The 56,636-nt window shown below is 70.1% G+C and carries 52 protein-coding genes, 2 pseudogenes and 1 riboswitch (1 of these 55 running past the window's edge); of the genes and pseudogenes, 24 read left to right on the top strand and 30 right to left on the bottom strand.

Annotation, left to right across the window (positions count from 1 at the left end):
* Positions 1–837, top strand: partial view of a LacI family DNA-binding transcriptional regulator gene (locus ACF1B9_RS34650; RefSeq protein ID WP_391746483.1) — the 3' portion only. Its footprint begins 186 nt before the window's first position; 837 of the gene's 1,023 nt are visible here — the last part of the coding sequence; its start codon lies beyond the left edge, outside the window; its stop codon occupies positions 835–837.
* A gap of 58 nt (positions 838–895) precedes the next feature.
* Here the strand turns inward: ACF1B9_RS34650 and ACF1B9_RS34645 are convergent, their stop codons facing one another.
* The 5 genes from ACF1B9_RS34645 to ACF1B9_RS34625 form a co-directional block, all read right to left on the bottom strand.
* The gene (locus tag ACF1B9_RS34645) at positions 896–3,112 is read right to left on the bottom strand and encodes a right-handed parallel beta-helix repeat-containing protein (protein WP_391746435.1); all 2,217 of its coding nucleotides are present in this window, start codon (positions 3,110–3,112) and stop codon (positions 896–898) included.
* Positions 3,109–4,575, bottom strand: a complete 1,467-nt coding sequence (locus ACF1B9_RS34640; protein WP_391746436.1) for a M1 family metallopeptidase — start codon at positions 4,573–4,575, stop codon at positions 3,109–3,111. Before ACF1B9_RS34640 ends, ACF1B9_RS34645 begins: the two co-directional genes overlap by 4 nt.
* On the bottom strand, positions 4,572–6,245 hold the full coding sequence (locus ACF1B9_RS34635) for an extracellular solute-binding protein (protein WP_391746437.1): 1,674 nt from the start codon (positions 6,243–6,245) through the stop codon (positions 4,572–4,574). Before ACF1B9_RS34635 ends, ACF1B9_RS34640 begins: the two co-directional genes overlap by 4 nt.
* A 51-nt stretch (positions 6,246–6,296) precedes the next feature.
* Positions 6,297–7,157 (bottom strand): carbohydrate ABC transporter permease, encoded by an 861-nt coding sequence (locus ACF1B9_RS34630; protein ID WP_391746484.1) that lies wholly within the window; start codon positions 7,155–7,157, stop codon positions 6,297–6,299.
* A gap of 82 nt (positions 7,158–7,239) precedes the next feature.
* Positions 7,240–8,253 carry an ABC transporter permease gene (locus ACF1B9_RS34625; protein WP_391746438.1) on the bottom strand — a complete coding sequence of 338 codons (1,014 nt, stop codon included), beginning with the start codon at positions 8,251–8,253 and terminating at the stop codon, positions 7,240–7,242.
* A gap of 339 nt (positions 8,254–8,592) precedes the next feature.
* Here ACF1B9_RS34625 and ACF1B9_RS34620 point away from each other — a divergent pair, with 339 nt between their 5' ends.
* From ACF1B9_RS34620 to ACF1B9_RS34600, 5 genes are all read left to right on the top strand, one after another.
* Positions 8,593–9,579 carry a hydroxyacid dehydrogenase gene (locus tag ACF1B9_RS34620; RefSeq protein WP_391746439.1) on the top strand — a complete coding sequence of 329 codons (987 nt, stop codon included), beginning with the start codon at positions 8,593–8,595 and terminating at the stop codon, positions 9,577–9,579.
* Positions 9,580–9,802: 223 nt separating this feature from the next.
* Complete coding sequence (locus ACF1B9_RS34615; protein ID WP_391746440.1) at positions 9,803–10,897, top strand: LacI family DNA-binding transcriptional regulator; 1,095 nt, start codon at positions 9,803–9,805, stop codon at positions 10,895–10,897.
* 157 nt (positions 10,898–11,054) lie between these two features.
* Complete coding sequence (locus ACF1B9_RS34610; protein ID WP_391746441.1) at positions 11,055–12,449, top strand: M60 family metallopeptidase; 1,395 nt, start codon at positions 11,055–11,057, stop codon at positions 12,447–12,449.
* Between the two features lie 22 nt (positions 12,450–12,471).
* Positions 12,472–14,904, top strand: a complete 2,433-nt coding sequence (locus ACF1B9_RS34605; protein ID WP_391746442.1) for a polysaccharide lyase 8 family protein — start codon at positions 12,472–12,474, stop codon at positions 14,902–14,904.
* Between the two features lie 39 nt (positions 14,905–14,943).
* Positions 14,944–16,854 carry a DUF2264 domain-containing protein gene (locus tag ACF1B9_RS34600; RefSeq protein WP_391746443.1) on the top strand — a complete coding sequence of 637 codons (1,911 nt, stop codon included), beginning with the start codon at positions 14,944–14,946 and terminating at the stop codon, positions 16,852–16,854.
* Positions 16,855–17,039: 185 nt separating this feature from the next.
* Here the strand turns inward: ACF1B9_RS34600 and ACF1B9_RS34595 are convergent, their stop codons facing one another.
* The 5 genes from ACF1B9_RS34595 to ACF1B9_RS34575 are packed head-to-tail and all read right to left on the bottom strand — an operon-like array spanning position 17,040 to position 21,011.
* Positions 17,040–17,627: a GAF domain-containing protein gene (locus ACF1B9_RS34595; protein ID WP_391746444.1), complete on the bottom strand. Its 588-nt coding sequence runs from the start codon at positions 17,625–17,627 to the stop codon at positions 17,040–17,042.
* Positions 17,624–18,280 (bottom strand): ATP/GTP-binding protein, encoded by a 657-nt coding sequence (locus ACF1B9_RS34590; protein WP_391746445.1) that lies wholly within the window; start codon positions 18,278–18,280, stop codon positions 17,624–17,626. Before ACF1B9_RS34590 ends, ACF1B9_RS34595 begins: the two co-directional genes overlap by 4 nt.
* Positions 18,258–18,629 carry a DUF742 domain-containing protein gene (locus ACF1B9_RS34585; RefSeq protein ID WP_391746446.1) on the bottom strand — a complete coding sequence of 124 codons (372 nt, stop codon included), beginning with the start codon at positions 18,627–18,629 and terminating at the stop codon, positions 18,258–18,260. The genes ACF1B9_RS34590 and ACF1B9_RS34585 overlap by 23 nt, the downstream gene beginning before the upstream one ends.
* A gap of 2 nt (positions 18,630–18,631) precedes the next feature.
* Complete coding sequence (locus ACF1B9_RS34580; protein ID WP_391746447.1) at positions 18,632–19,066, bottom strand: roadblock/LC7 domain-containing protein; 435 nt, start codon at positions 19,064–19,066, stop codon at positions 18,632–18,634.
* Between the two features lie 7 nt (positions 19,067–19,073).
* Complete coding sequence (locus tag ACF1B9_RS34575; protein ID WP_391746448.1) at positions 19,074–21,011, bottom strand: ATP-binding protein; 1,938 nt, start codon at positions 21,009–21,011, stop codon at positions 19,074–19,076.
* 794 nt (positions 21,012–21,805) lie between these two features.
* On the opposite strand from ACF1B9_RS34575, the gene ACF1B9_RS34570 reads away from it, so the two are divergent.
* Positions 21,806–22,720 (top strand): restriction endonuclease, encoded by a 915-nt coding sequence (locus ACF1B9_RS34570; protein ID WP_391746449.1) that lies wholly within the window; start codon positions 21,806–21,808, stop codon positions 22,718–22,720.
* Between the two features lie 228 nt (positions 22,721–22,948).
* On the opposite strand, the gene ACF1B9_RS34565 is transcribed toward ACF1B9_RS34570, so the two are convergent.
* From ACF1B9_RS34565 to ACF1B9_RS34555, 3 genes are all read right to left on the bottom strand, one after another.
* The gene (locus ACF1B9_RS34565) at positions 22,949–23,107 is read right to left on the bottom strand and encodes a hypothetical protein (RefSeq protein WP_391746450.1); all 159 of its coding nucleotides are present in this window, start codon (positions 23,105–23,107) and stop codon (positions 22,949–22,951) included.
* A 162-nt stretch (positions 23,108–23,269) separates the two neighbouring features.
* A complete protein-coding gene (locus ACF1B9_RS34560) occupies positions 23,270–24,286 on the bottom strand; it encodes a proline racemase family protein (protein WP_391746451.1) in 1,017 nt (338 codons plus the stop codon).
* Between the two features lie 466 nt (positions 24,287–24,752).
* On the bottom strand, positions 24,753–25,253 hold the full coding sequence (locus ACF1B9_RS34555; RefSeq protein ID WP_391746452.1) for a carboxymuconolactone decarboxylase family protein: 501 nt from the start codon (positions 25,251–25,253) through the stop codon (positions 24,753–24,755).
* 92 nt (positions 25,254–25,345) lie between these two features.
* Between ACF1B9_RS34555 and ACF1B9_RS34550 the strand changes: the two genes are divergently transcribed.
* The 3 genes from ACF1B9_RS34550 to ACF1B9_RS34540 all read left to right on the top strand — a co-directional run bounded on the left by ACF1B9_RS34550 (position 25,346) and on the right by ACF1B9_RS34540 (position 26,931).
* Positions 25,346–26,269 (top strand): pirin family protein, encoded by a 924-nt coding sequence (locus ACF1B9_RS34550; protein ID WP_391746453.1) that lies wholly within the window; start codon positions 25,346–25,348, stop codon positions 26,267–26,269.
* A gap of 22 nt (positions 26,270–26,291) precedes the next feature.
* Entirely contained in the window at positions 26,292–26,633 is a 342-nt protein-coding gene (locus tag ACF1B9_RS34545; protein WP_391746454.1) for a GNAT family N-acetyltransferase, read from the top strand.
* 79 nt (positions 26,634–26,712) lie between these two features.
* Entirely contained in the window at positions 26,713–26,931 is a 219-nt protein-coding gene (locus ACF1B9_RS34540) for a hypothetical protein (protein ID WP_391746455.1), read from the top strand.
* A 307-nt stretch (positions 26,932–27,238) separates the two neighbouring features.
* On the opposite strand, the gene ACF1B9_RS34535 is transcribed toward ACF1B9_RS34540, so the two are convergent.
* Positions 27,239–27,817 (bottom strand): TetR/AcrR family transcriptional regulator, encoded by a 579-nt coding sequence (locus ACF1B9_RS34535; protein ID WP_391746456.1) that lies wholly within the window; start codon positions 27,815–27,817, stop codon positions 27,239–27,241.
* A 91-nt stretch (positions 27,818–27,908) separates the two neighbouring features.
* Between ACF1B9_RS34535 and ACF1B9_RS34530 the strand changes: the two genes are divergently transcribed.
* Together ACF1B9_RS34530 and ACF1B9_RS34525 are read left to right on the top strand one after the other, a co-directional pair.
* Entirely contained in the window at positions 27,909–28,355 is a 447-nt protein-coding gene (locus ACF1B9_RS34530; RefSeq protein WP_391746457.1) for an anthrone oxygenase family protein, read from the top strand.
* Between the two features lie 318 nt (positions 28,356–28,673).
* Positions 28,674–29,099, top strand: coding sequence for a DUF4267 domain-containing protein (locus tag ACF1B9_RS34525; RefSeq protein ID WP_391746458.1), 426 nt, complete (start codon positions 28,674–28,676; stop codon positions 29,097–29,099).
* A gap of 113 nt (positions 29,100–29,212) precedes the next feature.
* Here the strand turns inward: ACF1B9_RS34525 and ACF1B9_RS34520 are convergent, their stop codons facing one another.
* A complete protein-coding gene (locus tag ACF1B9_RS34520) occupies positions 29,213–29,611 on the bottom strand; it encodes a GNAT family N-acetyltransferase (RefSeq protein ID WP_391746459.1) in 399 nt (132 codons plus the stop codon).
* 142 nt (positions 29,612–29,753) lie between these two features.
* Here ACF1B9_RS34520 and ACF1B9_RS34515 point away from each other — a divergent pair, with 142 nt between their 5' ends.
* The gene (locus ACF1B9_RS34515; protein WP_391746460.1) at positions 29,754–30,164 is read left to right on the top strand and encodes a hypothetical protein; all 411 of its coding nucleotides are present in this window, start codon (positions 29,754–29,756) and stop codon (positions 30,162–30,164) included.
* A gap of 93 nt (positions 30,165–30,257) precedes the next feature.
* Here the strand turns inward: ACF1B9_RS34515 and ACF1B9_RS34510 are convergent, their stop codons facing one another.
* The 5 genes and pseudogenes from ACF1B9_RS34510 to ACF1B9_RS34490 all read right to left on the bottom strand — a co-directional run bounded on the left by ACF1B9_RS34510 (position 30,258) and on the right by ACF1B9_RS34490 (position 33,828).
* The gene (locus ACF1B9_RS34510; protein WP_391746461.1) at positions 30,258–30,965 is read right to left on the bottom strand and encodes an SDR family oxidoreductase; all 708 of its coding nucleotides are present in this window, start codon (positions 30,963–30,965) and stop codon (positions 30,258–30,260) included.
* 245 nt (positions 30,966–31,210) lie between these two features.
* The gene (locus tag ACF1B9_RS34505; RefSeq protein WP_391746462.1) at positions 31,211–31,573 is read right to left on the bottom strand and encodes an IS3 family transposase; all 363 of its coding nucleotides are present in this window, start codon (positions 31,571–31,573) and stop codon (positions 31,211–31,213) included.
* Between the two features lie 115 nt (positions 31,574–31,688).
* Positions 31,689–31,808 (bottom strand): annotated as a pseudogene (locus tag ACF1B9_RS34500) (transposase); the annotation flags it as partial.
* Positions 31,809–32,047: 239 nt separating this feature from the next.
* Positions 32,048–33,289, bottom strand: coding sequence for an MBL fold metallo-hydrolase (locus ACF1B9_RS34495; protein WP_391746463.1), 1,242 nt, complete (start codon positions 33,287–33,289; stop codon positions 32,048–32,050).
* Between the two features lie 98 nt (positions 33,290–33,387).
* Positions 33,388–33,828 (bottom strand): PPOX class F420-dependent oxidoreductase, encoded by a 441-nt coding sequence (locus ACF1B9_RS34490; RefSeq protein ID WP_391746464.1) that lies wholly within the window; start codon positions 33,826–33,828, stop codon positions 33,388–33,390.
* Between the two features lie 160 nt (positions 33,829–33,988).
* Between ACF1B9_RS34490 and ACF1B9_RS34485 the strand changes: the two genes are divergently transcribed.
* The 4 genes from ACF1B9_RS34485 (at position 33,989) to ACF1B9_RS34470 (ending at position 38,348) form a co-directional block, all read left to right on the top strand.
* The gene (locus ACF1B9_RS34485) at positions 33,989–34,573 is read left to right on the top strand and encodes a carboxymuconolactone decarboxylase family protein (protein ID WP_391746465.1); all 585 of its coding nucleotides are present in this window, start codon (positions 33,989–33,991) and stop codon (positions 34,571–34,573) included.
* Positions 34,574–34,684: 111 nt separating this feature from the next.
* Positions 34,685–36,310, top strand: coding sequence for a thiamine pyrophosphate-binding protein (locus ACF1B9_RS34480; protein WP_391746466.1), 1,626 nt, complete (start codon positions 34,685–34,687; stop codon positions 36,308–36,310).
* Entirely contained in the window at positions 36,307–37,527 is a 1,221-nt protein-coding gene (locus ACF1B9_RS34475; RefSeq protein WP_391746467.1) for a Glu/Leu/Phe/Val dehydrogenase dimerization domain-containing protein, read from the top strand. The genes ACF1B9_RS34480 and ACF1B9_RS34475 overlap by 4 nt, the downstream gene beginning before the upstream one ends.
* Before the next feature lie 209 nt (positions 37,528–37,736).
* Positions 37,737–38,348 carry a TetR/AcrR family transcriptional regulator gene (locus ACF1B9_RS34470; RefSeq protein WP_391746468.1) on the top strand — a complete coding sequence of 204 codons (612 nt, stop codon included), beginning with the start codon at positions 37,737–37,739 and terminating at the stop codon, positions 38,346–38,348.
* Positions 38,349–38,535: 187 nt separating this feature from the next.
* On the opposite strand, the gene ACF1B9_RS34465 is transcribed toward ACF1B9_RS34470, so the two are convergent.
* Both ACF1B9_RS34465 and ACF1B9_RS34460 read right to left on the bottom strand, forming a co-directional pair.
* A complete protein-coding gene (locus tag ACF1B9_RS34465; protein WP_391746469.1) occupies positions 38,536–39,537 on the bottom strand; it encodes a DUF6745 domain-containing protein in 1,002 nt (333 codons plus the stop codon).
* 169 nt (positions 39,538–39,706) lie between these two features.
* Positions 39,707–40,033, bottom strand: coding sequence for a hypothetical protein (locus ACF1B9_RS34460; protein WP_391746470.1), 327 nt, complete (start codon positions 40,031–40,033; stop codon positions 39,707–39,709).
* Positions 40,034–40,233: 200 nt separating this feature from the next.
* Between ACF1B9_RS34460 and ACF1B9_RS34455 the strand changes: the two genes are divergently transcribed.
* Genes ACF1B9_RS34455 through ACF1B9_RS34430 form a run of 6 tightly spaced genes read left to right on the top strand, consistent with a single transcriptional unit; the run spans position 40,234 to position 46,401 of the window.
* Positions 40,234–41,190 carry an STM4015 family protein gene (locus tag ACF1B9_RS34455; protein WP_391746471.1) on the top strand — a complete coding sequence of 319 codons (957 nt, stop codon included), beginning with the start codon at positions 40,234–40,236 and terminating at the stop codon, positions 41,188–41,190.
* A gap of 6 nt (positions 41,191–41,196) precedes the next feature.
* Positions 41,197–42,168, top strand: coding sequence for an STM4015 family protein (locus tag ACF1B9_RS34450; protein ID WP_391746472.1), 972 nt, complete (start codon positions 41,197–41,199; stop codon positions 42,166–42,168).
* Positions 42,149–43,303 (top strand): STM4014 family protein, encoded by a 1,155-nt coding sequence (locus tag ACF1B9_RS34445; RefSeq protein WP_391746473.1) that lies wholly within the window; start codon positions 42,149–42,151, stop codon positions 43,301–43,303. Before ACF1B9_RS34450 ends, ACF1B9_RS34445 begins: the two co-directional genes overlap by 20 nt.
* Positions 43,304–43,340: 37 nt before the next feature.
* Complete coding sequence (locus ACF1B9_RS34440; protein WP_391746485.1) at positions 43,341–44,156, top strand: STM4013/SEN3800 family hydrolase; 816 nt, start codon at positions 43,341–43,343, stop codon at positions 44,154–44,156.
* Positions 44,153–45,514 (top strand): STM4012 family radical SAM protein, encoded by a 1,362-nt coding sequence (locus tag ACF1B9_RS34435; RefSeq protein ID WP_391746474.1) that lies wholly within the window; start codon positions 44,153–44,155, stop codon positions 45,512–45,514. Before ACF1B9_RS34440 ends, ACF1B9_RS34435 begins: the two co-directional genes overlap by 4 nt.
* 8 nt (positions 45,515–45,522) lie before the next feature.
* Positions 45,523–46,401, top strand: a complete 879-nt coding sequence (locus ACF1B9_RS34430) for an STM4011 family radical SAM protein (protein ID WP_391746475.1) — start codon at positions 45,523–45,525, stop codon at positions 46,399–46,401.
* 169 nt (positions 46,402–46,570) lie between these two features.
* Here the strand turns inward: ACF1B9_RS34430 and ACF1B9_RS34425 are convergent, their stop codons facing one another.
* From ACF1B9_RS34425 to ACF1B9_RS34415, 3 genes are all read right to left on the bottom strand, one after another.
* On the bottom strand, positions 46,571–47,416 hold the full coding sequence (locus ACF1B9_RS34425) for an SGNH/GDSL hydrolase family protein (protein ID WP_391746476.1): 846 nt from the start codon (positions 47,414–47,416) through the stop codon (positions 46,571–46,573).
* A 267-nt stretch (positions 47,417–47,683) separates the two neighbouring features.
* Positions 47,684–48,625, bottom strand: a complete 942-nt coding sequence (locus tag ACF1B9_RS34420; RefSeq protein ID WP_391746477.1) for a peptidoglycan DD-metalloendopeptidase family protein — start codon at positions 48,623–48,625, stop codon at positions 47,684–47,686.
* A gap of 3 nt (positions 48,626–48,628) precedes the next feature.
* Positions 48,629–48,789: riboswitch (cyclic di-AMP (ydaO/yuaA leader) on the bottom strand.
* A gap of 290 nt (positions 48,790–49,079) precedes the next feature.
* Positions 49,080–51,179, bottom strand: a complete 2,100-nt coding sequence (locus ACF1B9_RS34415) for an alpha-galactosidase (protein ID WP_391746478.1) — start codon at positions 51,177–51,179, stop codon at positions 49,080–49,082.
* Between the two features lie 225 nt (positions 51,180–51,404).
* Here ACF1B9_RS34415 and ACF1B9_RS34410 point away from each other — a divergent pair, with 225 nt between their 5' ends.
* On the top strand, positions 51,405–52,217 hold the full coding sequence (locus ACF1B9_RS34410; RefSeq protein WP_391746479.1) for a tyrosine-protein phosphatase: 813 nt from the start codon (positions 51,405–51,407) through the stop codon (positions 52,215–52,217).
* Positions 52,218–52,238: 21 nt separating this feature from the next.
* Here ACF1B9_RS34410 and ACF1B9_RS34405 read toward each other — a convergent pair whose 3' ends face one another.
* The 5 genes and pseudogenes from ACF1B9_RS34405 to ACF1B9_RS34385 all read right to left on the bottom strand — a co-directional run.
* Positions 52,239–52,406 (bottom strand): DUF6126 family protein, encoded by a 168-nt coding sequence (locus ACF1B9_RS34405; RefSeq protein ID WP_176729046.1) that lies wholly within the window; start codon positions 52,404–52,406, stop codon positions 52,239–52,241.
* Between the two features lie 33 nt (positions 52,407–52,439).
* Complete coding sequence (locus ACF1B9_RS34400) at positions 52,440–53,048, bottom strand: helix-turn-helix domain-containing protein (RefSeq protein WP_391746480.1); 609 nt, start codon at positions 53,046–53,048, stop codon at positions 52,440–52,442.
* A gap of 81 nt (positions 53,049–53,129) precedes the next feature.
* Positions 53,130–54,527, bottom strand: a complete 1,398-nt coding sequence (locus ACF1B9_RS34395) for an aspartate aminotransferase family protein (protein WP_391746481.1) — start codon at positions 54,525–54,527, stop codon at positions 53,130–53,132.
* Positions 54,524–56,425, bottom strand: coding sequence for a 1-deoxy-D-xylulose-5-phosphate synthase (gene dxs, locus ACF1B9_RS34390; protein ID WP_391746482.1), 1,902 nt, complete (start codon positions 56,423–56,425; stop codon positions 54,524–54,526). The genes ACF1B9_RS34395 and dxs overlap by 4 nt, the downstream gene beginning before the upstream one ends.
* A 25-nt stretch (positions 56,426–56,450) precedes the next feature.
* Positions 56,451–56,636 (bottom strand): annotated as a pseudogene (locus tag ACF1B9_RS34385) (4-hydroxy-3-methylbut-2-en-1-yl diphosphate synthase); the annotation flags it as partial.

The raw sequence follows: 56,636 nt of genomic DNA, 5'->3' as shown, positions 1-56,636 counted from the left end.
GGCGTCATCTGTCATGACGTCAGTGATCCGTACTTCGCCGCCGTGTCGAGTGGCGTGATGCGCGCCGCGGCCGAGCAGGATCTGCTGGTGATGCTGGCCTCCACCTTCCGGGAACCCGCCCGGGAGATCGCCTATGTCTCGATGCTGCGGGCCCAGCGCGCCCGCGCGATCCTGCTCATCGGCTCCGGGTTCCAGGACCGGGCGTGGGAGCGCGCCCTGGATGCCGAACTGGAGCCGTACGTACGGGGCGGCGGCCGGGTGGCCGTCGTCAGCCGGCACCGCAGCCTGCGCGTGGACACCGTACAGCCGGAGAACCGGGCGGGGGCGGCCGCGCTCGCCCGGAGGCTGGTCTCGCTCGGGCACCGGAGATTCGCGGTGCTCACCGGTCCGCCCGCGCTGACCACGGTCTCGGACCGGCTGACCGGCTTCCGGGAAGGCCTCGCGGAGGCGGGGGTCGGGCTCGACCGGGTCGTGGAGGGCGCGTTCACCCGTGATGGCGGGTACGCGGCGGCCCGCGCGCTGCTGGTCGGTGACGGGCCGCGGCCGACCTGTGTGTTCGCGGTCACCGATGTGATGGCGGTCGGTGCGCTCGCCGCGCTGCGGGAAGTGGGGCTGCGGGTACCGGAGGATGTCTCGCTCGCCGGCTTCGACGACATTCCGCTGGTGCGGGAGCTGTCACCGGCACTCACCACGGTGGCGCTGCCGCTGACCGCGATGGGCGAGGGCGTGATCGCGCTGGCGCTACGGGAGCAGTCCGCGCGTCGGCGGGCCCGGGTGGTACGGGTCGCGGGAGAGGTGGTGGTGCGGGAAAGCACGGGAACGCCGCCGGTCGGGTGACCGGCGGCGCCCGGGTGCCGGGGTGTCCGTCGTGATGCCCGACGACGGAGGGCGGACCTTACGGGTGGACGAGCACCTGGGAGAGTGCCACGCGGCCCGTGCCGGAGGTCACGATCCGAACCGTGCGGGTCCGGCTGTCCAGATCCAGAACGGTCGGGCGCAGCGCCTTCCCGCTGACGTGGACGGTTCCGTCGTCCGTGACGACATCGAAGTCGGCCGTCGTGGAAGAGGAGTTGTTCCAGATCTCGATCTGCCGGATGTGTCGTTCGCGGCCCAGGTCGACCTGCCACCAGGCGCCCGCCTCCGACAGCGTGCGGGTGTCCGTGTTGGTGTCGGCGTCCAGGGCGAGCGCCGCCCCGGCGGCGCCCTCGGTGGAGGACTGGGTCGCGGTACCGCTACGGGCCAGGTCGGTCCTCAGCTGCTCGACCGCGCCGCCGTGTACACCCGCTCGCGCGGCGACGGCGAGGGCTCCGGCCGGGAGTCGGTCCAGACCGGTCAGGTTGTCCGTCATGACCGATCCCTCGCCGCCGAGAGCCGGCGCGGCCGTGTCGGTCCAGTTGCCCCGCGCGGTGTTCTGGATGCCGTAGTCCGCCCAGTTGGAGACCCACTTGTAGCCGATGCGGGTGATGACGTTCCGCTCGACGACGATGTGCGAGGACTGTTCGTCGAGGTAGATGCCGTTGCCGTCGCGCTCGGTGTTACCGAAGGCGGAACGGTTGATGTAGTTACCGGAGACGACCGTGCCCGGCTGGGCGCCCTGGGTGTAGATCGCGCCGCCGTCGTGCTGTGCCTGTGCGACCTCCATGACGTCGGTGATCCGGTTGTCGGTCACCTTGTTGTCGCGCAGTACGGACCTCTGGGCCTCGGGCTGGTTCCAGCCCCAGCCGACCGAGATCCCGGAGTACGGGAGGTGGTCCAGGCTGTTGTGGTCGACGGTCAGCTGTGCCTCGTAACCGGCCCAGATCCCCACCGAGTCGGTGTACTCGACGCCGGTGTGGCTGATGGTGTTGTACGCGACGGTGTTCCGCTCCCCCGCGAGCGCCGCCCCGGGCATCGGCTCGGTATCGCCCACGTACACCGCGCCGGAGGACAGGTCGGTGAAGGTCGAGTGGGTCAGTGAGCTGTCCTTGGTGCCCGCTTCGAGGATCGCGCCCGCCCCGCCGAGACGGCTGAACCGGGCGTTGTCGATGCTGACGCGCCGGCCGCCGTGGACGGTGAGCGCGGCGGACGGCTTGGTGTAGAAACGGCCCGCGTGGTCGACAGGGCCGGTGGCTCCGGTCAGGGTGAGACCGGCCTGCATGCCCGCGTAGCCCTCGTCGGTGTCCGGCTGGCGGTACGCCGCGTAGGCGAACCCGATTCCGCTGACGGTGAGGTCGTGGGCACCGTCGACGACGAGCAGCTGCTCGGTGTGCGGGGTGACGGCCTGCGCGCGGCGCATGTTCTCGCCCTTGCGCGGCAGGTATGTCACGGTGCGGTCCTGCGAGTTCCACACGAACTCGCCCGGTTCGTCGAGGAGTTCGCGGGCGTTCTCGAAGTAGGCGACGCCGCTGTAGCGGGTGGAGTCGACCGCGGTGGAGTCCCAGGCCGGTCCGGTGCGGTTGGTGCCGCTCGCCGAGTTGGTCCAGCAGGGCTGGGCGAAGGTCATGACATCGCCGCTGACGTTCGTGATCCGGCAGTGGTAGTTGCGCCAGCGGACCCGGATGACGGCCTCGGCGTCGGTGGGGTGCTGCCACTCGGCGATGCCGGTGGCGCTCGCGCCGCTCATGCCGGTCCCGGTGGCGTCACAGGTGCTCGCCGCGCAGGCCGCGCCGCGGGCGCGGGTCGCGCGCCGGCCATCGATGAAGAGCTGGCGGGGGGTGACGCCCACCGGGACGTCGGCGGTCCAGGTGCCGTCGGCGTTCTGCCGCCAGCCGGTGATGTCCTGGCCGCCGGAGAGGACAGGGCGGGCGCCCGGCGCCGCGGTCCAGATGACGGCGTGTCCGTCCTTCCCGGAATCGGCGACGCCGAGCTTCAGGGGGGCGTCGCGCTGGTACGTACCGTTCTTCAGGAGCACGCGGACATCGCGCCCGGTCTCGGTGCGGGCCTCGGCCCGGGCGCCTTCGGGGGTGCAGGGGCGGGCGGCCGTACAGGAGCTGCCGTGTCCGTCCGGGGCCGCGTAGAGAGTGCGGACCCCGGGTGCGGCCAGGGCGGCCGGGGCGCAGAGGAGTGCGGCCAGGACGGCAGCGGTGGCGGCAGCGGCGGTTGTCCGTACGACGTTCAGAGGGCGGCGGTTCACGCGGAGGCCTTCCAGTCGGGGTGGCCGGGCATGGGCGGGTTCACGGCTCCGAAGAGCCAGTCGCGCAGGAAAGGGTCGACGGAGGTGTCGCCGGCGACGTCGACGGTGTGCCGGATGAAGGCTTCGCTGGTGTAGGTGGAGTCCTTGAAGCGCTTCACCCACTCCCGCATGACCTTGTCGAACTTCCGCTGCCCGATCCTGAGACTGAGGGCGTACAGGACGAGAGCGCCACCGTCGTAGATGTTGGTGCCGCCGAGCGCCTTGGGCAGTCCGGGCGGGCCGTCGGCGGCGCGGACCGCGTCGAGCTTCTCGTACGTCGCCTTCATCTTGTCCTCGAAGACCGACCAGCCGCGCTCCTCGCCGTACAGACCGGCGTAGTAGACGGCGGGGCCCTCGTTGAGCCAGGCCTGCTGCCAGTCGTTCGGGGTGACCCAGTCGCCGAACCACTGGTGGACCAGTTCGTGGACCATGGTGGTCTCGTAGCCCGGCTGACCGTTGGCGTTGAGTTTGAACCAGTTGGTGGAGAACAGGGAAAGAGTCTGGTTCTCCAGGGCGTCGGTGTAGCCGTCGTAGATGTGGACGCCGTAGACGGAGAACGGGTAGCGGCCGAACCTCGCCTCCAGCCAGGCCAGATGGTCCGCGGTACGGGCCACGATCGGACCGTACTTCTCCTCCTGCCCCTGCGGGACGATGTGCCGCAGCGGCAGGCCTCGGTGGCTGGTGCCGTACAGATACGTGCCCTTGACGACGGCGATGCCGATGAGTTCGGTCGCCATGCGCTCGCGCAGGGCGAAGTGCCAGACGGTGGAGCCGTCGGCGCGCGGGGTCTTGTGGAGCAGCTCGCCGTTGGCGGTGGCGACATAGCCCTGCGGTGCGCTGATGTGGAAGGTCCACGTCGCCTTGTCGGACGGGGTGTCGTTGCAGGGCAGGAAGGTGTCGGCGCGGGAGGACTGGGCGGCGGAGGCGAAGCCGCCGTCGGAGCCGAACTTCCAGCCGGTCAGGCCGAGTCGGGGGGATTTGCCGTTGCCCCGGTAGCGGACCTCGACGGTGAACGCCTGCTCGTCGTGGAGCGGGCGGGCGGGGGTGACGGTGAGCTCCTGACCGCTCTGGCCGGGCGACAACACCCAGGTCGCAGGGCGCCCGGCAACGGTGACGGAGTCGATGGTGTGACCGTCGGTGTCCAGGTTGAACGCGGAGAGGTCCTGGGTGGCCTTGGCGTTGATCTTCACGGTCGCGGTGAAGTCGTAGGTCACCGGAGTGAAGTCGAAGGTCAGGTCGTAGTGCACGACCTGATATCCACCGTTGCCCAGGGTCGGGAAGAGCGGGTCTCCGACGCCGTCGGAGCCCGGCTTCGGGTCGAAGCCGTGCGACCGCGCGGAGGCGGGCGAGCCGAGGACCGGTACGGCGACGGCCGCGGCCACCGCCGCGCCGCCGAGTCTGAGGGCCGAACGTCGCGTCGTCACTTCTTCCCCTTCTGAAAGGCGTCCTCGAACTCACCGCGGGCCTGCTCGCCGCCCTTGGCCAGGTAGTCCTTGACGAGCCGGTCGTAGGCGGACATGGGCTTGCGGCCGGCGATGATGTCCTTGAGCGCGTCCTGCTTGAGCGTGTAGAGGCTGCCGGAGCCCTTCGAGTCCCAGGTGGGCGAGGAGTACCGGAGCGTCGGGTCCTGCTCCATGATCGGGATCATCCTGGTGAAGGCGTCATGGACGTGACGGACGCCCTGCTCCGAGTCGGCACTGAAGATGGCGGGGACGGCGGAGGCCATGAACTTCCACGGCACGGTGACGTCCTGGGTGCCCTGCTTGGTGAGCGCCGGGTTGCCCTTGGCGTCACGGGTGAAGTCCTTGCCTTCGACGCCGTAGTTGATGAGCGTGTACTCCTGGCTGCCGAACGGAGACGCGGCGAAGTCGGCGAGGGCCAGGACTTCCTTGACCCGGTCCCCGGACGCCTTCTTGATGTGGGTGTTCTGGAGCGCGACGTTGTCCATCCAGGAGACGGCGGTGGAGCCGAACGGCACGAAGGGCCTCGGGTCGTACTTCGTGTCGATCGCCTTCATCGCGGCGATGTAGCCGACGCCGGGTGCGAGATAGGTGGGCATGCCGTCGTACACGTACGCGCCCTTGCCGTTCTTGAACATGTCTGTGTACTGGGCCTTCTGCGCCCCGGACATCTGGAGGGTGCCCGGGTAGAAACAGCCGGCCTTGTACAACTCGCGTGCGGTCTCCACGGCCTGGCGGTACTCCGGGGTCTCCAGGTCGGTGGTGAACTTGCCCGTTTTCTCGTCCAGTCGCCAGAAGTAGGGCGCGCCCGCCGACATGGCGAGTACGTTGGTGACGCCCGCGATGATCGCGTACTGGTCCTTCTTGGGCCGGGTCAGTTCCTTGCAGAGCTCGACGAACCTGTCGAGGCCGGTGATCTGGTCGAGGCTCGTGACGCCGACCTCTTCGAACAGGTCGTGGCGGTAGAAGCCGGCGCCGCCGGTGCCGGTGCGGGCGATCGGGATGCCGTACAGCTTTCCGCCGAAGATCGCGGACTGCCAGGCGCCCTTCGGGATCGCGGCCAGGTTCGGGTAGTCCTTGACCTTGTCCCCGGCGAGATACGGGGTCAGATCCGCGCACTTGGCCTGGAGGAAGGCGGCCTTGTTGTCGACGCCTCCGGTCTCGGGGTACATGAAGAGATCGGGCAGGCTGTCGCTCGCGACCATGGTGGAGAACTTGGTGCCGTAGTCGTCGGCGGGGACGGCCGTGATGTTCACCTGGCCGCCGAGGAGCTTCTCGATCTCCTGCCAGGCAGCGTTCTTGCCACGGGCGGGCGGCGGCGGGGAGAAGGTCTCCATCGTCGCGCTGATCGGTTGGGCGCCCTTGAGCGGGTTGCTCTTCGTGGCCCGCAGCGGCTTGGCCGGGTAACTGAAGTAGCCCTGTGGCACACCAGCGGCGGTGCCCGCCAGGTCGGGCTTGAGGCCGATGTTGCGGACCGCGGTGTCCGGCAGCAGTGAGGCGCTCTTGGCCTCCGCCTTAGCGGTCGTGCCGCCGTCGCCGCAGGCGGCGAGCAGCGGAGCGGCGGCCAGTGAGAGGCCGACGCCCGCACCCATGCGGAACAGTGATCTGCGGTTGATGGGGGTGGAGCTCGACACCTGAATCTCCTTGGGAGAGGGGACGGAAGGAGTGGGGGGCGGTGGCTGCGCTCAGCCCTTGACGGCGCCGGTGAGGACGCCCTTGGTGAAGTAGCGCTGGAGGAAGGGGTAGACGCAGAGGATCGGTACGACGGCGATCACCAGGACCGCCATCTGTACGGCCTGCTGCGGGGCGAGGACCTCGCCCGCCGAGGCGGCGTTCAGGCTCTGGCCCTGGAGGACGTAGGTGCGCAGCACCATCGGCAGCGGCCATTTGTCAGAGTCGTTGAGGTACAGGAGCGCGTTGAAGAAGGCGTTCCAGTACGTCACCGCGTAGAAGAGGCTGATCACGGCGAGGACGGCCTTGGACAGCGGCAGGACGATCCGCACCAGGATGCGGAAGTCTCCGGCGCCGTCGACCTTCGCGGCGTCGTACAGCTCCTCCGGCAGGTTCATGAAGAAGGACCGCAGGACGACCAGGTTGAAGGCGCTGACCAGGGTGGGCATGACGAGGGCCGCGTAGGTGTCGTACAGGCCGAGTCCCTTGACCAGCAGGAAGTTCGGGATGATGCCGGCGTTGAACAGCATCGTGAACAGGGCCGTCATCAGGATGAACCGGGAGCCCGTGACGTCGCGGCGGGAGAGTCCGTACGCCATGCCGACGGTGACGAGCAGGCTCGCGAGGGTGCCGAAGACGGTGATGCCGACGGAGACGACGAGCGCCCGGGTGACGACTCCGCCGGTGAAGATGGTGCGGTAGGCGTCCAGGGTGGGGTGGTCCGGCCACAGGACGAGACCGGAGCTCTTGATGATGTCGGTCTGCGAGGCGAAGCTCGTGCCGATGACGCCGACCAGCGGGTAGGCGACGGCGAGGACGACCACGACGACGGCGACCGCCTTGGCGATCTGCCCGATGCGGGTGGGCCGTTCCATCCACGGCGGTCGGCCGTCGGACGCGCGGACAATGACGGGCCGGGGCTTCGGTGCGGTGGATTTCGTCGTGGCGCGCGTCTTCTCAGCGGTCAGCACCGCGGTACACCCCTTCATGGCCGAGTCGGTGGGCGAATTTGTTGGCGCCCAGGACGAGTGCGGTACCGATGACCGCCTTGACGAGTCCGACGGCGGCGGCGACGCCCCAGTCGTTGTCCTTGATTCCGTGGTAGTAGACGTAGGTGTCCAGGACCTCACCGGCGTCCGGGCCGACCGCGTCGCGCTGGAGCAGGATCTGCTCGAAGCCGACGGACAGGATCTGCCCGAGGTTGAGGATCAGCAGCAGGATGAGTACAGGGGCGATGCCGGGCAGGGTCACGTGCCACAGGCGGCGCCGCGGACCCGCGCCGTCGATCGCGGCCGCCTCGTACTGCTGTTTGTCGATGTTCAGCAGCGCGGCGAGGATGATGATCGTGCCCCAGCCGGCGTCCTTCCAGGCCACCTGGAGGGTCAGCAGCCACGGGAAGGCGTCGGGGTCGCTCATCATGTCGTAGCGCGGCAGCCCCAGTCCGCCGAGTACGTCGGGCAGGAGTCCGGCACCACCCAGGATCTGCTGGAAGATCGAGACGATGATGACCCAGCCGATGAAGTGCGGCAGGTAGACGACGCTCTGCACGAAGCGTCTGACACGGTCGCTGGCGATGCTGTTGAGCAGCAGGGCCAGGGCGATCGGGATCGGGAAGAAGAACACCAGCTGGACGAGGGCGATCTCCAGGGTATTGAACGTCGCGGACCAGAAGGCCGGCTCACCGAACGCCGCGGAGAAGTTGGCGAACCCCACCCAGACGCTGTGCATGTACCCGAGGTACGGCTGATAGTCCTGGAACGCCACCACGTAGCCGAGCAGCGGCACGTAGTGGAAGACGACGAAGTACAACAGGCCGGGCAGGGTGAGCAGCAGCATCACCCGGTCCCGCTTGATCCGCTGCCAGAGCGTCAGCCGGTGCTGTGCGACCGCGGCCTGGGCAGCGGGCGAGGAGGGTGTTTCGGCCTTCTGTCGCCGTTTCGCCCGCGGCAACGGGGGTGCTGTTTCAGCCATGGAGCGTCCTGTTCGGCTGGGTGGCGCATGGTGAGCCTTCTGGGGCCGCAAGTTAGTAAGCGGTTAACCCAAGCGTCAAGGGATCCGGCCGAAAGTCGTCGAGACCCGATGTCCCAGTCGACGATTCCCCTCCAGCGAATCAGCAAAAATACTTCTGAACTGGACAGTTGGGATCGTCGTGAGCTTGACGGTCGACCATCAAGCTCCTTAGCGTGCCGGTCATTCCATAGAACGCGATTACTATCCGGAGGCAGGGTGCGAACCACCGAAGAGGCACCGGCTCATTCCGGTAGCGATGCCGCGGCACCGCGCCCACGACGGCCGCGCACCGTCCTGGCCATGAGCCCCGGACTGCTCGACGACGTCTTCCCGCCACCGGTACGGGCACGTCTGGAAGAGACCGCCGACCTGCTCCATCCGTCCGTCGTCAGCGAGTTCGACTCCCCGGACGCCTCGGCGGCGCTGGGCGTCGCCGAGGTCCTGCTCACCGGCTGGGGCTGCCCGCCCGTCGACGCCGCTCTGCTGGACCGGGCGCCCGCGCTCCGTGCCGTGATCCATGCCGCCGGCACGGTGAAGACGTTTCTGTCCCCTGCCGCGTTCGACCGCGGGATCGTCGTCTCCTCGGCCGCCGCCGCGAATGCCGTACCTGTCGCCGAGTTCACCCTGGCGGCGATCATCATGGGCGCCAAGCGCGTCTTTCCGCTCGCCGGCCTCTTCCGCACCCGGCGCACCCACCGCACCGGCGCCGACCTCGACCGCCAGCACTGGCTCGGCACGCACGGCCTGACGATCGGCGTGGTCGGGGCGTCCCGGATCGGCCGCAGGGTCATCGAACTGCTCCGGGTCCTCGACGCGGAGGTCCTGCTGTACGACCCGTACGTCAGCCGGACCGAGGCGGAGCGGCTCGGTGTCACCGCGACCGACCTGGACACCCTGGTGGCGACCAGCGACGTGGTCACCGTCCATGCCCCCGACACCCCCGAGACCCGCGGCATCATCGACGCCAGGCGGATCGGCCTGATGCGGCCCGGCACCCTGCTCGTCAACACGGCGCGCGGCCCTCTGGTGGACACCGAGGCGCTGACCGGCCACCTGGTCAGCGGGCGCCTGGACGCGGTCCTCGACGTGACGTCGCCCGAGCCGCTGCCGGACGGCCACCCCCTGTGGGACCTGCCCAATGTCTTCCTCACGCCGCACCTGGCGGGCGCCCAGGGCAACGAGGTGGGGCGACTCGGGGCACTCGCCGTGGACGAGTTGGCGCGGTACGCGGTGGGCATTCCCTTCGACCACCCGGTGGACCGGGCCGACCTGGGGAGGATCGCATGAACTCATCCCCGGCGCAGGCCAGTGCCGTGACCGGCAATGTCCGCCCGGAAGGAGCGTCGTCCAGTGCGTGCGATCGTAAGGCGGCCGGAAGCCCTCGTAGCGGAGCTACCAGGGCTTTTGGCCAACGCCGCGAGCGTGCGTGATGCGCGGCGCGACGGGGCAGAGCTTGCCGGGATGGGCACTAGGCTCGGCGTCACACGACAGCCACCAGGGGGTGAGCCGGATGCGCCGGCAGAGCACAGCCGCGGACGGACAACGCCGCGCGACGGTCACCGATGTCGCGCGGCGCGCGGGCGTCTCGACGGCCACGGTCTCCCGTGTGCTGAACCGCAACTACCCGGTGGCCGAGGCGACTCGGGAGCGCGTCGAGACCGCGATGCGCGAACTCGGCTATGTCGTCAACGCCCACGCGCGCGCGTTGGCCGGCGTCTCCAACCGCACCGTCGGCATCATCGTCAACGAGGTCATCGACCCGTTCTACGCGTACATCGCCCGCGGGGTGGAACGGGAGGCGGCGCTCGGCGGACGGCTCTGTCTGGTCTGCTGCACCCAGGGCGACCCGCAGCGCGAGCTGGCCTTCATCGATCTGATGCACGAGCGCAGGGCGGACGCCGTGGTCGTGGTCGGCGGTTCCCTCGCGGACCGCGGCTACACCACCGAGCTGGCCCGCAGGGCGCGCGAGCTGGACGCGGGCGGATCGAAGCTCGTGCTGTGCGGCAGGTCGCCGCTGGGCGAGCAGGCCCCGATCGTCGCGGTCGAGTACGACAACGAGGGCGGCGCCTTCGCCATCACCGACCATCTGCTGATGCAGGGGCACGAGCGGATCCTCTACCTCGGCGGCCCGCCCAGGCTCTCCACCACCCGCGACCGGCTGGCCGGGCACCAGCGGGCCCTGGAACTGCGCGGTGTCGCCATGGACCCCGAGCTCGTCCAGCCCGGCGCCTTCAGCCGCAACTTCGGGTACCGACGGATGGCGGAACTGCTGCGGGACGGGCCGGACTTCACCGCGGTCTTCGCCGCCAACGACATGGTGGCGGCGGGCGCGGCGCAGGCCCTGGAGGAGGCCGGGGTCCGGGTGCCGAAGGACGTGTCCCTGGTGGGCTACGACGACATCCCGGTGGCTCAGGAGCTGCGGCCGCGGCTGACCACCGTCCACATTCCGCTGGAGGAGATGGGGCGTCAGGCGGTACGGCTCGCGGTCACCGGTGGGGACGAGGACGACTGGCGCGAGCCGACCACGGGCGCGCTGCGGCTCGGGACCCACATCGTGGTACGCGATTCCGTTGCGCCACGGCCCGGCCGGTCCACCCGCATGTGACCGCTTACTTCCCGCCTGTCCACAGTTGGCCATAGAAAATCACAGTAACTTCGCGACTCCCCTTGCGGCCCGATAGCAACCGCTTACATGCTGGCGCCGAGCAGCACACGTTCCGCACGCTTCCGCCCCTCACTCGTTTCTGCAGGGAGAGTTCCGCATGCGCACAATCACTGACTCCGTCGGCTCCGCCACCGCCCCTTCCGCCGCCTCCTCCCGCGTCGGGCGGCGTTCCGTTCTCGCCGCCGCGGCCGGAGCCGGCGCGGCGATCGCCTTGGGCGCGGGCACGGCCCGAGCCGCGACGGCCGGCGCCTCCTGCGGTCCGGGCGCGGGCCGTCCGGTCCGGCTGACGCTGACCGCGCGGCCGGCCGCCGAGACCGAGCGTCTGCGGCTCGGGCAGGCCCTGCGCGGCTCGGAGTTCCAGCCCACCGGCCTGTACGTCCCGGCCGGTACCCCGCTCTCCCTCACCGTCCAGCCGTACGACGGTCTGCTGCCCACTCTGTGGATCGGTGCCTGGGACTACTACGGCGAGATCACCGAGCCCCGGAGCTACCCGCTGACCGCGGGCGCCAATACCGTGACGGACCCGCACGGCGGCCCGGTCTACCTCACCCTGACGGGCAGCGGCGAGCGCGCCGGCGTGCTGGTCCGCTCCGGTCCCGTCGCCATGCCGGTGTTCACGCTGGGGCGCACCACCGAGGCCGAGTACCAGCAGCAGCTGGACACACTCACCACGTCGCCGTACGTCGAGCTGCACGCCCCGCACACGATCATGACACTCACCCGCGAGGGCGCGCTGCTGTACCGGGGCGAGGACCATGCGGCCCTGCTCGGGCTGGTCGAGACGATCATCGACTCGCATGCCCGGATCAGCGGTCTCGACGGTTCGAAGCCGGTGCACCGTCGCAAGGCGGGGCCGTACCACTTCACCGAGGTCAGCAAGGTGCCGACCGGTGTCGGCGCCTACGCCACCCACGGCTACAACGGCTTCCCCCGGGCCTATCTCGACCGGGCCACGACGGTGGAGGGACTGCGCACCCGCGGCTGGGGTCTCTACCACGAACTCGGCCACCTGCACCAGCAGTTCGCCTACAAGCCCGGCGGTCTGACCGAGGTCACGGTCAACATCTACTCGCTGGCCGCGCAGCGCACCCTGAAGCAGCCGTCCAACCTCCTCACGGTCGATGCGACGACGGGACTCACCTACTTCCAGTCCGCACAGCGCAAGTTCGGTACGGCCGGGCTGAGTTACGAGAAGTCGTTCGGCGCCTACGAGAAACTCGTCCCGCTGCGCCAGCTGGAACTGGCCTTCGGTGAGGACTTCTGGCCCCGGCTGCACAAGCTGGTGCGCGAGGAGAACCCACAGTCCCAGTACACGGAGAACGACAAGCGCTACCGGGCCCTCGCCACGTATTCCAGCCGCGTCGCCGGCCACGACCTCACCGACTTCTTCGTCAACACCTGGGCGTTCCCGATCGACGCCACCGGAAGGGCCGAACTGGCCGCTCTGAACCTGCCGAAGCCCCCCGTCGACCCGTCCACCCTGACCGACTGACCGAGGCGGAAAAGGAACCACCGTGAACCTCAGCAGAAGGACCCTTCTCGCGGCGGGCACCGCCACGGCCGTCACGGCCGGGACGACGCTCATGACGCAGGCGGGCGCCGCACAGGCGCGGCCCGTCGCGGCCGCGTCCGACGGAGCGACAACGGCAGCGGACTTCAGCACCCTCCTCCGGCGGGCCGAAACACTGCTCACCGGCGGCGGGTTCGACCCGTCCGACACTGATTTCACAGCGGCGCTCGCGGCCCTGGACAGCACGGCCGAGGGGCTCTGGAACACGCTCGACCGCAGCGCCGGACGGACCGCCCTCTGGTCCGACCTCGCCCCACTCACCGACCCGGGAAACTTCGGCCAGAGCTATACCCGGCTGCGCACCGTCGCCACCGCCTGGGCCACCGAGGGCACCTCCCTCGCCGGGAGCGCGGAGGTGGCGGATGCCCTCGTCGCCGCACTGCGCTTCACCTACGACACCGCGTACAACCCGGCCGAGCGCGAGACCGGCAACTGGTGGTTCTGGGAGATCGGCGCCCCACGTGCCCTGATGGACTGCTCCGTCCTTCTCCGCGAGAGGCTTCCCGCACTCGACCTGACGGACTATCTGGCGGTCGTCGATCGCTTCTGCCCGGACGCGGACCGCCGTACCAACTCCCCCACTCTCGCCGAGACCGGCGCCAACCGCACCGACAAGGCCGTCATCGTGGCGCTGCGCGGGCTGCTGGGGCATGATGCCGGCAAGCTCGTATCCGCCCGTGACGCGCTCTCCGATGTGCGCGACTCGGGGCGCAACAGCCTTTTCCGTTACACGAGTTCGGGTGACGGATTCTACGAGGACGGTTCGTTCGTCCAGCACGACGTGGTCGCCTACACCGGTTCGTACGGCATCGTGCTGCTCAATGGCACCGCCTATCTGCTGGCGCTTCTCGCGGGCTCCGAGTGGGCGGTCGCCGACCCGGACGTGTCGGTGATGTACGAGGCCGTGGAGCGCACCTTCGCCCCGGTGGTCTTCGACGGACTGATGATGGACTCGGTGCGAGGCCGGGCGATCTCCCGGGAACGCGCCGGTGACCACCGCGACGGTGCGACAGCCCTCTCCGCGATCCTGCTCCTCGCGTCCGGCGCCCCCGCCGCGTACGCGGGCCGCTGGCGGGCACTGGTCAAGGGCTGGCTGACCCGCAACCGCACGACGCCCTTCACGGCCCTGGCGACACTGCCCCAACTCGCCCTGGCCAAGGCCGTGCTGAACGACCATACGGTCAAGGCCGAGGCGCGCACGACGGGTCACTTCGTCTTCGCCGACATGGACCGCGTCGTGCACCGCCGTCCCGGATGGGCCTGCGCGCTGTCGCTGTCGTCGAAGCGGATCTCGGCGTACGAGGCGGGCAACGGCGAGAATCTGCACGGCTGGTACACCGGCGACGGTATGACGTATCTGTACGACGGCGACGACCTGGGGCAGTTCAACGACGGCTTCTGGCCCACCGTCGACCCGTACCGGCTCCCCGGCACCACGGTCGACACCCGGCAGCGGTCCGATCTCGGCACGGGCGCCGGTACGTCCACCTACCGTCCGGTGAACGCCGTCGCGGGCGGGGCCGTGCTGGACGGCCGGTACGGGGCCGCCGCGATGGAGGTGATCGGCGCCCAGGGGACCACCCTGAGGACCAAGAAGTCCTGGTTCCTGCTGGACAACGCGGTGATCGCGCTCGGCACGGGCATCACCGCGAGCGACGGCCGCACAGTGGAGACGATCGTCGAGAACCGCAATCTCGGCACGGACGGACGGCACCGGCTGCTGGTCGACGGCGCCCGGCAGCCCGTCGAACAGGGCTGGACCCAGGACTTCGAGCGAGCCCGGTGGGCGCATGTCGAAGGCGTCGGCGGCTATGTCTTCCCCGAGGGGACCGCCCTGCGCGCCCTGCGCGAGCAGCGCACCCGCACCTGGCGGGACATCAACACCGGGGCGGACACGGGTGGCAGCGCCGACCCCGTCACCCGGCGCTACCTCACGCTCTGGGTCGACCATGGTCTCTCCCCCACCGACGCCCGGTACGCCTATGTGCTGCTGCCCGGCGCATCGGCGGCGGCGACCTCCGTCTGGTCGCACTCGCGACCGGTCCGGACAGTCGCCAACGATGCCACCGCGCAGGCCGTGGAGGTGCGCCGGGCGGGACTGACCGCCGTGAACTTCTGGGGCGCCGGAACCGCGGCCGGGATCACGGTCTCCGGTCCGGCGTCGGTGCTCGTGCAGCGCCGGGGCGGACACGTCTCGGTCGCGGTCGCCGACCCGGGCCGGACGCTCACCACACTCTCGGTCGAGCTGCCGTTCCACGTGCGGTCGGTGGTGGACGCCGATGACACGGTGAGCCTCGTCCCGGGCCGCAGGCCCGTACTCACCGTCGCCGTCGGCGGCTCGCGCGGCCACACCCACCGAGCCGAACTCATTCAGTGATCCACCCCTTCGCCCCCCCTTCCGAGGAGCAGCACCACCATGTCCGTCGCACCGCATCTGCAACTGCCGCCGCCCGACCGGATCCTGTCCTCCCGTACCGGCTGGACCCGGGCCCACTGGGAGGCGACGGCCGACCGGATGCTGGACGCACTGGTGCCCTACGCGACCCCCGGCTTCGCGCAGTACCGGCTGCCCGGCCGCAACAGCTGGTCGGGGGTCGTCTCGGACGGTCTCGAAGGATTCGCCCGGTCGTTCCTGCTCGCCGCCTGCCGGATCGCAGGCGCGGGCGGGGCGGTCGACCCCGCACTGATCGAGCGGTACACGGCGGGACTGGCCGCGGGCACCGATCCGCGGAGCGGTGAGTCCTGGCCGCGGCTGACGGACTGTTCGCAGCAGATGGTGGAGGCGGCTTCGGTGGCGGTCGCGCTGCACGAGACCCGGCCGTGGATCTGGGACCGGCTGGACGCCCGGGTGCAGGAGCGGGTCGTCGACTGGTTCTCCGGGTTCGTGGGCGGGCGCACGTGGGACAACAACTGGCGGCTCTTCCAGGTGGTGTCCGAGCAGTTCCTCGCCTCGGTCGGCGCCCCGTACAGCCGTTCGGACATCGAGGGCAATCTGGACAGGATCGAGGACTGGTACGTCGGTGACGGCTGGTACACCGACGGGGACGGCCACAATTTCGACTACTACATCGGCTGGGCCATGCATCTGTACCCGCTGTTGTGGTCGCGGATCGCGGGCCCCGACGACGGCGGCCGGAGCAAGGTCTACCGGCAGCGGCTCAGCCGCTTCCTGGAGGACTACCCGCACTTCTTCGGATCGGACGGCGCACCGGTCCACCAGGGCCGGTCGCTGACGTACCGCTTCGCCGCGCTCGCACCGGTGTGGATGGGGGCACTCGCCGACTGCACCCCGCTGGCGCCGGGGCTCACACGCCGGCTCGCCTCGGGCACGATGCGGCACTTCGCGGAACGCGGTGTGCCGGACGAGCGGGGGCTGCTGCCGCTCGGCTGGTACGACACCTTCCTGCCGAGCACCCAGCCGTACTCCGGCCCCGCCTCGCCGTACTGGGCGAGCAAGGGCTTCCTCGGACTGCTGCTCCCGGCGGACCATCCGGTGTGGACGGCCCGTGAACTCCCCCTTCCCATCGAGGAGTCCGACCAGTACACCGCGCTGCCCGCCCCCGGCTGGCTGCTGCACGGCACCCGCGACGACGGCATCGTGCGGCTGATCAACCACGGGAGCGACCACAATCCTCCATACGACGAGGCGGACGATCCGTCCGAGGGCACCCACGATCCGCACTACGCGAAGCTCGCCTACTCGACGGCGACGGCGCCCGAAGCGGCCCCGCACGCCGTGGCGCGCTCCGTCGACGGCCATCTGGCGCTCGTGGCCCCGGACGGCACCCCGTCGTCCCGCCGCCGCATCCATCCGCTGCGCTGCGAGGACCGCGTCGCCGCCTCCTGGTACGCGGCCAGGCTGCCCGGTGACGACCAGTCGTACCGGATCGGGACGACGAGTGTGCTGCACGGCCCGTGGGAGATCCGGGTGCACCGGGTCGAGGCGCCCGAGGGAGCGGTGGTGCGGGAGGGCGGTCACGCGGTCGCTCATGAGGAGAACCCGTTCGCCGTGTCCGGTCCCGACTGGGCGCTCGCCCGTACGGCCGACGGCCTGAGCAGCGCCCTGGTCGCGCTGTACGGCTGGGACGGCGGCACCGAGGGAGCCGGCGTGGCGCGTGACGTGCAGTCCAACGCGTACGGCCCGCGCTCCGCGATCCCGTATCTGCGCAGCCGGCCGCATCCGGGCGGGCGGAGCATCCATGTGTCGCTGGTCGCCCTCTCCCGGGACACCGTGCATCCGGAGGCGCTGCGCGATTCGGTGCGGGTGCGGGTGGGTGCGGACTCGGTGGTGCTGACGTTCCTGGACGGGAGGACGGTCGAGGTCTGATGCACGGGGGCCGGTCAAGGGCCGAGGCCGGTCGGGTCCTGGGGGACGGTCGAGAACCGGGGCAGGTGGAGGGCAGGCCGTGGTCGATGCCACGCCGACTCCGGTGCTCCGGCGGGGCCGATGCCACGCCAACCCCGAACGCCTCTCGTGGCCGGCGCCGCGCACCGGGCAGCCCGGCCCGCGTCTCAGATACCGAGGCTGCTGCCCTCTCGCTGATCGATGTGCCCGACAAGTTCCTGCGCCAGGGACTTGATCATGTCCAGCCCTGCCCTGCCCCACGGCCGGGGCACGGTGTCGACCGCGCAGACGGCGCCCAGCGCGACGCCCGTGCGGTCGATGAGGGGCGCGCCGAGGTAGGAGCGGATACCTATTTCGTCGACCACCGGATTCCCGGCGAACCTCGGGTAGTCGCAGACGTCCTCCAGGACGAGTGCCTTGCGCCGTGCGACGACATGCGGGCAGTAGCCGCGGTCCAGGGCCACGTACCGGGCCCCGCGGCCACTGGCCGCGGCCGTGGCACCCAGGTCGGAGCCCCTGTCCGCGCCGGCCGGGGTGTGCAGTCCGGCGAAGAACTGCCGGTTCCCGTCGATGAAGTTGACCATCGAGAAGGGCACTTCGGTCACCTCGGCCACCCGGTCGGCGAAGGCGTCGAAGTTGTCGAAGGAGGCGTCGGCACGTTCCCCGAGGCCCAGGGTCCGAAGCCGCCGCGTACGGGCAAGGGCGTCGCGGTCGACAGGGGTGAGCAGCAGCCGGTCGGCGACGTGTCGGATCACCGGTGGGCTCCGAAGCCGGACATCGAGGCCGGTGCGGAGGTGGCGTTGATCAAGTGCTGGACCAGCGTGACCAGTGCCCCGGTGCCGGAGCTGGCGATCCGGGCGTCGCAGAGCACGACGGGCACGTCCGCCCCCAGATCGAGTGCGGCCCGCACCTCCTCGGGCGCGTAGCGGAAGGCCCCGTCGAACTCGTTCACCGCGACGATGAAGCCGATGCCGCGCCGCTCGAAGAAGTCGACGGCGGCGAAGCACTCCGCGAGCCTGCGGGTGTCCGCGATCACCACCGCTCCGAGCGCGCCCTGGGAGAGCTCGTCCCACATGAACCAGAAGCGTTCCTGGCCCGGGGTCCCGAACAGATAGAGGACATGTTGCTCGTCGAGCGTGATGCGGCCGAAGTCCATCGCCACGGTGGTGGAGGTCTTGGACTCGATGCCGTCGAGGCTGTCGGTCGCCGCGCTGACCTGGGTCAGCAGCTCCTCCGTGCTCAGCGGCGCGATTTCACTGACCGCGCCGACGAACGTCGTCTTGCCGACGCCGAACCCGCCTGCCACCAGCACCTTGAGCGCGACGGGAAAGCCTACGGAGCCACCCGGTCCGTCGCTTCCGCGGGAGTCGTAGGTGCTGCCGGAGTCATAGCTGTCGTCGTAAGCCATCGAGCACTGCCTCCAGCAGGGATCGGTCGGTGGGCATGTCATGGAAGGCGGGCGGATGCGCGGTGACCGCCCCGCAGTCCACCAGGTCGGATACGAGCACCTTGGTCACGACCGCCGGCAGCCGCAGATGAGCGGCGATCTCGGCCACGGAGGTGGGACCGCAGCACAGTCCCAGCGCCACGGAGTGCTCGGGACCCAGATGCGTCTGCGGCTCGGTCCCCGTGGCCATCACCAGGGAGAGCAGGTCGAGCACGGTCGTCGGACGGGTGCGGCCGTTGCTCACGGTGTACGGGCGGATGAGCCGGCCTGCCGCGTCGTCGAGCAACGGCCCGTCCGGGGGGACCGACACCCTCAAAGTCCCGTGGGACTCGGGGCCCCGGCCGCTTGTCTCGCCGGAGTCATCAGGTAGGGCCGGACGCTCTTGACCAGCATGGTCATCTCATAGCCGAGCACCGCCGGGTCCGCCTCGCGGCCGGCCAGTACGGCGAGGCAGGTGCCCGACCCGGCGGTGGAGACGAACAGCAGCGTCGAATCGAGCTCCACCACCACCTGGCGTACGTCGCCGCTGTCGCCGAAGCGCGCGCCGGCGCTGCGGCCGAGTGAGTACAGGCCCGCGGCCAGCGCCGCCATGTGATCGGCGCTGTCGGCGTCCATGCCATGGAGGGACTTCACCAGCCCGTCGGCGGAGAGCAGGACGGCGCTGCGTGTGTACGGTACGCGCTGGACCAGTCCGCTCAGCAGCCAGTCGAGGTCCGGGACCTGACCGGACGACATATCGGTCGCCATGGTGCATCTACTCCTTGAAGGTGTTCGCTTCGAGAGGGTCGGTGGCCGGGACCGCTCCGGGCTCCGGAACGGCGGCCCTGTGGTGCGGGGCGACGGTCGCCGTCCGGCCGCGGACCGGCAGCGGGACCGGGGGCCGCCAAGCCTGCGAAGGCGACGATTCGTGGTGCGTGTCCGGAGTCTGATCGATGTCCGTCTCGGACTCGGTGCGGGCCTCGGCCAGTTCGATGCCCCGCCGGAAGGCCGCCATGAGACCGGGGTCGTGCAGGACCTGTTCGCCCTCGGCGCGTGCGGCCGGTGCCTCTCTGAGCTGTGGAACCAGATGCTCCTGGTGGGCGCGCCTGGGGAGTTGCGGCCGACCCATGGTGCCGCGTACGACGCCGGGCTCGGAGAGGGGTGGCGCGGGTGCGTCGTCCGTGCGCCGGATTACGGGTCGGGCCTCGGCCGGGGTGGGACGGTCGAGGCGCTCGGCGCGCAGGGGAAGCGGCGGGGCTTCGGCCTGGCGCCGCGCCTGCCGGGGTGGCTGGTGCAGGCGCAGCGGTTGGCCGGGGACGTAGGACTGGCGGTCGGTTCCGGCCTGTGGACCGGGTGCCGGGCCGGGGTTCAGGCTCGGGTCCGGCCTGCGGTGGCTGCCGGGGCCGTCCTCGGCGGGTGGGCGGTGCACGGGGCCCGGTGGCGGGACCGGAGTCGCGTCGCTCCCGGCCGGGGCGTCCGCGTCCGCGCCCAGCAGGCACTGCGGGAGGACGAGTACGGCCTGTGTGCCTCCGTAGATGTTGCCCTGCAGCCGGACCGCGATGCCGTGCCGCCGGGCGAGCGACGCGACGACGAACAGGCCGATCCGGCCGTCCTGCAGCAGACGGGCCACACTGACCTGGTCGGGGTCGGCCAGCAGGGCGTTCATCCGCTTCTGCTCGTCGCCGGGCATGCCGAGGCCCCGGTCCTCGACCTCGAGCGCCAGCCCGGCGGTGACCTGCTGGGCACGCAGCAGCACTTGGGTGTGCGGGGCGGAGAACACGGTGGCGTTCTCCACCAGTTCGGCCAGCAGATGGATCACATCGGCCACGGCGTGACCGCGCAGTGTGCCGTCGATCGGGGGTACGAGTTTGACCCGTGGGTACTGCTCGACCTCGGCGATCGCCGAGCGCAGGACCTCGGTCACGGTGACCGGGTTGCTCCACTGCCGTCGGGAGACGGCACCCCCGAGCACGGCGAGGTTCTCGGCGTGCCGACGGATGCGTGTGGCGAGGTGGTCGACCTGGAAGAGGCCCTTGAGCAGATCGGGGTCCTCGACCTCGTGCTCCAGCTGATCGAGCACCTGGATCTCGCGATGCACCAGCGACTGCAGACGGCGGGCGAGGTTGACGAAGACCTCGACCTTCTGTTCCTCGCCGGTGTGATCGGGGAGCCGGGACGCCTGCACGACAGCGGCCACGGCGACCTCCTGCTGGCGGCCGAGTTCCTGCGCGAGCAGCTCGAAGGCGTCGCTGCCGGGAGCAGCGGGCCGCGCGGGCCGTCGTGCGGGCACGGGCCGGCCGTTGCGGAGCTGTTCCACCACCCGCTGCAGCTCGGCCTGGCCCTGAGCGCTGGCCCGGCGGAGCGCCAGACAGCGGCCGAGGACGGTGGTCGCGACGCGGTCGGCGGCCAGGTACGCGGACAGCACGGCGGCGAGGGCCAGCGCGCTTGCCACCCCCAGGGCGGTCCACAGTTCCGCGGTCGGCCGGACGCCGGTGGAGCGGACGGTGAAGACGACCGCTGCGGCGCCACTCAGCACGGCGGCGACGGTCGGCAGCACCGCTGTGCGCAGGAACTGGGGGCGTATACGCGCCTCGGGGGATGGCTGGGCGGCGCGCGGCCTGGCCGTGGCCGAATGGGAACGGGCACCGGGTCGGCCGTGCCGTCCGCCCTCTCGGCGTTCCGGTCGCGCTTCGGGTGCGCGAAGTTGAGACATCAGTGTCCTCGGTACGTGGGGCACCAGGAATCGGCGTTCATGTGGTGGCACCTACGGTGGTCGGTCAGGCTCGGTTCATCGGTCGGGCAGGCTCGGCAGTGATGAGCCCACCGTTGATCACCGGGCACACACGGTAGTCGTCAATCACGTATGCGCGACGGGCAGTTGTCGAACTTGCCCGCCATCCGTCCCGCTCTGGTATGAGCTGTCGTACAGTCGACCGATTACGTCGCATTGGCACCTGGCCGACGGACACCCGAACGGCCCAGGACGTGTCTTCGAACCTGCGTCGTTCGGCAGACGGCAGTTCGAAGACACGGCCCACGACGTCCAGCTCCTGACTTCTTTGGGCTCCACTGCACGGCTCGGAAGTGGCTCCACGAGGTACGAAGTAGATCTGGCTCCACCTGGCGACAGCGCTCCTGCGCCCGTGCCTATGCCTGCGCCGGGCCGAAGCCGACGAACAGAGCGTGGCCGCCCTCGGCGGGGACCCGGAACTTCCGGCAGGGGCCGACTGGCCCGAGTGGCCCGGATACGGACCCTTGTCCTTCGTCGCTGTTCCCCCTGCTCGGTGTCAAGTGCCTGCTCGGCCGGCTACGGTGGCCGGCGCCGGCAACTGCCCTGCCGACCGTCGCACTGCTGGCTTTGCACCGCTTCCCGCGACGGCCGTCACCGCGAAATCGCATACCATGGGGCAGCTCGGCGCCGATCTGATACTCCTCTGTGAAGTGTGCGTTCTGCTCTGCCTTGCGCAGTGACCTGCCGAGCTGGAAGCGAGTACGTCAAGGGAGAACGTGGCCGAGATACCGCGCAGGGCTGTGCCGCCACGGCCGATGCAGATTTCGTCGTGGCAGCAGGCCGAGCACAACGCAGCCCGCTGGATGCGCCACTGGGGCTATTCCGATGCCACCGCACACCCCGGAGGCCCGGACTCCGGCATCGATGTCCACGCTGCCGGCGCACTGGGACAGGTCAAATACCAGGCCGCCCAGGTCGGGCGTCCGGAACTGCAACGTTTCGTGGGAGCGCGCCCCCGCGGATCGACCGCACAGCTGATCTTCTTCACCGGCAGCGATTACGCGCGCACCGCCGTGGCCTACGCCCAGGAGTGGAACATCGCGCTCTTCACGTACCGGCTGGACGGCACGATGACGCCGCTCAACGACACGGCACGCAGCATCCACCGCACCTCCGCATCCACCGTGCCCATAGCCGCTCGAAACCCTGAAACGGCCCAAGCGCAGACGTTCTGGCAGCGGAACTGGCGTGTGGTCGCAGGTGTTTGTCTCCTCCTGGCACCGCTGGGCTCGATCGGAGACGAGAAGACCTACACCGGCCCTCTCGCCCTGGACGTCCTGAAGTTCATCGGCATCCTCCTGGCTTGCTGGTCGCTCGGCACGCTCCTGATCGCCACACGATTCGGCGTCCGTATCTCCCTTCAGATCCGGCCCTTCCGAGCGGCCATCGTTTCCCGGCCGGGAACGGGCCCGGCGAGAACGGTGGGCAGAACTCACACCCCACGCCCCACACACCGCACCACAGCGGCCTCAACAACCCGGCAGGCCGATCTGGTGGCTGAGGCCGCACATCGGCTCCGTACCGGCAGCAAGCAACACCACGTCGACAAGATCCTCAGAGATCGCGGCGTCGGATTCTTGGAACGAGGCCGCATCCTCAACGAAGCCAAGAATCTCAACAAACGCTCTTGAGCATCGACCTCCGCATCAGCAACGCGAAGGCCACTGCCGTCACCATCGCTGCGGACCCGGCGTCGACCAGGTGCCGGCGTGCATCCGAAGTGTTCAACCGAGCACGGTGTACGTGCTCGTTCCGGTGTAACTCGAGGCCCCTGCACCGTGGAGGGCTTCCGGCCTGGGGGCGTCCGCGTACCGTTTGACGGTTCGGCTCGTCATGCCGACGTGTCGACTGCTCCGTCCTCAGCGCAGGGCGCGGGCCTCGGCCTCGACGTCGTAGTCGTACATCCAGGGCATGCCAAAGATCGAGGCTTTGCCCGCAGCCTTGAGCTCAACGTTGAACCGGGAGCCCTGCCGGAACCGGGCCGCGCGATCGCAGCGTCTGGCAGCGGACCAGGACATGCGACACGTCGGTCGTACTCACCCCCTCCAGCAGCGTGGCCAACCCCATCCCGTCCTCAATGGCCTGGTTGGCGCGCTGCCCCACATTCGGCAGCATCGGATGGGCCCGATCGCCGAGCAGCGCAACCAACTGTCTCAGAGCGCTGACTTTGTGACTCCCCCTCATCGAAGCACGAAACCCGGCACCATGTCGTCGTCGGGGTCGACGATGAACCGGTGCTCGCCGGTCTGGTAGGCCCGGCCGGTGACCACCGGCACCACGGCCTCCCGGCCTGCCTCGTGCGTGGTCCTCTGCACCCGCGCAAGCCAGGTCGCCTCGGTGATCGAGCTGTGCGCGAGCACTTGGCCGGGCTTGAGCCGGCCGGTGGAATGCAGCGCGGCAACCCGCGAGCAGGTGCCTGACCCGCAGGGCGAACGGTCGACCTCACCGTCGGCGAACACGGTGACATTGCGCTGCCGCAGGCTGCCGTCAGGACCGATCCCCTGGTCGTCGATATAGATGACGCCGTAGATACCGCTCAGCCTGTCGTCGAGCGGGTGCTCGGCGAAGGCGGTGGGGTTGAGGAAGCCCTTGATCTCGCGGCTCAGCTCGATCAGCGCGGTAAGCGAGGCCACACTCACATCGAGGCCGACCGCTGCGGCCGGGACGTGAGCATAAATGGCGCCGCCGAAGCTGATCCCACACCGGACCTCCCCGCGCGAGGTCGGGACCGCCACCTCGTCGTGCAGGACGTAGCTGGCGACGCTGACGAAGTCGACGCTGACGACCCGGTCGCCGTCGGTGGCCACATGGGCGCGAACCCTCCCCGAGGGCACGTCGATCACTACCTCCGTGACCCCGCTGGGATCGATCGGAACCCGGCCGCTACGCACCGCCCACGCGCCAAGAGCGATGGTGCCGTGACCGCACGCGGTCGAAAAACCGTCCTTGTGCCAGAAGAGCACACCGAAATGAGCCCCCGCGTCGTTGGGCGGAACAATGAACCCGCCGTACATGTCGGCGTGGCCGCGGGGCTCGGAGCACAGCAGGGCACGCAGCCCGTCGATCCCGGGATCGGCGATCGCGCTCACACGCTTGTCCGCCACGGCGTCCCCTGCGATCGCGGGCACGTCGGTGACGATCCGGAACGGCTCGCCGCCGGCATGGTAATCGACAGTGCGGATGTCGGTGATGGTCATGGTGGGGTCCGATCCTGATCCGGGACAGCGGGACGGGCCGTCAGGCCATGGGCACAGAGGAGTAGTCGGCCGATGCGGCATAGGTCCCCTTGATCGACCGTGTGGACACCCGACACCTCCCGAGCCGGTTTCATTGCCCGTGAGTGAATCATGTGACATGGCACAGTGCAATGACACATCCGGGGTTCCCGGCAGAGCTACCCAGCGAACGCCAACGGCCACTGCCCAAAGGCCACATGGGTGCGGCCGACGCCCAACGGACTTCCTCGCCTGGTTCGGAACGGACCTCGCCCTGATCGCAGGAGCCCCTTGTCGTAGCCCAGTTGGGCCAGCCGCACCAAGGTCGACATCGCCCAGGTCACAGCAGCCCCCAGCCCTGACCTGCTCACCCCCGACAACTCCGGCGGTGCGACTCTCGGTCCCGGGTGCGGGATGGGCCGCCGCGCCGTGAGCCGGTTCATGCGCTTCAGCGGGAGGAGGTCTCCCGTACCGGGTGCTTGCTCAGGATCGAGACCCGGTTGAAGGCGTTGATGGTGATGGCCACCCAGATCACCGCAGACAACTCGTCGTCGCTCAGCGCCTCGTGGGCCTCGGCGTACGCCCGCTCCTGGGCGAGGGCGTCGGCGGGGTGGGTGGTGGCCTCGGCGAGAGCGAGGGCGGCGCGCTCGCGGGCGGTGAAGAGTTCGGTGTCGCGCCAGGCGGCGAGCACGCCGAGGCGCCGGGTGGTCTCACCGGCCCGCAGCGCGGCCCGGGTGTGCACGTCGAGGCAGTAGGCGCAGCCGTTGAGCTGGGAGACGCGGAGGTTGACCAGCTCGACCAGGATCCGGTCGAGACCCGCATCGGCGGCGGTGGTACGGACAGCGTCGGCCGTCTTCACCAGTGCCTGGTACGCGGTGGGGCTCTGCTTGTCGAGGTGGATCCGTCCGGTGGTCCGGAGGGCTGCCGTGACCTGTGCCGTCTCGCTCACCCTGTGCTCCTTCGTCTGTTGCCGGGCGTTGTCGTCAGGACTATTATCATCCATGATTGTTGAAATCAAAACTACATTGGAGGGGTCAGGAGATGGGTGACACACAGGTCGAGGTCCTCACGGCCCGGGACGTCCCGCTGGGCGGCCCGCGCGCCATGACCGTACGACGCACGCTGCCCCAGCGGGCCCGGACACTCATCGGGGCCTGGTGCTTCGCCGACCACTACGGCCCCGACCTGGTCGCCGACTCCGGCGGCATGGACGTCGCCCCTCACCCGCATACCGGACTGCAGACCGTGAGCTGGCTCTTCACCGGCGAGATCGAGCACCGCGACAGCCTGGGCACCCACGCCTTCGTACGGCCCGGCGAGATCAACCTCATGACGGGCGGACACGGCATCAGCCACACGGAGGTCTCCACACCCGACACCACCGTCCTGCACGGCGTCCAGCTCTGGTTGGCCCTCCCCGACGAACACCGCCACGCCCCTCGCGACTTCCAGCACCACGCCCCTGAGCCGCTCCGCGTCGACGGCGCCGAACTCAGGGTCTTCCTGGGCACACTGGCCGGCGAGACCTCCCCCGTCCGCACCTTCACCCCGCTCCTCGGCGCCGAACTCCTCCTCGACCCTGGCGCCACCGTCACCCTCGACGTCGACCCGGCCTTCGAACACGGCCTGCTCGTCGACGAAGGCGACATCCGCCTCGCCGGCACGGTCCTCCACCCCGCCGAACTCGGCCACGTGGCCACGGGGCAGACGACACTCACCCTCACCAACGCCTCTGACCACCGCGCACGGGCGATCCTGCTCGGCGGCACGCCGTTCGACGAGGAGATCGCCATGTGGTGGAACTTCATCGGCCGCAGCCACCAGGACATCGTCGAGGCGCGGGAGGAATGGGAGCGGGCCTCCGACCGTTTCGGCAGCGTCGACGGCTACCCCGGCGACCGGCTGCCCGCCCCCGCCCTGCCGAACGCCGTCATCGCACCCCGCAAGAACCCTTCCCACCACTGAACCCTCCACCGAAAGGACCGTCATGAACGAGCCGACCACCACCCCCTTCGTCCGACGCGTCGACGCCCGCCACCGCTACGAGATCCTCGTCGACGACAAGCGCGCCGGCCTGACCGCTTACCGCGACCGCGACGACCGGCGGGTCTTCTTCCACACCGAGATCGACGACGCCCACGCCGGCCAGGGACTCGCCGCGATCCTCGTCGAGCAGGCCCTGACCGACGTCCGCGCCTCCGGGATGCGGATCGTCCCCGTCTGCCCGTACGTGGCCAAGTTCCTCAAGAAGCACCAGGAGTTCGCGGACATCACCGACCCCGTGACCCCCGAGGTCCTCACATGGCTCGACGCCCGGCTGGGACGCTGACGCCACCGGACAAACAGCTCGAGCCGATCGAGCAACGCACAAAGTGTGGACGGGCGCGGCGTGATCACGAGGAGTAGGCGTGACCGCGGTCAGCCTTGAGCACGCCTCTGCCCCCGCCGACACCGGCGAGGTGACCCTTCTGACAGCCCGCCGGGGGGAGCCCGGCTACGAAGCCGCCCCTGAGCTGTGGGCGAAAGGCACCTCGACAGCGCGGCCGCCTTCCCAAGCCACCTGGGACACGGTGGAGATCCAGATGGGCCCGCATGCCTTCGGCAGGCGTCATATGGATGTCCGGTGAAAACCACTTCCGGACCCGGGTGCTCTTCGGTGGCGGAGCACAGCTGGACGGGCAGCGCGACCATCCCGAACTGGATGACGCCGGACCATGTAGCCCTGATGCTTCCAGCGTCGACGGCTGAGCCCCAAGACGCATCCTTGAACCGCACGCCAGCAGCATCGCAGCTTCCAGGGCGGGTGCCCCTCTGCGGTACGAGGCCCGGCGGCCTGCGGCTGCGCCGTGTGGGCGCGAGTGACCGGAAGCGATGCCGCGGGCAGGCAGCGGCGGGGCTCGAGGGCCCCCGCCGCGTGTCCGCCGGGATGGTGTGTCAGAGCACGGCGAGCCGGTCCACCAGCAGCTCCACCCTCTGCTCGGCGTCCTCCGGCAGCAGCCGTCCCGCCCGGGTCAGGGTCGCGATCCCGTGCAGGGACGCCCAGAACACCTCGGTGAACAGCCCCGGGTGGACGCCGTCCCCGGCGACCTCGCCGAGGCACTCCAGCAGGGCGGCGAAGGCGTCCTTCAGCGGCTCCGGCGTGTCCTCCTGCGCGTACGCCAGGCCGCCGTCGAGCTGGAACAGGGCGTCGTAGACCGCCGGGTTGCGTTCGGCGAAGTCGAGGTAGCCGCGGGCGAGGGCGGCGACCCGGGCACGCGGACCGTCCGCAGCGGCGGTCGCGGCCCGCAGAGCAACGGCCAGCTCGGCGGCACCCTGGAGGGCGACGGCACCGATGATCTCGCGCTTGCCGCGGAAGTGGCTGTAGAGGACGGGCTGGCTGTACTCGATGCGCTCGGCGAGCCGGCGCGTGGTGACCGCGTCCCAGCCCTGCTGCTCGGCGAGTTCGCGGGCCGTCGCCACGATGAGACGCTCGCGGCCCGCCCGCTCGCGCTCCTTGCGTTCCTTTACCGACATGACTCGACCCTAGCACCGCTAGACAACGGAGCGGCAGCAGTACTAGCGTTACCTCGACAGCTAGCAACGCTAGATATCTGGAAGGGCCGTAATGCTCAACGCACTTGAGGTCGTCACCACCGTGGTCGTCGGCCTGATGGTGGGGGTGGAGTTCTCCGTCGCCTTCGTCATCAACCGGATCCTCGATGCCCTCCCCGACGACGCCGGCCAGCTCGGCCGAAGCCACGGCGGCCGGATGCTCGGCGCCGTCATGCCGGTCTGGTACATCGGCTCGCTCGTCCTCGCCGCGGTCTGGGCCATCGCCGGATGGCACCACCACGGCACCGGACTCGTCGTCACCGCCGCCGGACTGCTGATCCTCAGCGTGATCATGTCGCTCCTGCTGCTCGTCCCGATCAACAACCGGGGCAAGACATGGACCCCCGAGAGCCGGCCCGAGGACTGGAAGGAGCAGATGAACCGCTGGGACCGCTGGCACTACGTCCGCGTCGCCGTCATCATCGGCGCCTTCACCCTGCTGGTCGCCGCCCTCATCTGATACCAAAGTCGCCCAGACATGACTGGTTTGTTTTTGTATGTCGACAGCTTTCGCCCCGTCGGGGTGAGCCCGACAGGGCTTCGGATTTCTGCCCCGCGGGCCGACCCCGCGCCGGTGGCGCACAACCCCCACCCCCGGGCGGCTGCCGGCAACCGAAAGGCATCCGGGAATGCAGCTGCCGCTCAGATCCCACAACTGCGATCCCGACGAGCTACACCCCTCGATCAGCCGCGTTCGCGCGGCCTGATGGGGCCCTGCACGACTCAGCAAGCTCCACGAAGCTCACCAAGTTGGCGAAGACTCGCAAGGAGAAGAACAATGTCGCTGAAGAAGATCAACACCGTCCTGGCCACCGCCTTCATCCTCTTCATCCTCTGGTTCGGGATGGAGTTCATCCTGAGCCCGGAGACGACGGCGCCGGGCTTCGGTCTGCCGGGCTGGCCGCCCGGCGACGGCGACGGCTTCCTGATCATCAAGGGAATCCGCGACGTCGTCCTGGCCCTGGTCCTGGGCATCCTGCTGGTGACGGGCCACCGCCGGGCGCTGGGCTGGGTACTGCTGATGGAGGCCCTCGCCGCGTACGGCGACATGGCCACCGTGCTGGCCCACCACGGCTCAGTGGTCACCGCGCTCGGCGTCCACTGCCTGACCGCGACATTGATGGTGGTCAACGGCCTGCTGATAATCCGCGAGACCCGCAAGGTCGCGGCCGCTCCGGCAACGCCCGCCCCGCAGCCCGCCTGACGCCACCTTGGCGCGTGTCGGTATTCACCTGTCAGCGTCCTCCGGAACGATGTCCTCGGCGAAGACGGCTAATGGTGGAGTCGGGTATTGGAACTGTCTGAATACCCCTGCGGTCAGAGGGGATCGAGGAGCATCAGGACCTCGTCCCGGGTGTCGTCGGGTGCGAGGCGGAGGGCCCCGGGCCAGCGGCCGACCTCATGCCATCCGAGCCGGCTGTAGGAGTGCTCCAGCCCCTCTCCTCCCCGGGCCGCGAGATGGAGCTGTTCGAGCTCAAGTTCATCGCGGGCGATCTTCCGCAGCTGACGCATGAGAGCGGAGCCGACACCACGGCCGCGGAGTTCGGGATGGGTCTGAAGGTGGTTGACGGTGCCCCAGTGTCCGACGAGCCGGTAGGGATCGCGGCTGAGGACGACCCATCCGGCAAGAACATCGTCGAATCTCGCGGTGATGAGTCGGCTGTGTTGCGGGTGGAGGCGGCCGAGGAGTTTGTCCGTGACCCAGCCACTGCTCAAGCGTCCGGTTCTTGTCCAGGTCGGATATGCCCTCCGGACCAGGCATGGCTACGCCTCGTCCCCGGACTGCTCGTGGGCGTACTTGAGCACCATGCGGGCGTCGACCAGATCAGGACCGCTCAAGGCCTCCCAGAACGGATGCGTGACAACCTCGGCACTCAGCCGGCGCAGCGACTTCAAGAGCCCCCTGGCCGTCACCCCTGTCTTCGTGCAGGACAACAAGCGGGTCGCAGCGCTGGTGGCGGTGATCTGCCTGGCTCTGCTCGTGTTCTGCCTGATCGACCGCCAGGTCCGCCGGGCTCTCGGGGGCGACCAGAAGATGCCTGGCCTGTATCCCGGCAACCAGGTGGTCCGCCCCACCGGCCGCATGATCCTCTCCCACCTCTCCGGCCTACGGCTTCGAGTCGGGCATGCCACCGACCCACCCACCATCGTCATCAGCCGCGGCGTCCAGCTCCATCTCCTCGACCTCCTCGGCCTGGAACCAACACAACAGCTGGAGCGAGGAGGATGCCCGCACCGAAGGCGTTGGCGCGGTTGCCGGTCACGATAGCTTCGAGCAGGCACCGAAAACAGGGTCGGCGAGTGTGGGGTCCTGCTGGCAGAGCCGGTCCAGCACCGTGAGCGACAGCCGAGGAGGAGCCGCCTACCAGGCCAGGGGTTCGCCGTCCCGGAAGAATCCGCCGGTGGGGCCCGAGTCGGGCAGGGTGGCAGCCCAGACGACACTGGCGGCGCCCTGCTCGACGGGTCCGCCGCCCGGGCCGCCCATGTCGGTGGCGATCCAGCCCGGACAGACAGCGTTGACCAGGATCCGCTCGGCGCGCAGTTCATCAGCAAGCTTGCGGGTAAGGACGTTGAGGGCCGCCTTTGAGACCCCGTAGGCGGAGGTTCCGCCGGACATGAATTCCAGCGAACCGGACTCGCTGGAGACGTTCACCAGGCGCGGGTGGGCTGAGCGGCGCAGCAGCGGCAAGAACGCCTGCGCGGTCCGCCAGGCGCCGAAGAGGTTGGTCTCCAGGGTGCGGCGGACCTCGTCGAGGTCGGCGGAGACAGCGCGCCGGCCGGTGTCGTAGTTGATGGCGGCGTTGTTGATGAGGACGTCGAGGCGCCCGAACTCCGCCTCCACACTGCGGGCGAGGGCGCGGACGCCATCGGCGTCGGTCACGTCCAGTCGGTGCGGCAGCAGCACGCCGGGCACTGCGGGGGCCAGGTCAGTGACGGCCTGTTCGGCGTCTTCCGGACGGCGGGCGCACAGCAGGACGGTGTGGCCGAGCGCAGCGAGCTGACGCGCGGTCTCCCAGCCGATTCCCCGGTTAGCACCCGTGACCAGCGATACCGGCGCGGCGGTGCTCATGTTCTCTCCTCGGTGCGGACGATCTGGACCCGAGCAGCACACTATGTTGTCACCCTGCGTACATAGATCAGGCCCGAGTCGCAGGCGGGCCGCGGCCTTGGACGTAGTCCTCACGGACCATCGCGCCCGGCGACCGTCGGTCTGGCCCACTGCGCAGCATCCGCCTCGACCCGGACTCGCCGCCCGGTGCACTCGACGTCACGGCCTGGCCGCCCGGCCGAGTTCACGTCATCCTTGCAGATCTGTCACGCTCTGGTCATCGAGTTCCCCGACGACGAGAGTGGCCTTCGGGTCCCGGCGCGTGAAGCCCTTGCGCGCGGGCTCACCCCCACCAGGCCGTCTTCGCGCATCAGCCGTTCGACCCGCTTGCGCCCGACGTGGGTGCCCTCACGCTTGAGCACGGCATGCACCCGCGGCGAGCCGTAGATCCCGCCGGAATCGGCATGGATCTCGCGGATCTGCTCGGTCAGTTCGGCGTCCCGGCGAATGCGTGCACACGGCTCCTTCTCGGCGCGGCGCCAGCGGTAGTAGGTGGAGGAGGGGATGTGCAGTTCCCGGAGTACGGGCTCGACTCCCAGGTGGGGATGCTCGTCGATGAGCGCTGTCACCTGGGCCGGGCGAAAAAGCCGAGGCTGTCCGGAGCACGTCGTCGGCCCACTTGAGCTGGGCGTTCTCCTTGCGCAGGGCCACCGGCTCGGCCCGCTCGTCCGTGGTGAGCCGGTCGTCGCGTTCGCCGGCGTCCGCCTCGGCCTGGCGGACCCAGCCGCGCAGGGCTTCGGGATGCACGCCGAGGTCGACGGCCAGCTTCTTGATCTGCGGCTTCGGATCCGTGGTGCGATACATCCGCACGGCACGCTCACGCAACTCCAGCGAGTACTTTCTGGGGGCAGCCATGGCCGATGTTCCTCTCATGAGTCTCATCTGACCCCCTGTCACCATCCTCCGCATCTCGGGGGAACCTCAAGCAGCCCTCCCCCGTCGAGGGGAACCGTCGAGCGCCTGGATCACCTGCTTTTGTTCGGCCTCCGTCAACCTGGCGAACGACTGCGTCATCACGGTCAGGCTTTCACCCCTGCCCCGAGTCACCGCTCACCTGCGAGATCAAGATCGCGATGGTCCTGACCCTGAGCAACGTCCGTTGCCTCGCCGCGGCGCCAGGGGTGTGCAATCGGGGCAGCCACGGACCGCCACCAGGGATCGAGGGGAAGCGTTCCCGCAGGCTCGAAGGGCTCGCCCGGCCGGGGAAATGCGGCCGGCTGCTCGGCTTCCTCGGCGGCATCCTTCGTCCACTCGCCGGGCTCTGCCCACGGGTGCACGGAGAGGGTGAAGGTGCCCCAGTGGATGGGCATCATGACGCCGTACGGCTTACCCCCTTGCAGGTCAAGGTGCGCCTGGATCCCCTGAGCGGGCGTCATATGTATGTCGGGCCACCCACCGGGGAGTGGGGTACAGCCCGTGTGGTTCTTGGGCCAGTACTCGGAGTACGCGCCGATCTGGATCATCGTGGCGTCGAAGGGGCCATGTTCGGCCCCGATGTCCTTGAAGCCGGGGAAATACCCGGTGTCACCGCTGTGGTAGATCCGGTGCTCGGGCCCCGCGACGGCCCAGGACGCCCAGAGCGTGTGCTGCTGGTTGCGCAGGCCGCGGCCGCAGAAGTGCCGGGCCGGGGTCGCGGTGAGACTGATCCCGGCGATCTTGGTGGTCTCGTTCCAGTCCAGCTCGCGCATCCGGTCGATGGGCACGCCCCACCGCTCCAGATGGGCGCCGACGCCCAGCGGGACGACGAACACCGTGTCCGTGCCCGCGAGGGTCCGGATCGTCGGCAGATCCAGGTGGTCGTAGTGGTCGTGGGAGATCACCACGGCGTCCAACGGGCCGAGTGCGGCAAGGGGCAGCGGTACGGGGTGCAGCCGTTTGGGCCCGGCGAAGGCGAAGGGCGAGCAGCGCTCGCCCCACACCGGGTCGAAGAGCACCCGCCGGCCGTCGATCTCGGCGAGCACGCTGGAATGGCCCATCCAGGTGAGCCGCAGCCCGCTGGTGGGCGGCTCGGCGAGGTCGGCGTACGTGGTGGCGTGGACGGGCACCGTGCCGACCGGCGCCCTGCGCACCCGCTCCTCCTTGCGGAAGTAGACCTTCGCGAACTCCAGGGTGGATCCGGACGGCCTGGTCCGCGCCCCCACCGGGTTCTGGAAGACACCGTCGGCGAAGTTGGGTGAGCGGCGGATGCGCTCCATACGCGCATCCGCCGGATCGGCGCCGAATGCGGCGGGGCGCAGCGAACGCAGTCGGGTGCGGAGCGGGAGCAAGGGGTCGGCGCCGGTCACATCATCTCCTGAGGGAGTCGGTGTCGTCTCATTATGGGCGGGGGTACGACCGTGCGAGGGCGGAGCGGCCGGCGGACGGACGGCCGGACCGGACGCCGTCAGCCACGCGGCTGCCCGTACGCGTGCTCGATGTGCAGCCGCAGCACCACACGCCGGTCCCGGACCATCGCCTCGCGGTAGTCGTCCCAGTCGGGGTGTTCGCCCTGGACGTCGCGGTAGAGCGTGATCAGTTCCTCCACCGTGGCGTCGTGCGGGTCGGCCGCGACCGGGGACAGTTCGGCCGCGCCGTCCACGACCGTCCAGGCCCAGCGGTCCGCACTGGTGACGTGGTAGCTCGCCCGAGGGTCGCGGCGGAGGTTCTTCGTCTTCGCCCGGTCCTCGGTGATCGAGACACGGACGATGCGCTCCTCGGGATAGTAGAAGTGGTTGACATTGGACAGCTGGGGTCTGCCGTCGCGCCTGAGCGTCACGAGCACGCCGCCGCTCTCCTCGCCGAGCAGCCCGAGCAGCGCGTCCTGCTGTGCGTCGATTCCCGTCATGCCGAATCCAACGTCCGTACCCGCCAGAGGATTCCGCATCCTGCCGCACTTCCATGTCACATCCGAGGCGGCCCCGTCCGTCCCACCCGTGAACACAGCCGCCGACGGCGTCCCTCGGGGCCGCCGGACGGCATCGGAGCCGTACTGAAGGAGACCGGCCATGACGAACGCCCGCATCTCGCTCGACCCGCCCCGCACCCTCCTGTTCCGCGCCGTGTCGTGGTACTCGAACCGTACGTACGGCAAGGTCATCGATCCTGTACGGGTCAGTGCCCATCACACCGGGGTGCTGTGGGCCGGAAGTCGGTTCGAATTGGCGGTGGGCCGCTGGAAGAAGCTGGACCCGCAGCTCAAGGCGCTGGCCGTCATGACGTCCGCGGCCACCGTCGGATGCGGCTGGTGCATGGACTTCGGCCATTGGGAGAACCACCGCCACGGCATGGATCCGCGCAAGCTGCGTGACGTGCCGGTGTGGCGCGAGAGCGAGGCGTACACCTCGCTGGAGCGCGACGTCATGGCCTACGCGGAAGCGATGAGCCTCACACCGCCCGAGGTCGGGGACGAGCTGGTGGAGCGGCTGCGGACCGTGCTCGGTGAGGCGGCGCTCGTCGAGCTCACGACCATGGTCGCGCTGGAGAACATGCGCTCGCGCACCAACTCCGCCCTCGGACTGACCAGCCAGGGCTTCAAGGACCGGTGCGAGGCGGAACCCCCCACGAGCCGACCGACGCGGTCCGGCCACTGAACGACGATTCAGCACAAGCTGCATTGACACGGGCGCTCCCGCCTCCCGATACTGACCGGCGGTTCAGTAAATCGACTGGTCGGCACCGACCTGTCAGTGGAGGGAGGCCGGGTGGCCGGGCAGCCGAGAAGCGCGTCCCCGACCGGTGGCGAGGCCGTGGTCCGCGCCCTGGCGGCCCACGGGGTCACCACGGCGTTCGGGATTCCGGGAACGCACAACCTGGAGATCTACCGGCACCTGACGCAGTACGGGATCGCTCATGTCACGCCCCGGCACGAACAGGGGGCGGGATACGCGGCGGACGCGTACGCACGGGTCACTCAGCAGCCCGGCGTGGCGATCACCACCACCGGACCGGCCCTTCTCAACATCACGGCCGCGGTCGGACAGGCGTATTCGGACAGCGTGCCGCTGCTGGTCGTGTCCCCCGGGATGCCGTCGCGCCACCCGCGTCAGCCGACCGGTCTGCTGCACGAGATGCGCAGCCAGTCCGAGGCACTGCGTGCGGTGGCGGCGTTCAGCCACCGGGTGTCGACGATCGAGGAGATCGGCTCGGCGGTGGCGCGGGCGTTCACCCTGTTCCGTTCGGGACGCCCGCGTCCGGTCCATGTCGAGGTGCCGCTGGATCTGCTGGAGGCGGCGGGGCCCGTGGGACCGGTGCGGCTCACGCCACCGCTGTCCGTCCCGGTCCCGGCCGGATCCGCGCTCCGGGAGGGGGCCGAGGTCCTGCGTGCGGCCCGGCGGCCCGCGCTGGTCCTGGGCGGAGGGGCGCGGTCCGCGTCCGCCGGGTGCCTGGCGCTGGCCGAGACGCTGGCCGCCCCGGTCGTCACCACCGCCAATGGCAAGGGGATCGTCGACGAGACGCACCCGCTCTCGCTCGGGGTGTCACTGCACAGCCCCTCCGTACAGAAGTGGCTGGCGGGCTGCGACGCGGTGCTCGCGGTCGGCACCGAGCTGGCCGAGTCCGACCTGTGGTCCGCGCCGCCGTCACTGGGCGGCACGCTGATCCGGGTCGACATCGACCCCGCCCAGATGTACGCGGGACTGCCCGCCGATCTGGCGCTGGTCGGCGCGGCGCACCCCACGCTGGAGGCGCTGCGCGACGAGCTGACGCAGCCGGATACCGGCAGCCCGGAGGTGCGGGAGAGTTCCGCCGCGGTACGCGAGCTGCGTGCCGCGCGGGATGCCGAAACCGCGCAGCGCGACGTCCGCTGGGTGCCGTATCTGCGGGCCGCGCGGGCCGTGTCGGCCGCCGACACGATCTGGACCTCGGACAGCGCGCAGTGCTGCTACTACGGCGCGCTGCCCCATCTGCCGATCGGCCCGCGCGGGCGCTATCTGCACCCGACCGGCTTCGGCACGCTCGGCTACGCGCTGCCCGCGGCGATCGGCGCGAAGACGGCGTACCCCGGCCGGCAGGTCGTGGCACTCAGCGGGGACGGGGGGCTGCAGTTCTCCGTCCAGGAGCTCGCCACGGCCGCTCAGCTGCGACTGCCGCTGCCGGTGGTGGTCTTCGACAACGGGGGCTACGGGGAGATCCGCGACGAGATGGCGGCGTGCGGCGACACCCCCACCGGCGTCGATCTGCCGTCCGTCGACCTGCCCGCGCTGGCGCGGGCGTACGGCGGCCACGGCGCCCGTGCCGACACCCCCGAGGCGCTCGCCCGCACCCTGTCCCGGGCCCTGGCGACCCCTGGGCCCACCCTGATCGCTGTGACCGAGGAGACCCCCCGATGACGACACCTCCGGTGTCCCGCGCCACCACCCCGCCCGCCCCGCTGATCTCGCTCACGTGGACCGACCACATCACCGGCCGTCGGGGCCATCTGGTCGTCGACCGGCTGGTGCGCGGGGTCTCCAGCGGCGGGCTGCGGATGCGGGCGGGCTGCACGCTCGACGAGGTGGTCGGGCTGGCCCGCGGCATGACGATGAAGGAGGCCCTCCACTTCGACGTCGACGACATGGGGGCCCGCTACATACCGCTCGGCGGTGCGAAGGGCGGCATCGACTGCGATCCCCGTGACCCCGAGGCGTACGGCGTTCTGGTGCGCTATCTGCGGGCGGTGCGCCCGTACATCGAGAACGTGTGGACGACCGGCGAGGACCTGGGGCTCACCCAGGACATCGTGGACCGGGCGGCGGCCGAGGCCGGGCTCGTCTCCTCGGTCCAGGCCGTCTACCCACTGCTCGACGACGAGACGGCGGCCCGCCGACGGCTCGCCGACGCGTTCGCCGTAGAGGTGGACGGCATCGGGCTCGACGAACTGGTCGGCGGCTGCGGGGTCGCCGAGTCGGCGCTCGCGGCGCTGGACCGGGCGGGCGTCGCGTACGGGGAGGCGAGGGTCTCCGTACAGGGGTTCGGCACCATGGGCGGGGCGACGGCCCGGTTCCTGTCGCGCGCCGGGCTGACCGTGGTCGCCGTGGCCGACATCAAGGGCACGATCGCCAACCCGGCCGGCCTCGATGTCGAGGCGCTGCTGGCCGCCCGGGACGGGTACGGAACGGTGGACCGCGGCGCGCTCCGGGAGGGCGACCGGGAGCTTCCCGCGGACGCCTGGCTCGCGCAGGATGCCGAGCTACTGGTCCCGGCGGCGGTCTCGTACGTGATCGACGCCACCAACCAGTCCCGGATCCGGGCCCGTTGGGTCGTCGAGGCGGCGAACATGCCGGTGCTCGCCAAGGCGGAGACGCTGCTGGCGGCGCGCGGGATCACGGTACTGCCCGATGTGGTCGTCAACTCCGGTACGAACGCCTGGTGGTGGTGGACCCTGTTCGGTGACATCGGCGCGGACGCCGACGAGGCGTTCGGGCACACCCGCCGCTCGATGCGGGCCCTGATCGAACGGATGCTGGACCGCGCGGAGACCGACGGCAGCACCCCGCGGGCCGCCGCCCATGCCCTCGTCGCCGACCGGCTGCCGGTCATGGCGCAACGATTCGGCTGGTACCGCTGAACCCGATCGGCCTGCGGCCGGATCCGTCCCGGCCGGAGGCCGACAGGTTCGGTGCATGGACGCGCGCCTGCTGGGCGCGTACGACTGCGCCGTGCCGGCATCCGGGGCCGCCGGTGCGGGCACTTTGCGCGTCCGGTATCCCGGGCGCATGTTCCGTGCGGCTCCGCCCCCGGACTGCCTCCCGGGCGCGCATTCGTTAGGGTGACGCCGTGGCAAGAGTGCGGTTGAGCGTGGCGGAACGGCGCGAGGAACTCCTGCGCGCCGCCGTCGAACAGATCGAGGTGCGGGGGGTCGCGGCGGTACGGATCGCCGATGTGGCCGCTGTGCTCGGCGTGAGCAACGCACTGGTGCTGTACCACTTCTCGACCAAGGAAAAGCTGGTCGCGGCCGCCTTCGCGCATGCCGCCGAGGCCGATCTCGCCCATCTGCGCAAGCTGTTGGGCCGTCGTACCAGCGCGGTGCGACGTCTGCGCACCGCTGTCCGCTGGTACGCGCCGACGGGCCAGGCCAAGGGCTGGCGGCTGTGGATCGAGGGCTGGGCCGCCTCGCTGCGCGATCCGGCGCTGCGCAATGTGGCCGGCGATCTCGACCAGCAGTGGAAGGCGGAGCTGGCCGAGGTCATCGAAGAGGGTGCCGCAGCCGGTGAGTTCCAGTGCGACGACCCGATGTCCGTGGCCTGGCGGCTGACCGCCCTGCTGGACGGCCTCGCCGTGCAGATGATCTCGTACGCGGGTCCGCTCTCGCGGGCCACGATGCTGGCCTGGACCGACGAGGCCCTCGCTCGTGAGCTCGGCATCGACCGGGCGGCGCTGACGGCCTGAACCGCGTCCCGTGAGGGCAGGTCGCTCCGGCACATCGGCTGCCGGAACATCCGGGACGCCCTGCCCCGACGGGCCGTCGAGCCCCGGCCCCGGGCCGGGCTCCCGACGACACACCTCACCGCGAGCACCATGCACGCCGGACGCCGGCCGAGACGTTGCCGAGCCGGGTGAGCAGGGGCGCCGCCCGTCAGGTCTGCCGCAGGGGCGCATATTCCTTGCCCTGAAGTCCGAACGTCCAGGCCACACCGTTCTGCGCGGTCCTCGTGCTGGGCGGTACCCGCAGCCAGTAGGTGCGGCTGGTGCCGTCCGGCTCCGGGGTGGAGTTGACCACTTCGACCATCACCACGTCCTCGTCGCCGTCCAGCGCGATCCGCCACAGGACGCCCGTCTCGTCACGGTGGACCGGCTCGGCGCCCGACTCGCTGAGATAGCGGTCGTAACCGTAGAACTCCAGCATCACGCGGCGCAGTTCCGCGTTCTCCTCCTCACGTATCCGTTCGGGGGTCAGGGAGTTCAGTTCCGCGAGGAATTCGGCGGGCACGGGCATGCCGCGCCAGGCGTGGAGCGCGAAGCCGTCACGGTAGGCGAGCGCCGGTCCGTCCCCGCGGTCGAGCCGGCCCGCCTCGTCCCGGTGGAGCGCTTCCGGGCGCTCGCTGATCACCACGACGCGCTCGTAGGGCCACCACCAGCCCGCGTGTCTGGCCACCTCGGCCAGGCCGTTCAGCCGCTCGCCCCGCCCGTCGAACGCGGCGAGCCAGGCCGCGTCGTGCTGGCCCAGGACCGCGTCCAGCAGCACCAGCCGGACAGCGGACTCGTCCTCGGGGCGCTCCGCGAGGTCGGCGACGACACCGGCCCTGATCCGGTCGGCGAGCGCGACCGTGGTCTCCCACAGCTGTGCCCCCGTGGCCGACCACAGGGCGGACCAGCCGGCCGGGCCCAGCTCGTCGTACATCCGGCGCCGCTCCTGCGCCCAGGGCCGGGTCCGTACCTCGTCACGCACCGACCTGCCGGCCTCGGAGAGCTTCTCGACGGCCTCCACGGCGGCCCTCGGCGAAGCCACCCAGACGATCTGCTCCGGCTCGGCCAGTCCCGCGCTGCGGTAGGCGAGCCGCAGCCCGTCCTCGGCGGCGGCCCGGTCCGCCGCGCCGGTCGCCGCTGCCACGGCCCGCCATGAGTCCACGTACTGCATCGGTCTTCCCCGTCCCCTGAATCCTGTGTTCGTATGCGGTGTTCGGTGTGCTGTCTTCTGTACTGCGCGCTTCACTGATCGGATGCGCTCCCGTCACCGAGGTGTGATCGGATGAGCGCCCGTCACCGAGGTGCTTCCACGGTTCGCCGCCACCGGCCGTGCGGCGGCGTCAGTCCGCGACGATGCGGACCGCTCCCGGCACGTACTCCCGCTGACGCACCACTCGGTACCAGCCCTTCGACAGCGGTATCGCCGCGTGCTCCTCGTGCACCACCCGGCCGCCTTCGGGAAGATGGAGCAGCATCGGCCCGAACGCCCCCGCCTCGCGCATCAGCCGGCCCGGCCCCTGCACCGCGTGGGCATGGCCGGTGACCTCGCCCAGTGCGAGGATCATGCGCCCCCGGCCGTCCCTCGGTTCACCCGGTGCGTCCACAAGATGCGTGGGCACCGCCGACTCCTCCAACGACACGATCAGTACATCGCCCTGCCGGTACACAGACGTCTCCCCTCGATGGCGGCACCCGCTGTGCCGACCACGGGAAAAACGCTACGGGGAGGGTCTGACAATCGACCGGTGGCCGGCCCCGCCGGGCGTCGGTGGACACGTCCCGGACGGTCCCCGGTCGCCGGGTTGTCAGTGCCGCTTGATAAACCTTGCGGACATCAGCCGTCCCCCAGTACCAGGAGCTCAGGGTCATGTCCGGTGTGGACCATCTGCACGAGTTGCTCGGCCTTCCCGCGGTCGACTTCCAGCACGCGACGAAAAAGGCGCCGGTACAGGCTTCCGACGCGGCGGCCTGGCGCATCTCGGTCGATCCGTACGACGACGAGTCCGAGACGACGTGGGAGGAGGCCTTCCAGGCGTTTCTGCAGGCGGTCGATCCTGCCGGTGTGCGGGCGCTGATCATCGGTCAGTGGGGCGAGTCGTGCGACGAGCCCTCTTCCTATCCGATCGATCTGGTCATCGCCGCGGCCGACCGGCTGACCTCGTTGGAGGCCGTCTTCGTCGGCGACCTGACCATGGAGGAGGCCGAGATCTCCTGGATCGAGCAGTCGGATGTCACCGCACTGCTGAAGGCCTTCCCCGGACTGCTCGAACTGGGTGTGCGCGGTGGCACGGACCTGGTGTTCTCCCCCTCGAAGCACGAGCGGCTGCGTTCACTGACCATCGAGACCGGCGGTCTGCCGGTCGGGGTGATCCGCGGCATCCTGGACAGCGAGCTGCCCGCGCTGGAGCGGCTCGATCTCTGGCTCGGTGTCTCCGCGTACGGGGGCGACGCCAATGTTGCGGACCTGGCCCCGCTGCTCTCCGGCTCCCGCTTCCCCGGCCTCACCCACCTCGGCCTGCGCAACAGCGAGCTGCAGAACGAGATCGCGACGGCCGTCGCGAGTGCCCCGGTCGTCGCCCAGCTGCGTGTCCTCGACCTGTCGAACGGCACGCTGGGCGACGAGGGCGCGGCAGCGCTGCTGGACGGCCAGCCGCTCACCCATCTCGAACGGCTCGATCTGCACCACCACTTCATGACCGAGCCGATGCAGGACCGGATCACCCAGGCGCTGGAATCCCACGGTGTGCGGGTCGATGTGTCGGAGCGCAACAAGCCGTGGGGCGACCGCGGTGCCGAAGGCCGCTACACCTCTGTCGCGGAGTGATTCACGATGACCGACATCGAACACCCTGAGACCTTTCACGGCCTGCCCGTCCTGACCCTGCCGGGGCCGGACCGGTCGCTCGCCGGCCCGCTCCCGGCCGCCGACTCGGTCGCGTGGCGGCTGGAGAGCGACTGGGACGGCGATCCGACGTTCGCCACGCTCTGGCAGCACTTCCTGGACACCGTCGACACCTCGCGTGTCCGGGCCCTGGTGATCGGGCCCTGGTGGCACGGCGACTACGAGTCCATCGCTCCTGTCATCGAACTGCTGACCGGTCACGCGGACCGCTTCCCGGCCCTGCGGGCACTCTTCCTCGCCGATGTCGTCGGCGAGGAGTGCGAGCTGTCGTGGCTCGTCATGTCCGACATCACGCCGGTCGTCGAGGCATTCGGCCGGCTGGAGGAACTGACGGTACGGGGGTGCGGCGAGCGGAGCGAGGGCCGGACGACACTCGATCTGCGACCGGTGCGGCACAAGTCGCTCAGGAAGCTGCGGTTCGAGTCGGGCGGGCTCCCGTCCGGCATCGTGCGGGCGATCGGAGCGTCGGAGCTGCCCGCGCTGGAGCACCTCGAACTCTGGCTCGGCGTCACCGAGTACGGCGGAGACACGACGGTCGAGGACCTCGCGCCGCTGCTGTCCGGTGCGGCGTTCCCGGCCCTGCGTCATCTGGGGCTGCAGAACAGCGAGATCCAGGACGAGATCGCGGCGGCGGTCGCCTCCGCACCGGTCGTGGCCCAGCTGGAGTCGCTCTCCCTCGCGATGGGAACGCTGAGCGACGAGGGCGCCGAGTCGTTGCTCTCGGGCCAGCCGCTCACGCATCTGACCTCGCTGGACCTGCACCATCACTACATCAGCGGCCCGTTGATGGACCGTCTCAGGAATCTCCTGGGTTCCGACCGGGTGAACGGCGAGGTCGACGAGGTCGAGTACTGGGATCCGGAAGAGGACGACGACCGCTATGTCGCCATCAGCGAATAGCGCCACCGGTCCGGGGCCGCGTTTCGCCGTCGTGGGTGTACCCGGCAACCGCCGGGTCGCGCTCTTCCAGGACGCCGTACGGGCCGCCGGGCTGCCTCCCGCGCGGGTCGTGCCCTGGCTGGACGTGCTGCGCGGCGAGGCCGCCTTCCGGCCGGATGAGACCGTCCGGATGGACTCGCCCGGTGAGGACGACGAGCTGGATCGGCTGCTCCGGGCGGTCGACGATCCGACGAGGGTCGAGGGGACCGCCCTGTGGTACGCCCGGTTCACCGCGGCCGTGCGCGCGGTGGCGCGGACGGCCACCGCTTCCGGTGCCACGTTGCTCGACGGCCCCGGGGATGTCGCGGTGCTGTTCGACAAGCGGCTCTGCCATGCGCTGCTGGACGGCTCCGGTGTGCCCGTGCCCGCGTCGCCGACCTCGGGGGCGGCCGCCCCTGAGCTGCGCGACTGGGCGGACGTACGCGACCGGATGGCGGCGCTGGGCATGCCCAGGGTCTTCGTGAAGCTCGCGCACGGCTCGTCCGCCTCCGGCGTCCTGGCCGTGGAGACGGCCGGGCCCGGCCGGATCAGGGCGACCACCTCGGTCGATCGCGACCCGGCCGGCCGGCTCTTCAACTCCTTGCGGGTGCGCCGCTGCACGACGGAACGGGAGATCGCGGCGATCGTCGACGCGCTCGCACCGGACGGGCTGCATGTCGAACGCTGGCTGCCCAAGGCCACCCAGCGTGGCCGCGCGGCGGATCTGCGGGTCGTGGTGGTGGCCGGCCGGGCCACCCACGCCGTCGTGCGCACCAGCCGCTCCCCCATGACCAATCTTCACCTCGGCGGCGAACGCGGAAGCCTCGACGACGTCCGTGCGGCCGTCGAGACCGCGGGCGGCAGCTGGGCGGAGGCCCTGACCGTGTGTGAACGGGCCGCGGCCTGCTTCCCGGACACGCTGTGCGTGGGCGTGGACCTGCTGCCCACGGCCGGCTGGCGGCGCTTCGCCGTCGGCGAGGTCAACGCCTTCGGTGATCTGCTGCCGCGGCTGACCGGACTTCCCGGCAGCGGCGCCGAGGGCCTGGACACCTATGCGGCGCAGGTCGCTGCCGTACTGAACAGAGCAAGGAACCACCGTGCGAACGCCACTGCCTGACACCGCGCCCGCCCCCGCCGAGGCCCGGGACCCGGACATGAGCGAGATCGTGGGCAGCCACGATCTGCTGCTCGTCACCCTCGACACCCTGCGCTACGACGTGGCGGCCGAACTCGCCGCCGCCGGACGCATCCCCCATCTGGCGCGCCATCTGCCGGGCGGGGTCTGGGAGAAGCGGCATGCGCCCGGCAGCTTCACCTACGCCTCCCACCAGGCGATCTTCGCGGGATTCCTGCCGACACCGGTCGGCCCCGGGCCGCACCCGCGGCTGTTCGCGGCACGCTTCGCGGGCAGTGAGTCCACGGCTTCGGGCACTTTCGTCTTCGACACCCCCGATCTGCTGTCCGGCCTCGCCGAAGTGGGATACCGCACGGTGTGCATCGGCGGCGTCGGCTTCTTCAACCGGCAGGGGCCGCTCGGCTCCGTGCTGCCCGGCATGTTCCAGGAGAGCCACTGGGAACCGGAGTTCGGCGTGGCCTCGCCCACCTCGTTCGAGGCCCAAGTGGCCCGTGCCGAGCAGGTCGTCGCCGAGCTCCCTGCCGAGCAGCGGCTCTTCCTCTTCGTCAATGTGGCCGCCCTGCACCAGCCGAACTGGTTCCACCGGCCGGGGGCCACACGCGAGGCGGGCGATTCCCGCGCCACCCATGCCGCCGCCCTGGAATACGTCGACGCCCACATCGGCCGGCTGCTCGCCGCGGCGAGCAGCCGACGCCGCTGTTTCGCCATCGTCTGCTCCGACCACGGCACGGCCTACGGGGACGACGGCTACACCGGTCACCGGCTCGGCCACGAGTCTGTCTGGACCGTTCCGTACGCGCACTTCTTCCTGGAACCGGGGGTCACCGCACCATGAGCCGCACCACGACCGTCGCGCACACCACCCGCCCGTACCAGAGCTACGTCTACGCCTATCCGCACAAGACCGCCTATCGCCCCCTCGCCGAGCGGCCCGCGCTGCGCGAGTTGTGGGCGGCCGAGCGCAAGGACGCCCTCTCGCTCTATCTCCACATACCGTTCTGCGAGGTCCGCTGCGGCTTCTGCAACCTTTTCACCCGGATCGGCGCCCCGGACGAGCTGACGACCCGGTATCTCGACGCGCTGGACCGGCAGGCCACCGCCGTCCGTGACGCGCTGGGCGAAGCCGATCCGGTGCGGTTCGCGGCGGCGGCGTTCGGCGGGGGCACTCCCACGTTCCTCACCGCGGCGGAGCTGGAGCGGCTCTGCGACATCGCGGAGAAGCGGATGGGGGCCGATCTTCGGTCCGTTCCGCTGTCGGTCGAGACCTCGCCGTCGACCGCGACGGCCGACCGGCTGGCGGTCCTCGCCGACCGCGGGACGACCAGAATCAGCATCGGCGTGCAGAGCTTCGCCGAAGCCGAGGCGCGTGCCGCCGTACGACCGCAGCGCCGGGCCGAGGTGGAGACGGCGCTGGACCGGATACGTGAGGCCCGCATCCCGGTCCTCAACATCGACCTGATCTACGGCATCGACGGGCAGACCGAGGACAGCTGGCGCACCTCGCTGGACGCGGCGCTCGGCTGGCGGCCGGAGGAGCTGTACCTCTACCCGCTGTACGTGCGCCCGCTGACCGGTCTGGGACGGCTCGGCACCGACGGCGAGGCGGCGGACGCCGCCTGGGACGAACAGCGGCTGCGGCTGTACCGCGCGGGCCGGGACCATCTCCTCGCCCACGGCTACGAGCAGGTGTCCATGCGGATGTTCCGCCGCTCCGACGCCCCCCGGACGGACGGCCCGGACGACTACGCCTGTCAGACCGACGGCATGATCGGCCTGGGGTGCGGCGCCCGCTCGTACACCACGGGTCTGCACTACTCCTTCGACTACGCGGTGGAGATGCGGGAGGTACGAGCGATCATCGACGGCTACACCGCGACCGAGGACTTCTCACGCGCCGAGGTCGGACGGTACGTCGACGGCGACGAGGCCCGCCGGCGCCATCTCCTGCAGTCGCTCCTGCAGGCCGAAGGGCTGCGTCCGGCCGACTACCGGGAGCGGTTCGGCAGCTCCCCGGCCGACGACTTCCGCACCGAACTGGCCCGGTTCGAGGCGCGTGGCTGGCTCGACGCGGCGGCCGGCGCGTCCGGCCTGCTGCGGCTCTCCCCCGAGGGCCTGGCCCACTCCGACGCACTGGGCCCGGAACTCTTCTCCCCCGGCGTGCGGGCCGCGATGGCCGCGTACGAACTGAAGTGAGCGTGCCCATGGACCTGACCATCCTCTATCGCGGCCCGCTCGCGTCCTGCGACTACGACTGCCCGTACTGCCCGTTCGCCAAGCGGCGGGACAGCCGGGAGCAGTTGCGTGCCGACCGCGCCGCACTGGAGCGGTTCACGGCGTGGGCCGCCGCCCAGACCGGCGACCGGCTCTCGGTCCTGTTCACCCCGTGGGGCGAGGGTCTGGTCCGCTCCTGGTACCGCCGTGCGCTGGTGGAGCTGGCGCGGCTGCCGCACGTCGGCCGGGTCGCGATCCAGACCAACCTCAGCAGCCGTACGGGTTGGCTGGCCGAGGCGGGTGACGCCGGTCGCGAGAAGATCGCGCTCTGGTGCACGTACCACCCGGGGCAGACCCCGTCCGAGCGGTTCCTGACCAAGTGCCGGGAACTGACCGCGCTCGGCATCCGCCACAGCGTCGGGGTCGTCGGTCTCGACGACCATCTCGACGAGGCGCGACGGCTGCGGGCCGCGCTGCCGGACGAGGTCTATCTCTGGGTGAACGCCGCCGAGGGGCACAGCTACACCGACGAGGAGGCGGATCGCTGGACGGCCCTCGACCCGCTCTTCCCGTACAGCAGGCATCCGCACCGGTCGGCCGGACTGCCCTGCCGGACGGGCGAGTCGGTCATCTCGGTGGACGGTGACGGCACGGTGCGCCGCTGCCATTTCGTCCCGGCGGAGCTGGGCAACCTCTACGACGGAAGCTATCGCCGCTCGCTCGGCCCGCGTGCCTGTCCACTCGCCGTCTGCGACTGCCACATCGGCTATGTGCATCTGGAGACGCTGCCGTTGTACGACGTCTTCGCGGGCGGAGTGCTGGAGCGGATACCGGCACCTCCGTTGTCGTCCCTCGCCGGACGGTCCTGAACCTCAGGACCGTCCGGCGAACGAGGGCACTGGGGTGGCGTGGCGGACGCCCCCGGAGCCCCGGCGGGCGGCTCGCTGCCGGACAGGGCAGTACGCGTGTATGTGCAACCAGTACGCCCGTGCGTGCCAGGCGTCGCACGCCGGTGAACCCTTCCGGTCACAGCACTGGCTAGAGCGGCAGGAGGTCCGGCCGCTTCGCCTCGACGTGGTCGCCGGAGGACTCGCCCCGCAGCCGACGGCCGATCCACGGCACCAGGTACTCGCGTGCCCAGTGGATGTCGTCGCGCCGGACTTCGAGCGTGCCGCGCTGTGCTTGCGGGGGCCATTCCTGGTCGGGGTCGGCGGGCACGTCGAGGCCGAGGACCTGGGCGGCTCGCAGCGCCACCCTGGTGTGTCCCTCGGGCGACAGATGGAGTCGGTCGTCGTCCCAGGCACGCCTGTCCTGAACGGACCGCAGCGACCACAGGTCGAGGACCGGGCAGTCGTAACGGTCGGCGATGGACCGCACATGGGCGGTGTAGGTGGCGATCTTGCCGCGCAGATGGCGCAGCACGGGAACGCCACGGGTGTCGAAGCCGGTGGTGACCAGGACGGTGCCGACCGATCCGGTCAGCTCCGCGACCGCACGCTCGAAGCGCTCGGCAACGTCGTCGGGGTCGGTGCCGGGCCTGATGATGTCGTTGCCGCCCGCGCAGAAGCTGACCAGGTCGGGTGCGAGCTCCTTGGCGCGCGGCACCTGCTCCTCGACGATCTGGTCCAGGAGTCGTCCGCGTACGGCGAGATTGGCGTACCTGAAGTTCCCGTGCGCGGAGCCTTCGGTGCCCGTCGCGGGATCGGGGTCCGGGAGCTGGTCCGCGAGAAGCACCGCGAACCGGTCCGCCCAGCCGACAAAGGTCCCGTCCGGGCCTGGGTCCCCGACCCCCTCGGTGAAGCTGTCGCCAATCGCCGCGTACGACCCGATGACACCATGTCGGTTGATGACGCCACGTTGATTATTTCTCGAATCGTCTGCCACAAACGCTTATCCTGCACCGCCGAATGTGACCTACGCGACCGTAATAAGGGGTTGACGGGTGGTGAGATAGACCACCCGGTCAGGTTTGGTAAACGGGGAATAAGCAGAAGCGGGGGGGGGGCGCCGCGGCCCCCCCCCGCTTCTGTGTGGCTCGGGCCACGCCCAGGGCCTGTCGTCCGGATCACGCCGGGCTCGCGTGCCCGGCACGCCGATCCGGCCCGATCCGGACGAAAGACGCCGGTTGTTTCAACTGCCCTGCTGTTCGGCTCAGACGTAGATGCCGTGCGAAGCCAGGAAGGCGATCGGGTCGATGTCCGAACCGTACGCCGGGCCCGTGCGGACCTCGAAGTGCAGGTGCGGTCCGGTGGCGTTGCCGGTGGCGCCGGAGAGGCCGACCTGCTGACCGGTGCTCACGGACTGGCCCGCCGAGACGGAGATCGAGGACAGGTGACCGTACTGCGAGTAGTGGCCGTCGGCGTGCTTGATGACGACCTGGTTGCCGTACGCGCCACCCCAGCCGGCGGTGACGACGGTGCCGGAGGTGATGGCCTTCACGCTGGTGCCGGTGAAGACGGGGAAGTCGATCCCGGTGTGGCTGCCGCTGGACCAGTTGGAGCCGGAGGCACGGTAGCCGGTGGTGTGGTTGCCGGGGACCGGGTGGACGTAGCCGGAGCTGCTGCTCTGGGCGGCCGGGGCGGAGGTCTTGGACTCCTTGACCGGGGCGGACTTGGCCGGGGCGGACTTCTCCACGACCGACGAGGGAACCGAGAGGGCCTTCGAGGGGAGGGCCGATCCCGCGCCGGCGCCGGTGGCCGCGTCGTCGGCCGACGCCTTGCCGCCGAGCGTCAGCTTCATGCCCGGGAAGATCAGACCGGGGTCGTCGCCGACGACCTTGCGGTTGTCCTGGTACAGCTTCTGCCAGCCGCCCTCGATCTTGTGCTCGGTGGCGATCTTCGACAGGTAGTCGCCGGAGACGACGGAGTAGGTCGTGGTGGCGGCCTGCTTCTGCGCGACCGGCTGGGCCGGGGCGGCATGCGCGGCGATGGAGGCGGACTGCGCGGCGGCGGCCGGGGCGGTCTGTTCCGCGGCGTGGGCACCGGTGGCGCCGAGCAGCGGCAGCGCGATGACGGCACCACCGGCGCCTGCGGCGGCGACACCACGGGCGATGACGCCGGACTTCGTACGACGATGCTTACCCGATATGGGCATGGGGTGTTTCCTCTCCGGCGCCTACGAGGTGAGCTGTCGGGTTCGGGCTGGAGATGCCCGGCCGCGCCGAGCGCGGCTTCACCCCGAGCCGGCCGGATTTCTCCGATCGGCGGCCTACCTGGTTCCCCCGCTCCTGCCACACGATGAGTGGGTGCGAATTCCGGGCGGCGGCAGGATTAGGCGGTCCGACCGGATTGACGGCGACCGTAAGCGAGTCTGGACGGCGAGAACAAGCCATCGGTTCCGCACCGGAATCCGCGCCGGGAATTCGACACGGAATTCCGGTCACACTCCGTGGATCAAAGATCTTGAATTTCCGCGCCGCGCACGGAATATCCGACCGCCCCGCCAGCACACACCGTCACGGATATGATCCCGCTCACGAGCGGGCGACCATCCACCCGACAAACAGTGCGTGTTCGGACCAAATCTGCGCATTGCGGACACATCATGTTCATCGCTCGCGCCGCAGCCTCAGCACCCCCGCGTCGAGATCCCCCTGAAGCCCGGTGTGCAGCCCCTGGTGCAGCAGCACCGAACCGTGGTGCACCTCCCCGGTGTCCAGGCAGGTGTACGTCGCCGCGGGGTCGAGCCCGCGCAGCCTGAGGGCCGGGGGCCGCTCCCCGTATCGCTGCGCCTCCAGCCACATCAGGACCACGCTCTCCTCCCCGTGGACGTACTGGACCGCGCTGAGTCCGCCCCGCGGGGCGCGCAGCCGGTACAGGGCGCCGTGCTGCACCACCGACCGGATCTCCTTGTAGAGGCCCACCCAGTCCCGCGCCTCGGCGAGTTCCCCCTCACTCCATTCAGTGAGGTCCCCGCCGACCCCGAGCACACCGGCCATCGCGCTCACGAAGCGGAAGCGCAGCGAGCTGACCCGGTCGTTGAGCTGGACGTTCGGACTGTCGGTGACCCAGGCGGCCATCACCCGGGCCGGATGGATCTGACCGAAGCCCTCCTGGATGGCGAGGCGGTCGAGCGGGTCGGTGTTGTCGGAGGTCCACACCTGGTCCGTACGGGACAGAATCCCCAGATCGATCCGGCCGCCGCCGCCCGAGCAGGACTCGAAGGCGACCGAGGGGTGCGCGGCCCGGAGTCGGTCGATCAGCGCGTAGAGGGCGTGCACATGCTCGACCCAGAGCTTCTGCGGATACTCCTCGCCGGGCCAGCCCGCATCGGTGAAGGAGCGGTTGAAGTCCCATTTCACATAGTCGACGGGCGCGCTGGAGAGCAGCGCGTCCAATTGCTCGTAGAGATGGTCCCGCACATCGGTGCGGGCCAGATTGAGCACCAGCTGATTACGGAACTCGGTACGCGTCCGGCCGGGGAAGTGCTGCACCCAGTCCGGGTGTGCGCGATAGAGATCGCTGTCGGCATTCACCATTTCCGGCTCGACCCAGATGCCGAACTGCATACCGAGACCGTGCACTTCGTCGGCGAGCGGCTTCAGCCCACCGGGGAAGCGGTCCGGATTAGGCGTCCAGTCCCCGAGCCCCGCCCGGTCACTGGTGCGCCGGCCGAACCACGCGTCGTCCACGACGAACAGCTCGACCCCCATCGCGGCGGCCCGCTCGGCGAGGACGAGCTGCTGCTCCTGCGAGATGTCGAAACCGGTCGCCTCCCAGGAGTTGTAGAGCACCGGCCGCAGACTCTCGGCGTCCGGGATCACATGGGCCAACTGCCAGGCGTGCCAGGCCCGGCTCGCCCCGCCGAACCCCTCCGCGCTCCACAGACCGGCGAAGACGGGTGTGACGTAGGACTCCCCCGGTCCGAGCAGCAGCAGTCCGGAGTCGTCGTAGCCCGCGCCGCCGGTGATCTGCACGAGCCCGTCGGGGAGCCGCTGTACGCAGATCCGCCACGACCCGGACCAGCCGAGCGCGCAGCCGTACACCTCGCCGCTCTCCTCGGTCGCCGCACCGTCGGCATCGAGTGCGACCCACGGCAGGTACTGGTGGCCCGTATGGCCGCGCCTGCTGGAGATGACGCTTTCGCCGTACGTCAGCTCAGCCCGTGCGAGCCGGGACTCCGCCGCCCAGCGGCCGTGCAGCCGGCTCAGCCGCCAGCCGTCACGGGCGGGCAGCGCCCAGGCGGCGGCGTCGGCGCGCAGCAGTTCCAGCGGCGGGCCGTCGGGCCCGGCGTGGGCGACGGTGGCCCAGCGCTCGATCACATCGGAGTCGTTCCGCATCCGGTAGTGCAGCGTGAGGGCGAGCCGGTGCACGGTGTCGGTGAAGCCGATACGGAGTTCGTCCCCGTCCACCACGGCATCGGCGAAGGCCCACTCCGTGCCACGGACCTCGGGGGTACGTACCGAGAGGGCCGGGCGGACGAACCGCGGGCCGCCCTCCATGGGGTACTCCTCACGGCCGTCGAGCCAGGACTCGAACCCCCTGGCCGGCGGTTCCGGCGCCGCTGCCAGGGCCTCGGCTGCGGCGAGGGAGATCCGCGGTCCCCAGTGGAGATGGAGCAGTTCGTCCCGCTCGGTGATGCGCAGTGCGTAGCTGCTGCTCGCCCCGGTGAGCAGCCAGGTCCGGCCGTTGTCGCCAGTCTCGATCATCGCTCCCCCACATTCCAACAGTTCCGCACATCATCGACCATCGCCGGGCAGGCAGGCAACGGTCTCGCGACGAATTCACCGGACGGATTCACCACCGGGGCACGGGGGTTCACGTGGTATCGACAAGGAAAGGCCGAGATGATTGCCTGAGGAATCAATGTCGTATCGTCGCGGAAGTGGCCTTGTCGGCGACTCGCGTCGACGCCAGACACCCCAGGAGTCCCTGTGACGCAGCAGTTGCCGCAGATCCCGTCGACGGAACCCGAACTGGCGGGTGTCCGCAATTTCCGCGACGTGGGCGGACTACCCACCGCGGACGGCCGGCGGGTGCGGCACGGACGACTCTTCCGCAGTGGTCACCTCGCGCACGCCACCGCCGAGGACGCCGCGTTTCTCGGCGGGCTCGGCCTGCACACCGTCTTCGACTTCCGCAACGCCGCCGACCACCGGCTCGACGGCCTGGACGTGGAACTTCCGGGCGTACGCAACGTGAGCATCCCGCTCTCCGACCCCGCCGACGGCGCCGAGTTCTGGCGGATGGTCCGGGACGGCGATCTCGACCAGCTGCGTTCGCTCCTCGCCGACGGCAAGGGGACGGACCGGATGATCGCCTCGTACCGCTCGATCATCCTGGACCGTACCGCCGAACACAGCCGGGTGCTGCACGCCCTGGCCGAGGACAGCGTTCCGGCGTTGATGCACTGCGCGGCGGGCAAGGACCGGGCCGGTCTGTCGATCGCGGTGTCGCTGCTGGCGGTCGGCGTCGAGCGCGAGGCCATCGAGGCCGACTACCTCAAGTCCAACGACGCCCACCGCCGCTACCGGGTGCGCCGCAGCGACACCTCGGCGAACGGCATGTCGCCCGAGGTGATGGAGCTGCTCAATCCCCTCTTCGGCGCCCACGCCGCGTATCTGGACGCGGCCTTCGCGACCATCGAGGAGACCTGGGGCAGCACCGACCGCTATCTCTCCGAGGGACTGAAGCTCGCCCCCGAGACCCGTGAGCGGCTGCACGAGCAGCTCCTCGACGAGGCGTAGCCCGACCACTTTTCGCGGTGGTCAGCCCTTGCCGGCCACCGCGAAGAGCAGATAGAGGAAGGCCGCGAAGATGTGTCCGGCGATGAGGTAGGCGAACAGCCGGATCACCACACCGCGCGGGAACTTCCGCTCCTGGGCCTCGTAGTTCTTCCTGGACCCGAGCGGGTCGAAGTTCTCTGAATCGGACATGACAGTCCTCTCTGGCGACCGGACGGACCGGTCTCAGCGACGGTGGATACCGCTGCCGAGGCACAGCTCGGCGGCGGGGCTCTGCAGCAGGGTGTGGACGAAGAGCAGCTCTGCACCGTCACGGTCGACGGCCGTGATCCGGTGCGGGGTGAGCGAGTCGAAGTGCGCGCTGTCTCCGGGGGCGAGATCGTGCACGGTGTCCCCGAGCGTGACCCGCAGGTGCCCGGCGAGCACGTGCAGCCATTCCTCACCGGGATGGACGCGCACGAGGTCGCCCTGCGCACCGTGCGGAACCCGGACGCGGAGCGCCTGCATCGCCCGGCCGGCACCGCCGGCCCGCCGGTACATCCAGCCGTCGGCCTCGGCCCCGTCGAACCTTCCGCCACGGATGATCGCGTCACGTTCCGGGGGCGTCTCGCCCAGCAGTTCGGAGACCGTCGTACCGTAGATCCTGGCAAGGCCGAGGAGCATCGGCAGCGACGGCTGACGACGGCCCGTTTCGAGCCGGGAGAGATGGGCGGGCGAGAGCCCGGCCCGCTCGGCGGCGGTCTCCAGGGTGAGACCACGGCTGCGGCGCAGATCGCGCAGGCGTGGCGCGATCCCGGGCAGCTCGTCGGCCACCCCTCCGTCCGGAGTGTTCATGTACCCATTGGGCCAGGAACTTTCCTCGGAGGCAAATTCCTTGCCTCAGAGGCAAAAGCCACGAGCCACACATTCCGCGGGTCAGCGGTTGGCTACGGCCTGCTTGACCAGGGTCCTGCCGAAGTCCCACATCAGCCCGCCACCGCTATGCGCGTCGTCCATCACGGCGGTGAACGCGGTGACGAACCGGTCGACCTCCGGCTCCCCGATCACCAGGGGCGGAATCAGCTTGATCACCTCCAGATGGTCGCCCGAGACCTGGGTGAGGATGCGGTGCTTCTGGAGCAACGGCACCACCACCATCTGCGCGAAGAGGCCCTTGCGGGCCGCCTGCAGCATGGTCCAGCGGCCGCGGAGCTTCAATGACGACGGCCGCCCGAACTCGATGCCGATCATCAGCCCGCGCCCGCGCACCTCGTGCAGCAGCTCGTAGCGGTCGACCAGCGCGGCCAGGCGCTCGCGCAGCAGATCACCGGTGCGGCGCGCGTGGGCGACGGTCTCCTCGTCCTCCATCACCGCGAGGACCGCGAGACCGGCCGCCATCGCCTGTGCGTTGGAGCCGAAGCTCGCGGAGTGGACCAGGACCCGGTCCATGGACGAATAGACCTTCTTGAAGATCCAGTCCTTGCCCAGCGTCGCCCCGACCGGCACATAGCCGCCGGAGAGGGCCTTGGCGACACAGACCAGATCCGGTTCGACTCCTTCCTCGTGCTGGTACGCGTAGAAGTCGCCGGTCCTGCCGAGGCCGGTCTGCACCTCGTCGGCGATGAGCAGCGCCTTGTGCTGGTGGAGCAGGTCCTGTGCGGCCCGCAGGAAGCCGGGCGGCGCGGTGTGGACGCCCTTGCCCTGGATGGGCTCGACGACCAGTGCCGCCACGTCGCCGCGTTTCAGCTCCCGCCGCAGCGCGTCGAGATCACCGAGTTCGATGGCGGTGTCCGGCAGCAGGGGCGCGAAGCCGTCCCGGAAGCCGCTCTCCCCGTTCACCGAGAGCGAGCCGGTCGTCAGCCCGTGGAAGGCGTGCGCGCAGTAGAGGATCCTGGGCCTGCCGGTGGCGTACCGGGCGAACTTGAGGGCGGTCTCGACGGCCTCCGTACCGCTGTTGCCGAAGAACACCCGGTCCAGGTGCGGGCTGTACGTGAGCAGCTTCTCCGCCAGCAGCCCCGGCAGCGGCTGGCAGTCGAAGCGGGTGAGGTCGGCGAGCGAGGCGTCGAGGACGTCGTGCAGGGCCTTGCGCACCACGGGGTGGTGCCGGCCGAGTCCCATCACCCCGAATCCGGCGAGCATGTCGAGGTAGTCGTTGCCGTCCGCGTCCCAGAAGTGCGCGCCCTCGGCCCGTTCGTAGACCTTGTCGAAACCGATGGTGTGCAGCATGCGGGGCAGCTGGTGATTGAGGTGTCTGGTGTGCAGCTCATAGCGTTCGGCGCCGCGCTCCGCGAGGAGCTGTGCCAGATCGAAGCCCTTGGGCCCGTCGTCGTTCATGCCCCGCTCTCCTCGGTCCTTCTCGCTGCGTCCTTGGCGGCCAGGGCCGCGCTGATCCGCCCGGCGATCTCCACCGGTGTGAGCCCGATGTCCGCCAGTACCTCGGCGCGCTTGCCGTGGGCGAGGAACTGCTCGGGGATGCCGAACGTCCGCAGGGGTACGTCCACCCCGGCGTCCCGCAGCGCCTGTCCGACCGCCGAACCGACGCCCCCCGCCCGGCTGTTGTCCTCGACGACAGCGACCAGCCGGTGCCGTTCGGCGAGCGGGGCCAGCTGTTCGTCGAGCGGCTTGACCCAGCGCGGGTCGACGACGGTGCAGCGGATGCCGCCGCCCGCCAGCAGGTCCGCGGCACCGAGACAGACCGGGGCGAGCACACCGACGGCCACCAGCAGCACATCGGGGTCGTCCGCCCGGTGCAGGACGTCCATGGAGCCGATCCTGTCGATGGCCGGGATCGGCTCCCCCACCGACTCCTTGGGGAACCGGATCACGGTGGGCGCGTCGTCGACGGCGACGGCCTCGCGGAGCTCGGCCCGGAGCTCGTCGGCGTCGCGCGGGGCGGCGATCCGCAGCCCGGGGACGACCTGCAGTACCGACATGTCCCACATGCCGTTGTGGGAGGCTCCGTCGGGCCCGGTGACCCCGGCCCGGTCCAGGACGAACGTCACTCCGCACTTGTGCAGCGCGACGTCCATCAGCAACTGGTCGAAGGCCCGGTTGAGGAAGGTGGCGTAGACGGCGACGACCGGGTGCAGTCCGCCGGTGGCGAGTCCCGCCGCGCAGACCGCGGCGTGCTGCTCGGCGATCCCGACGTCCCAGACCCGGTCGGGGAACGCTTCGGCGAACTTCGTCAGTCCGACGGGGTGCAGCATCGCCGCGGTGATGGCCACGACGTCCGGCCGCTGGGCGCCGATCGCGGCGATCTCGTCCCCGAAGACAGCTGTCCAGGACGGCGCTCCGGCCGGGGCCAGCGGTGCGCAGGTCAGCGGGTCCATCGCACCCACGGTGTGGAAGCGGTCGGCCTCGTCCCTCAGCGCGGGCGGGTACCCACGGCCCTTCTCGGTGAGGCAGTGCACCAGCACCGGACCGTGGAAGCGTTTCGCCCGGTGCAGTGCGGATTCGACTGCCGCGACGTCATGGCCGTCGATCGGACCGACGTACTTGAGCCCGAGGTCCTCGAACATGCCCTGCGGGGCGAAGGCGTCCTTGAACCCTTTCTTCGCGCCGTGCAGCGACTCGTACAACGGCTGTCCGATGACGGGCGTCTGCTGGAGCACTCCCTTGCCCCAGGAGAGGAAGCGTTCGTATCCGTCGGTGGTACGGAGCGTGGCGAGGTGGTTGGCGAGGCCACCGATCGTCGGGCCGTACGAACGCTCGTTGTCGTTCACCACGATGATCAGCGGACGGTCCTTCGCGGCGGCGATGTTGTTGAGCGCTTCCCACGCCATGCCGCCGGTGAGTGCGCCGTCACCGATGACGGCCACGACGTGGTCGCTCCGCCCCAGTACCTGATGGGCCTTGGCGATGCCGTCGGCCCACCCGAGGACGGTCGAAGCGTGCGAGTTCTCGATGACGTCGTGCGCGGACTCCTCGCGGGAGGGGTAGCCGGACAGGCCCCCCTTGCCGCGCAGCTTGGAGAAGTCCTGCCGCCCGGTGAGCAGTTTGTGCACATAGCTCTGGTGCCCGGTGTCCCACAGGATGCGGTCCACGGGCGAGTCGAAGGCCCGGTGCAGGGCGATGGAGAGCTCCACCACCCCCAGGTTGGGCCCCAGATGACCGCCCGTCCTCGCCACCGCCCGGATGAGGAACTGTCTGATGTCCTCGGCGAGCTCGTCGATTTCCGCCGCGCTCAGCGCCTTGAGGTCGTACGGCCCCCGGATGTTCTCCAGAATCGTCACGCTCGGGCCCCTCTCTGGTTCTGTTTCAGCTCACGGTGACGGCGGGAACCCCCGATGGCGTTCCCGCGGCGTCCATGCCCTCGGCGATCTTCAGGGCTTCCTCGATCAGCGTCTCCACGATCTTCGACTCCGGCACGGTCTTGATGACCTCGCCCTTCACGAAGATCTGCCCCTTGCCATTGCCCGAAGCGACACCCAGATCCGCCTCGCG

Source organism: Streptomyces sp. NPDC014727 (genome assembly GCF_043083485.1).
Taxonomy (GTDB): domain Bacteria; phylum Actinomycetota; class Actinomycetes; order Streptomycetales; family Streptomycetaceae; genus Streptomyces.
Note: the sequence above shows the minus strand (reverse complement) of the source record. Positions and strands in the feature narration are given on the sequence as shown.

Bases quoted from the DNA above. Each gene is read 5' to 3' on its own strand.
- ACF1B9_RS34630 (WP_391746484.1), bottom strand. From the start codon at position 7,157: ATGGAACGGCCCACCCGCATCGGGCAGATCGCCAAGGCGGTCGCCGTC.
- ACF1B9_RS34625 (WP_391746438.1), bottom strand. From the start codon at position 8,253: ATGGCTGAAACAGCACCCCCGTTGCCGCGGGCGAAACGGCGACAGAAG.
- ACF1B9_RS34620 (WP_391746439.1), top strand. From the start codon at position 8,593: ATGAGCCCCGGACTGCTCGACGACGTCTTCCCGCCACCGGTACGGGCA.
- ACF1B9_RS34615 (WP_391746440.1), top strand. From the start codon at position 9,803: ATGCGCCGGCAGAGCACAGCCGCGGACGGACAACGCCGCGCGACGGTC.
- ACF1B9_RS34610 (WP_391746441.1), top strand. From the start codon at position 11,055: ATGCGCACAATCACTGACTCCGTCGGCTCCGCCACCGCCCCTTCCGCC.
- ACF1B9_RS34600 (WP_391746443.1), top strand. From the start codon at position 14,944: ATGTCCGTCGCACCGCATCTGCAACTGCCGCCGCCCGACCGGATCCTG.
- ACF1B9_RS34590 (WP_391746445.1), bottom strand. From the start codon at position 18,280: ATGGCTTACGACGACAGCTATGACTCCGGCAGCACCTACGACTCCCGC.
- ACF1B9_RS34580 (WP_391746447.1), bottom strand. From the start codon at position 19,066: ATGGCGACCGATATGTCGTCCGGTCAGGTCCCGGACCTCGACTGGCTG.
- ACF1B9_RS34575 (WP_391746448.1), bottom strand. From the start codon at position 21,011: ATGTCTCAACTTCGCGCACCCGAAGCGCGACCGGAACGCCGAGAGGGC.
- ACF1B9_RS34565 (WP_391746450.1), bottom strand. From the start codon at position 23,107: ATGTCCTGGTCCGCTGCCAGACGCTGCGATCGCGCGGCCCGGTTCCGG.
- ACF1B9_RS34560 (WP_391746451.1), bottom strand. From the start codon at position 24,286: ATGACCATCACCGACATCCGCACTGTCGATTACCATGCCGGCGGCGAG.
- ACF1B9_RS34550 (WP_391746453.1), top strand. From the start codon at position 25,346: ATGGGTGACACACAGGTCGAGGTCCTCACGGCCCGGGACGTCCCGCTG.
- ACF1B9_RS34545 (WP_391746454.1), top strand. From the start codon at position 26,292: ATGAACGAGCCGACCACCACCCCCTTCGTCCGACGCGTCGACGCCCGC.
- ACF1B9_RS34535 (WP_391746456.1), bottom strand. From the start codon at position 27,817: ATGTCGGTAAAGGAACGCAAGGAGCGCGAGCGGGCGGGCCGCGAGCGT.
- ACF1B9_RS34530 (WP_391746457.1), top strand. From the start codon at position 27,909: ATGCTCAACGCACTTGAGGTCGTCACCACCGTGGTCGTCGGCCTGATG.
- ACF1B9_RS34525 (WP_391746458.1), top strand. From the start codon at position 28,674: ATGTCGCTGAAGAAGATCAACACCGTCCTGGCCACCGCCTTCATCCTC.
- ACF1B9_RS34510 (WP_391746461.1), bottom strand. From the start codon at position 30,965: ATGAGCACCGCCGCGCCGGTATCGCTGGTCACGGGTGCTAACCGGGGA.
- ACF1B9_RS34490 (WP_391746464.1), bottom strand. From the start codon at position 33,828: ATGACGGGAATCGACGCACAGCAGGACGCGCTGCTCGGGCTGCTCGGC.
- ACF1B9_RS34485 (WP_391746465.1), top strand. From the start codon at position 33,989: ATGACGAACGCCCGCATCTCGCTCGACCCGCCCCGCACCCTCCTGTTC.
- ACF1B9_RS34475 (WP_391746467.1), top strand. From the start codon at position 36,307: ATGACGACACCTCCGGTGTCCCGCGCCACCACCCCGCCCGCCCCGCTG.
- ACF1B9_RS34465 (WP_391746469.1), bottom strand. From the start codon at position 39,537: ATGCAGTACGTGGACTCATGGCGGGCCGTGGCAGCGGCGACCGGCGCG.
- ACF1B9_RS34455 (WP_391746471.1), top strand. From the start codon at position 40,234: ATGTCCGGTGTGGACCATCTGCACGAGTTGCTCGGCCTTCCCGCGGTC.
- ACF1B9_RS34450 (WP_391746472.1), top strand. From the start codon at position 41,197: ATGACCGACATCGAACACCCTGAGACCTTTCACGGCCTGCCCGTCCTG.
- ACF1B9_RS34445 (WP_391746473.1), top strand. From the start codon at position 42,149: ATGTCGCCATCAGCGAATAGCGCCACCGGTCCGGGGCCGCGTTTCGCC.
- ACF1B9_RS34440 (WP_391746485.1), top strand. From the start codon at position 43,341: ATGAGCGAGATCGTGGGCAGCCACGATCTGCTGCTCGTCACCCTCGAC.
- ACF1B9_RS34435 (WP_391746474.1), top strand. From the start codon at position 44,153: ATGAGCCGCACCACGACCGTCGCGCACACCACCCGCCCGTACCAGAGC.
- ACF1B9_RS34430 (WP_391746475.1), top strand. From the start codon at position 45,523: ATGGACCTGACCATCCTCTATCGCGGCCCGCTCGCGTCCTGCGACTAC.
- ACF1B9_RS34420 (WP_391746477.1), bottom strand. From the start codon at position 48,625: ATGCCCATATCGGGTAAGCATCGTCGTACGAAGTCCGGCGTCATCGCC.
- ACF1B9_RS34415 (WP_391746478.1), bottom strand. From the start codon at position 51,179: ATGATCGAGACTGGCGACAACGGCCGGACCTGGCTGCTCACCGGGGCG.
- ACF1B9_RS34405 (WP_176729046.1), bottom strand. From the start codon at position 52,406: ATGTCCGATTCAGAGAACTTCGACCCGCTCGGGTCCAGGAAGAACTAC.
- ACF1B9_RS34400 (WP_391746480.1), bottom strand. From the start codon at position 53,048: ATGAACACTCCGGACGGAGGGGTGGCCGACGAGCTGCCCGGGATCGCG.
- ACF1B9_RS34395 (WP_391746481.1), bottom strand. From the start codon at position 54,527: ATGAACGACGACGGGCCCAAGGGCTTCGATCTGGCACAGCTCCTCGCG.